Source organism: Bacteroidota bacterium, assembly GCA_030706745.1.
Classification (GTDB): Bacteria; Bacteroidota; Ignavibacteria; order Palsa-1295; family Palsa-1295; genus PALSA-1295.
Window position 1 is genome coordinate 57,672 of the sequence record JAUZNX010000003.1, and the last position, 57,671, is coordinate 115,342.

Consider the following 57,671-nt stretch of genomic DNA (forward strand, 5'->3'; position numbering starts at 1 on the left):
TGCTTCAATCAGTTCGCGGTCACCGGTCCACTCAAGATAGGTACGACACGCCTTCAGGATTTCGCCGTTGTTATTCAGCTCGGCGTCCTTACCACCTCGAAACCGGCTGGATTCCACCGCCATACCTTCGGAAATGGTGAGCCGGGTTAGAATATTAGCGAGAACACTCCGTGCGACCTCGAACTGGCCGGAATAGACCGCGGCTTCACATGCGATCGAAGCATCACCCGACCACTCGTATCCATATTGCCAGATGCTAGCATCGAAGCGGCCATCCATCGTGATGGCGGCCCGGAGTCCCTGCGCGGATGCACTAAAGACGCGCTCGATCTCATGGATGAGCGGAGAAGGATTCGCATCGGTCCATCGCGCACAACATTGCTCCCAATATGCGACTTCCTTGCCGAGTAACTCTCGGTTCGGCTTGAGCACCGGGTCATCGCCCAGCGAGTAGTAGATCGTGGCCTGGTACATCCCCTCGGTGCGTTCAAGAGGGAAACGGAGCGTTCGCTCGTGGAATACTCCGGAGGTAAACGAACGAACCAGAAGTGACTCGTATCCACGCGCGCCAAGCATCGTGTCATTGCCAACAAACTCATCGTAGAGGGCGGGATTCGCATAGAGGGCGACCTCGAGTTCGATCGACTCGAATTCACGGTCCGTACCAATCGTGTATTCGCGAATTAGCACGGGATCCTCCACCGAAGTGACGAATCGTTCGATTACGTAGACGTCACCAGCCTGCCACATTGCAGTGACTCCCGGCAGTCGATCTGGATACCAGACGACTTGTAACGTCTCGTCAGGCTGATACCGGACGCCATCAAGGATCAGCGTCGGAGTAGTTTTGCTGAGGCCATACTCAGGGTGATACAGATGCGTGGACCACTTTCTGGCAAATTGATCGGGGTCAGCGATGAGCAAGCCGAGCCGTGTCGCGCCCGGATGGCGACTCCATTGAATCGCGGCCTGAAGTGTACCGGAGCCAAGAAAAAAATAGTCGGTATCCGGGAGTGTCGTCTCGAAATCGGGATGGAGGCTTTGTGCCACAATATTGAATGATGAATGATTAATGTCCTATTCGTCCCACCGGTCCTGTTCGTCCCATTCCACTTCTAAGAACCGATTCGCATGAGGAGAAGATACAATAATATGATCCCTCCGACGCCGAGCCAGCAAAGACCAAATCCGATCATATCTTGTTTCGTGAGTGTCCAGAATTCCCAGTTGGTCCCCGGGAACATCTTGTCTCGGTTGGCGAGCTCGGGATCCTCAATGCGCCTTCGCACTTCGATTGCGTCGAGTTCCGGATCCGCATGCGCCGGAGTGTGTACACGGGCGTAAAACTCCCGGAGGACACGTTCGCTGTTAGGTCGCGTGAACAAACTCACGATGAAGAGGACAAAGAACGGAAAGAAAATGTCGAAGAGGAAGGACATTGCGGATAGTCCTGCTTTGGAGCAAGTCCTCAGATCGACACCTGTAAGACCGATGACCCACAGCTGAAATCGAAACAGACCCTTGCCTTCGCGCACGCTGCTACCCGTCGGAGGCCCGATCGTTTCGAAGTAGATTCCGGTAGGTTCTTCGCGGTCAATACGTGTAATTTCCTCTCCGACCATCATCGCTCTGCCCGCGGCAACATCCTCGGTCTTAGCCCGGACCGCGTGCCGCTCTTCGCGGCCCTGTGTCATCACCGTGAGCGCCGGACTTGTCCGAAGCGATGGGATTGCCGGAATGACATTCGGCACCACGACTGTGACCATGATCGAAAGCAACATCTGAACGATTACGGCCTTCGTTGTTAGTCGTCGCCAGAAATAGACCAGCCAGATTGATGGACCAATGATTGTCCCAATCGATAGCACGTATTTGAAGACCACGAAGATGTCATTGACAACATACGCGAACCCAATGCCGCCCATGAGTACAATGAAGATTACCATTCGACCGACAAAGACCTGCGCGCGTTCGGAGGTTTGCGGACGGGCCGGAAGCAGAATGTTCTTCGTAAATGCCGCCGACCATTCGAGGCTCGATGACGCTTTCGAAGCCATATTGGCCGCAAGCACACTTGCAATCATGATCCCGATGAATCCAGTGCCAAGGAGATCGCCGGTCATCGTACCCCAGACGTAGGTGGCATCGGAGAGCTTGCCCCCATAGAGTCCGAGGGCAATCAGGCCGGTAAAGGCCCAGCCGATCATGACCAGCCGTTTGACAAATGCACCAGTAATCATACCGACGCGAGCGGACCGATCATCCTTCGCCGCGCCGCCAATCGTAAAACTGCGAGGGGCCAGGCCAATGAGATTTACCAGCACCATCGTGGCAACGAACCACCAGGTATATTCGCTGCCGGCTCCAGTCCCAAACAGTCGAAACATGTCGTCCGCGACCCTCGAATGCAGTCCTGCGAATCCACCCAATCGCATGAGCCCGACCGGGATGAGGATTACGGAGAGGAAAAGGATCATGATGCCTTGCAAGACATCGGTATATGCAGCGGCAAAGAGTCCGCCCATGATGACATACGCTGCCGTGACAAGCCCATAAATGATATAAAAGGTCGTAAGGTCGAGATAGGAAATCGTGCCTGTGATCGTGCCAGCCTTTTCCTCTGCGTGTAACAATTCGAGACGAATCTTAACCGAATCCGGTAGTGGAGTACTCTTCGCACGCTCCTCGAGTACTCGCATCTCATTGAATTCCCGGACCTGTCGCTGATCGGCGAGAGTATACTCCGACGCTGGCTTTATCATCACGGCTTGCATAGTCTTGCCGGTGATGAGATAGCCGATCGAGGAGCCATAAATTGCGGCGAGCAACAAGTAGACGGCAAAGAGACCACTCAGGAAACGGGACTCGAACCGGTGCTGATAAATATCGCCGGGAGCCAAATATCGAGCGCGCCGCTGAAGTACGGAAGTGAACCAGTAGAATGGTGTGATAAACAGAACAAGATTCTGAAACCAGACGCCCTGTAATCCCTGCCGATAGATTTCTCTCGTGACCCCAGCGGCCTGATCGGCGGAGACCATGTTGCCGAAATTCAGGAAGCCCATCATGGCACGGCCGAAGCTGCGATCGGCCTGAAAAAAGTCCTTAGTCGTACGAATGCGGCGCTGGGTCCAGCGGCCGATGGCGATTAGCGCACCGAGATACAGCGCGATGATCGACCAGTCGATAATGTGAAGTCCGAGGAGATGCACGGGTGGATAATGAACGGACGCGGGAATATATTCCCGCCGCTTGGCATTGCGATCTATTATATTTGTGTGATTCTCATTGCGCGTTCGATTTCAGGGTGATTTATACCAGGACTTAATCATGTCTCAATCTTCGGAACTTCGTGTCTTCATTTCTTCCACGTTTCAGGATTTGCAGGAAGAGCGCGAGCATTTAGTCAAGAAAGTATTTCCGGAAGTTCGGTCGCGGTGCCGCGAGCGCGGCGTGACATTCACCGAGGTCGACCTTCGGTGGGGTGTGACCGAGGAGGATGTGACTTCCGGGCGAGTGATTCGCACCTGTCTCGAAGAGATCGATCGCACCCGACCATACTTTATCGGTATCACTGGCGATCGGTATGGTTTCGTACCACAGGCCGGTGACATAAAGGCGGACCCGGAACTCCTGGAGCGATTTCCCTGGATCGAGCAGGCCCTCGCCGAGGGTGCAAGCCTGACGGACCTCGAATTCCGCTATGGTGCCCTGAACCGGTTAGTCAACGAATCGGAGCACGACCAATGCATCTTTTATTTTCGTCAACGGCTTTGGGGTCGCGATGCCGCGTCCGTGGATCGGATGAAGCTCATTTCGCTTGAGCGCCGCGTTCGGGAAAAGGGATTCCGTATGCATCCCTATCAGGATGCGACGACGCTTGGGGATTTGGTGCGAACAGAACTGCTGGCGATTCTCGAGCGCGACTTCGCCGATTCCAAACCGCCGACGCCGCTAGAAGCAGAACGATTGAAGCATGAAGCATTTGCCTCCTCCAGACGGCACGCATATCTTCCGAACCCCGAGTATGTCGATCGACTCGACCGATTCGCGGCGAGCGATGAAGTGCCTCTTGTGATTTACGCGGAGTCAGGAGCTGGGAAGAGTTCGCTCGTTGCTCACTGGGCCGCGAGTTACCGCGAGCGGCAACCTTCGACTGCTGTGATCGAGCACTATATTGGTATTGGCGCCGGTGCCACAGATCATTATGGCGTGATGCGTCACATCATGGAGGAGATCAAAACCCGGTATGACCGTACCGAAGAGATTCCGGGAACACCGGAGGAGATCGAGCGGCAGTTCGCGAACTGGCTCGGATTCACGCTTCAAAATCCTGTCGTTATCATCATTGATGGCGTCAACCAGCTTTCCGGCGTGGCGGCGAAGCTCGAATGGGTGCCGAAATTCTGGCCGAACAATATTCGCTTCATCATCACGGCGGCAACGGAGGAAACCCTGAATGACTTAAAGCAGCGGAATTGGCAGGAGATGAGGGTTCGCCTTCTCGAAGCCGAGGAGCGCAAAGCCATCATTGTACAGTTTCTTAGAGAGTATGGCAAGGCGCTGGCAAGTCATGAAATCGACCGCATTGCCAACGATCCTAAATGTGCGCACCCATTATTTCTGCGTACCCTTCTGGAGGAGCTTCGGATTTTTGGAAGTCATTTCGAGCTCAGTGACCGCGTAACAAGATGCTTGAGTACTGCCGGCACAGATGAGCTTTTCCAAATCGTTCTCGAACGAATGGAAGGAGATTTCAGCCCGCAACAAGTCCGCGATGTCATGTCTCTTATTTGGGCTGCCCGCACGGGGCTCGCAGAAGGGGAGCTTGTCGATGTCACAGGCATTGGGCGACTCGACATCTCGATGATTACCATGTCGCTGGACTATCATTTGCTTCGGCGCGACGGACTGCTGACATTCTTCCATGACTTTCTCCGCCGAGCGGTTGAGGCCCGCTACCTCGACGCGGAAGAGACAAAGCGGCAGCGCCACCTTGCACTTGCCGATTACTTCGAGAAGATCGTTATGGACTTGGCTGAGAAGGAACTTGCGGAGTCTGTCCAGACCGCAGCATGATTACGTTTCGGGTTGCTCGTGAACTGACATATCAACTCGAAATGGCGAGCGAGCACGATCGGCTGGCGCAAGTGCTGGCGAGCGTTCCCGTATTCCTATGGCTATCAGGCGTCTCAGATCGCACGGATGTCTTCCGGCAGTGGCAATATCTCACGGTATCTGGGATCAACCCGGAGCCGCTATATCGTGCCTCATTGGCAAAGGCCCGTAATATTAATTCGAGCCTGTTGCCGGACGCGCTTTACCAACTCTACTGGATGTTTCAGGTTCGTGGGGCGTGGGATCTATCTTACGATCTGCTGACGGAACTCCGCCTGTGGGCTTGCAATAACGGCAGCCCAACATGGGAAATCCGCGCGACGCTTGGCTTGGGCGTCATTCGCTGGAGACGTGCGGAATATGATGATGCCATGAAGCACCTGGAGCGATCGCTCGAATTAAGTGAAAAGAACCACGATTTGGTGAGCGTATCATTCGCATTGGGGAACATGGGAAACGTCTATCGTGACCAAGGCCAGTATGCTGATGCAACCAAGTGTTTTGAGCGGCACTATACAATCGCCAATTCGCTCAACGACAAGCTTGGAATGTCACGAGCGATCACAAATCTCGGAATCGTTCGCAGAGAACAAGAACAGTTGGAAGAGGCACGGGCATGCTTTGAGGAGGCGCTTCAACTCGCTCAGTCTTTTGGGGATCGTTCAATCCAGCTCTATGCCCTCGGGAATATGGGAGCGCTCTTTGTCGACATGGGGCGACTCGACGAAGCAACAACCTATCTGTCAGAGCACCTTGCACTCGCGGAGCGCCTGGGAGACAGAAGAGGAATGGCCGCGACGATGACCAACTTTGGCAATATCCAGGCCGTGCTCGGACGATACGAAGCTGCTTTGCACTCGTTCGAGAAGCAACTAGCGGTTTCGGAGTCACTCGGCGAGAAAAAGGGGGTAGGTGAGGCCTCATTTGCGGTCGCAAAAATGCATCTGAAGCAAGGTACTTACGAATCAGCCTTACAATATACCCGACGCTCGCTTGATACATTTCGTGCGATTGGCGTTTTGACCGGCGTTGGTGTCACGCTCGCGCAGCAGGCGCAGATCCTTCTGGAAACCGTAAGCGCTTCAACGGCCGAGCAACCTGCGATGCGCCCGTTCTACCTCGATGGCGTCATCGAGGAATCGACCGGATCGACGTGGCAGCAGAGCACACTTCAGGCGGCGCGCTCCCTGGCGGAGGAAAGCGTCTCTATAAGTCAGCAGGTTGCCAAACAGGATGCACTGTTCCTTGCTTCAATCCTTCTGGCCCGCATCGACGCCGCCGAAGGAAACCTTCCAACGGCCCTGAAAACACTTGAAATCATGCTCTCCAAAACGACCGATGGAGAGCAGATTGCCGATCTGCATTATTGGCTCTGGAAGATGGGGAGCGAAAGACCAGTTCGCTCCACACATCATGATGATGCGCTTGCTCGGTACGAATCACTCTACTTGCGGATCCCGAAATTCGAATTCTTGAGGCGCATCGCAGATCTGCGCGGCCAGCGGATTCCGATGTCGGCGGATGATCTGGAAGCGTGACCCTCAGCACTTTTTGGTAGGTGGGCCAGTTGTTCCACGAAGGCTATTATTATGTTGCTGACCCCATGCAAACCAACGGTCGAACCAACAACTCAAACGGTCAAACGGACATGCATTGGTCTAATGCTCCCGAGCTACGTGGTACTGGAGCACCGCTCGCTAACTATAACTTCCCGAAAGACTTACGCCGATTAGGTGGCGACTTCACCGTGGAGGAGTGCCAGCAACGGCTGCTCCGCTTTTTTCTGTTCGAACGCAACATGCTTCGGGCACTGGCGGGCTGGATTATCGGCACGCCCGAGTTCGAAGTCAAGGTCGAGTATGGCCGTCATGTCTTCTGGCACGCGGAGGCTGGTATGAAGCTCCGCACCCGCCTGGCTGAACTTCGTATCGCCGAGGAGACGACCGACGCTTTCGATGCCGATGACATCGCCGAATTCTTCGCCGAACTCCTGCACGCCGAGACTCCTGCGCATTTCCTCGCCGCCATGTATGGCGTCCTGTTGCCCGCAATGAAGCTTGCGTATCAGGAGCACGCCGCCCACACCGATCAAGTTGCCGATGCCCCGACGCTCCGGTGCATCCGCCACATCCTTTTCGATTACGATGATATGATCGCTTGGGGGAGCGGGGCGATTGAAGCTTACGTGCAAGGTGGATACGACTTGTCCGCGCTCCACCAGTGGCAGTACCACACCGCGAAACTGCTCCGTTCGTTTGGTGGCGTGACTGCTATGGCCAGGAAAGGGCCGCGACCCGGCCAATTACGCTCCCTGGGCAAAGCACCCTTCGAACGATCTCTCATTGCCACTCGCGACCCACGCTTTACCACGTTCGATAATACCTACGAGTACCAGGAGGCTGATGAAGCGGCCACGCTGAAAGGGGGCATCGCTTACGAAACCGAGTTCGATAAGACAAGACTCAATCTTGTCCGCTCTCAGAGAGACGAGATCGACGCCATCGAAACATTCGGCAACGTCCTTTATGAGATTCGACCAACGGCCACCACCTCGGTTCCATTTGGATTCGATTACGACATCGCCCATATTATCTGGGACGAAACCCGGCACACCGAGCTTGGGCACAAAGCTCTGGAGGCACTCGGATACAATCCCTACGACTTGCTCAACCGGCTACTTGGCATTAAAGTACGTACCAAGATGCCGCCGCTCTATGCTTTGGCCGAGATTAATCTGTTTGGCGAGGCCAATATCGTTCAGGAGTGTCTGCGATATGCACGCGAAGCATACGAACGAGGCGACGACCTCACTGGGCGCATCTTCGATTTCGTCAATGCCGACGAGAGGACGCATTTAGCTAAGGGCGTATACTGGCTCCGGCACTTCTTTCAGACCGACTCCGTACAGGAGATCGAGCAAAAGACCAAGACCATCGCAATCGAGCGGCTCCTCGAACTCGGGATTATCAATCACGAGGTCGCCCTCACGATCTCGCACCGGGATTTGGCGAAGATCATTGGGGAATAGAACCTGGCGCGATAGGTCACAAATCAGTCCCACTGGAATCCCTTGCGCATGCAATTTGCTTGCGGATTGCGTATCTTTGTGGTTTCTATAACAATTCTCAATCCTATGAAACTTCGCATTCTTGCCGCGGGCGTTTTGCTCGCTTTCTTATCTCTGAATTCCACGGCATTCGCTCAGTCGGCGAGTGCTTCCGGCATGTTTAGCGTGCAGGGGCGGCTCACGAACTTGAGCGGTGCGGCCATCGCAGATGGCTCGCATCGCATTACAAGCAGTCTTTATGTCAAAGGGAATGCCACAGCCATTTACACTGAGACGGATACCGTCAATACCTTAGACGGTGTTTTCACAGTTCTTCTTGGCGCAAAAGGAACATTGACCCTCGATGCGACCACGAAGTATGAAGTGGGGATCGCACTCGATGGCGCAGCTGAACTGGCCCCACACATCGCACTAGCCTCCGCGCCACGCGCAATAACGGCGCTGGTCGCGGATACGACGCAAGTGGCAAATAGTCTCAGCGCGAGCGCTATTAGCGGACTCGCCGCTACGTTGGGCTCCAATGTTGTTACGAGTGTCAATGGCCAGCGTGGCGCCGTGACCATCTTGGGCGGCGGTAACCTTAATGTGAATTCCTCCAGTGATACCATTCAACTGAGTTTCGCCGGTTCGGGTGGTGGATTAATTCTGCCGTATGTCGATACCGCGGCATCGGCCATTGGCAGCCTTTTCTCGATTGACAATACTTCGACCGGCACGGCTGCAACGTTTACGAATACTGGGACCGGTAACGGCTTGCGCGTTCAGGCTAAAAGCGGCTCTGCCATCAGTGCACAATCGAATGGGACGGCGGCAACGATCGATGTGGCAAATACTGGTGGCTTGGCGATCAATGCACTTTCGACAACGGCGAGCGCATTTTCAGCCACAACCAACGCCGGTGAAATCGCCGCCCTCATGCTGAGAAACTCTGGGAGTGGCAGCGGACGCGTTTTGCTTGCAAGCAATTCCAATGGAGCGACGATCCTCGACGCGACGAATATCGGCACGACGATCGCCGCTTCGGATACTTCGCGAGCGTCCTTTGCCGTTTTGAAGCTCCAGAACCGCGCGGCGAATGGCAACAATCTCCTTGTTGGAATGGACTCATTGGGCAACGGTGTGTTCACCCTGTCATCGACTGGCGCCGCAAATCTGAAGTCCTCGGCGGCAACAGCATTAAATGTTAATGCAGCATCTGGAATTGCGGTAAATGCCACTGGTTATAACCCAAATGGACCTGCCCTGCAAATTATGAATACTGCGCTTCCATCAACGCCTGGCGCAATTATTCTTGCGGCAAGGGATTCCGGTGGCGCGACGGTCATGAAGGTTGCAGCAAACGGGACGACTTCGCTCTCTTCCTCGAGCAGCATGGCATTGAACGTAGCCGCCAAGAATGCCGCTGGAGCCGCCGCACAGATGCAAAATACTTCCTCGGCATCGGCCTCGGCATTAATCGCAAAGGATTCGACTGGAAATACTATCCTGAATGCGGCCGGTAACGGATCCACGTTGGCGAGTTACAGTGGTGCCGCTCATGTCGTGCTTAATGTCACTCCTCCTGGTGTCACAATCACGGCGACCGGAACGACCGGCGGAACGGCGCTCTACGATTCGACAAGTTCCGGCAATACCGCGGCAAGATTTGCTGGTGGGATACAAATTGCGGGACCAGTCGGGACCGGGACGATCCTCACTGGCAATGGATCGGCTACGATCTCGAATCCGTACGTGAAGGCAAATTCCATTATCTTTTTGACTGTTGCCTCGAATGCCGCGAGCATTGTTCCGATTCATGTTGCCAGCGTAACCAACGGTTCGTTTGCGGTTGCCTTGATTGGGGTCGGGTCGCTCGCCAATGATCTTTCGTTTAACTATCTCATTATTAATCAATAAGTTACGGCCATGAACTTAAAGCTAATCATAGGTGCATTGTTACTCGTCTCCGGGGCGAGTACTGCCGATGCGCAGGTAATGCTTCAAAAGGCCGTTATTGCGGCTGGCGGAGGAGCCTCGGCAAGCGTGACCACTCGATCGAATATCACGATTGGTCAGGCTGTGACCGGCACGGCATCGAACAGTACAACGCGGGGCCAGTTTGGATTCTGGATGGGTGCGCCTCTCGCATCCTTCGTAACACCGGAGACGCGAGGCTTCGATCTCCAGATTCAGGCATGGCCGAATCCGGCTAGCAGCCAGTGTCAAATCACCGTGACTTCTGCCACCTCACGCGATCTGGACATTCGTCTCTTTGATCTCACGGGTAAGGAAATGAAGGTCGTGTTCACGGGGATGAACAACGGTCAGCCAATCCCGCTAAGCGTGTCGGACCTTCCGAGTGGCTCCTATATACTCGCGGCGCGGGTACCAGGTGAGTTAATCGAGAAGCAGATCTCAGTAGTCCGATAACAGGACTGAGCGGGTTTTCTAAACCCTCGTCGCTTTCCTGGGTTTCAAAATAAGGGGGCAAGCCAGCCGGCTTGCCCTCTTATTGTTAGAAGTGGTATGACCCACTGACAAGCGGAATGACATCGAACGTGGTGTTGAAGACGTACTCCCCCAAGGTCGGCAAGGCATGGTATCCGCCCTTGTATAAGGAGAAGACGACGCCGACATCAATGGTAAAGTCGTTCTCAAAATAGCGAACGGAAAAGACGGTAGGGACAATGCCGAAATCCCCGATGAATGCGAACTCGATAGCGGCCTTGAGGTTCTCGCCCACGCGCATATCCCCGGCCACGACCACAACGGGATTGGAATGTGTAAACGGAATGCCCGCGCTATCGGTGGACTGATAGCCAATACCGCCCAAGACCGTGAGTTCGGATTCCCATGTGCCGTAGGTTGCGGCAAGAAATGGGAATGCAATGCGATTGGCCTTGGTCACATAGGAATACACGCCCTGGGCGCCCGCCGCCAGCGTAAAGAGTGGCGAGGCATACGGGGTGATCTTCATGCCCGCCGTCGCGGTGCTGATGGTCGTCGGCAAGAACGGTGCGAATAGGCCGCCGCCATTGAGACTGAGCCAGTCGGTCACACCGTAGTTGAGTTGAAGTCCGGCGACAAGGTAGTCCATAAGGAAGATGTGCTGGCTTCCGAAGGCCCGTGCGGTCGGCGTGAGGAAGTCCTGCGAGGTGAGCGGGTCTTTAGACGTGATATAGGTGTTGGTCTGGAAGACATCCCGTCGGTCGTTTTGTCCCGACCAATTCTCGACGAACTCGAGATCGGGATACTTGAAGAAGAGATTGCCATAGCCGGTGGCGAGAATGACGTGGGCGGAATCATCGAAGAGATAGCGTCGGCCCTTGAAGAGATTGTGATCTCTGGTCGCGACGGTTGAGGTATCGGGGAGCTTAGGCCGGTTCAGAAATCGTGCGAGGTTATACTTGGATTCGTCGCCAGTGGTTCGGAGCGCCTCGCGTTTGAGGTCGTCCTTTTGCACCCAGTTATAACGATAGTCGATGGCATACGAAATAGCGGCGAGCGGAATCTCCAGGCGTCCGTATCGAGTCTCGGCAATGATGCGGTCTGGGAGTGGCCGCCCGAGCACGACGACATAGAATTGAGCAGAGTCCTGCATGACCAGTTTGACGTAGGAATCGGGGGTGAGTTCGTCAGGCCGGAGCTGGGAGTGTGCGGCCTCTGGGAAGACGGAGATACTGGCCAGGAACGACAGGCTGGCAAGCGAAAGGGTGACGAGGGTTCGAGTAATGACCATTCGGTTGACGACAGTTCGGTTAGCGACAGTTCGCAGCAGCTTCATTCGATAAAGGCTTATTTCTTAATACGATCCGGGTTCTCCAGGAGGAATTGCTTCCAGTTTTTCGCGCGGCCATTGGAGACCGACGTGCCTCTCGCAGCATGGGTGATGGCGACAGCCAACGCATCGTAGGCGTCCGGCAACTTGCGGTCGGTGGGTTCGAGTTTCAGGAGGCTCCGCACCATGAACTCGACTTGCTCTTTCGAGGCATTGCCATTGCCGACGACGGCCCGCTTGATCTCACGCGGGGAATACTCGGCAGTCGGAAGTTCCTTGAGCACCCCGGCGAGGATTGCCACACCTCTGGCGTGCCCAAGCTTCAGTGTGGACTGGACGTTCTTGTGGTAGAACGCGGACTCGATTGCCAGTTCATCCGGCGCGGTGCGTTCGATCACGGCGGCCAAGCGGGTGAAGATCGCTCGCAAGCGAAGCGGCAGCGTCGAGATGCGCTTGGACTCGACCGTCCCATACTCGATCACGATCATGGCGCTGCTGGAGCGTCCGGCGGTTTCAATCACGCCGTAGCCAGTCACGAGAGTGCCGGGGTCGATGCCGAGAATAATCATGCCTTCAAAAATAGCGAGCGGACCAATGCCGGAGCGCCAACAGGAGTTTGCGATGAGTGCTGACGCGTACCCGGCGATCGAACACGTGAAAATCCGCCAGCTCGATTTGTTGCAGTAGTTCGAAATAGATGGCGCGCATAATCTCAGCGGGGAACATCGTGCGGCGTTCGTCCGGGGCCAGCAACTCGCTTGCTAACGAATAATACTGCCTTGCTCGTGCCGCTTCGAACTTCATTAGTGCCACAAATTGTGGATTATACACTCCTCGTAATAACTCCACTTCGGAATACTCGAATCGTCTGAGGTCTTCCAGCGGCAAGTAGATGCGGCCCATATCAGCATCAACACGGAGATCGCGAATGATATTGGTAAGCTGAAGTGCCTTGCCAAGGGCAACCGCGTATTTTGGAGTGTTTTCAGACTCATAGCCGAACACTTCGATCGACATTAGGCCCACGACGCTGGCAACGGCATAACAGTATGCTTCAAGATTTTCGAACGTTTGATAACGGGAGTGCCGCAAGTCCATTTCGACCCCATCAATCAGCGTAGTGAGGTAGTGTTTCGGAATATCATATCGTTGAACGACTGGGGCGAGTCTCTGGAGAATTGGATGTGACGGCTGGCTGGCATAGCATCGTTCGACGTCCTCCCGCCAGGCGGCGATGGCTGATGTCGCGCTGCCTTCAGAGGACTCATCGACCAGATCGTCTGTGAACCGACAGAAATCGTAAATGCGACGCATGGCTTCGCGCTGCTCCCTCGGCAACAGTAAGAACCCATAGAGAAAGCTGCTCTGCTCGCGTTTCGGAAGCCTGCTTGCCGCGTCCATCAGCGGGCTAACAGCGATCGCCCGCGCTGAGTTTGATGCGATCAAACCTGCTCTCATCCGAGCGCCTTGAATAGGACCAATCGCCTCTCGCGTGGACTCAGCATGGGTCGCTGGTGGATTGTATCGCCTCCGATTGCTCTGATCTTTCCCAGCATAATCCATGCGCCGGCCAGAATCGCGCGGAGTTCATATCGCAGCCGTCCGGTAACCATCTCCGGCAGACGAGACCCGGATACAAGCAGGGACTCGATGCGATGGCATTGCTGAAGTACGAGCCGTGGAGCACTCGGCGAGTTGAGAATGTCTTCGCAACTCTTTAGCCCAAATAGGTTCATGTCTTCCTGCGGGAAGTAGCAACGAGTTTCTGAAAGATCGGCCTTTGCATCTTGCATGAAGTTTATGAGTTGCAGGGCGGTGCAGATGTCGTTTGAATAGCGCACCCGCTCCTCGTCCCTATATCCGAAGAGTGCGAGGACAAGTTGCCCGACCGGCTCGGCAGACCGCTGTGTATAGAAATGCAATTCTTGATATGTCTCAAAGCGTACCTCGCCGTGCGCATCGAACTCGAAGGCATCCAGTAATAGATCGAACGGCTTCCGAGACAGCGTGAAGGACTGGATCGTATGCTGGAGTGCGAGGAAGATAGGGGATGAGGGAGGGTCATACGAGGAGGCCTGACTTAGGTGCTCGCGCCATTCCGCCAGGAGGTGAAGTCGTTCATCTGGGTTGCGTCCTGGCAGGTCAGCGAAATCATCGGCGGTTCGCATGAAGGCATAGAGCGCATAGACATGCGGCCGCAATGCCTTAGGAACGAGAAATGATCCGACTGGAAAGTTTTCGTAATGCGACTGCGCGATGCGGCGGCATTCGTCGTACGCGGCTTTAATTTTCTGGTTTGGCCATGACATTGAAGCCATCAAAACTAAGCTGCCTCATTGCTCGTTTCTTCGTCCGCCTACGATCGTGCGCACATTATGAACCTCTATCTATCCAATCGCCTTCTCCATTTCTTTGCGGTTGTCATCTCCGCACTCTGCTTCTTGCTGCTATTTATTGGTGGACTCGTAACGAGCCACCAGGCGGGACTTTCGGTGCCGGACTGGCCGACGAGCTTCGGTTCTAGTATGTTCACATTCCCGATCAAAGACTGGATTGGCGGCATTTTTTTCGAGCATACTCACCGCTTGTTCGCGACGTTTGTCGGTTATCTCATTCTCGTCCAGGCGCTGATCTGGCAGTTTGATTTCAGGGGTCTATGGAAGCGTCTACTTTGGAGCGCTGCCGCTGTTGGGGCGGTCTACCTAATCATAAGCTTCTTCGATCTTGCCACGGAAGCTCTTGGGACTGGTCTTCCGGGAATTGCGTTTGCGGCGGCAATTCCGCTTGCCTTTTGTCTCGTTGTTTTGCTCTACATCGTTAGCGCATTGGTTTCGAGCAAGATGGATCACGTGTCACGGGACTCGAGCACCTCGGTGAGTCGCAGACTTTCTTGGTATGCACTGGCAGGAGTTGTATTGCAGGGGATTCTTGGCGGAATGACGGTATTATACTATCTCCCGGCTACGATTTCAAGCGCGCATGCCGGGCTCGGTCAGGCCGTCTTTTGTCTTACCCTCGCAATAGGGATCGTGTCCGGCAAACGCTGGAATGTGATTCGACCAAAGCGAGTGGACCGCGCACGATTTGGTATTCGAACGCTCTCGCTGCTGACCGTGATCGCGGTCTTTATTCAGTTGCTTATTGGAGCCGTAATGCGGCATACAGCGTCAGGTCTTGCCATTCCTACACTTCCGCTCGCTCCGAATGGAAGTCTGATTCCAGACTTCACATCGTTTGGAGTTGCGATTAACTTTACGCACCGCGTATGGGCCGTCGTAGTCACGCTATTGATGTTTGCATCGGCGCGGGCTGTGTTCCGATTTCATGCGAAGGAAAAGTCACTTGCCAAGGCGATGATGTTCGGAGTATTTCTTCTCGGCATCCAGATCGTGCTCGGTGCTATTGTCATTTGGACCAGCAAGGCCGTAACGCCGACGACACTTCACGTCTCCTGCGGCGCGGCCATCCTGGGTACAATGTTCTATATCATGTTGCTCAGTCGGCATTGGTACTCGGCGCCGGTCAACCAAGAAGCCGAAAGCATAGCCGAACGCAACGCTGAGTTTGTACCTGCCACCCAAAGTTGATATGGACTCCGCACTCCGAACTCCACCCACTGCGCTTGGCGATCATTTTGATTGGCGCCAACTCTTTCGTGATTTCTACGATCTCTCCAAACCTGGGATTGGATTCTATTCTTTGCTCACGACGGCTGCATCATTCTGGCTGGCTTCGCGAGATTTTAATACAATCCTCTTTATTCATACACTCATCGGTACAGGTCTGGTGACTTGTGGCGGGGGAGCACTGAACCAAGTTCTCGAAGTGGATGCGGACAGCCGTATGCGGCGGACTGAAAATCGCCCGCTGCCATCCGGTCGGATCTCGCTTCTGAGTGGACTCACTTTTGGGATTGCCACGTCGCTTATCGGGGCCATCTACCTCCTCGCATTTGCTGGTGCCTTGCCGGGTCTGCTCGCAATTATTTGCCTGGCCGGCTACCTCTTCGTTTATACCCCGCTAAAGAAAAAGACGCATCTCTCGACGCTGATTGGCGCTGTGCCGGGCGCCGTGCCAATTCTCATAGGCTGGGCAGCGGCTCGCGGTGAAATTGGATTAGCTGGCTGGGTGCTATTTGCGATTCTCTTTCTCTGGCAAATTCCACATTTTCTCGCAATTGCCTGGATGTACCGCAAGGATTATGCCCGAGCCGGATTCCCCATGCTCACGGTGATCGATCCCGAAGGGACACGGGCCGCATTTCAAGCAGTTAGTTACTCACTGGTACTGATTCCCGTCAGTTTGCTGCCATCATTGCTTCGACTGACCGGCCCGGTTTACTTCGTTGGTGCACTCCTCGCTGGCATTCTATTCGCACTCCAGGCTCTTCGGACGGCGAAATCACGGACCAATGCGTCCGCGAAGCAGCTCTTACTGGCTTCGATCGTGTATTTGCCGGTTGTTCTGGCGCTGATCGTGCTCGACAAAGTGTGATCCGTGCCGGCGTATTGCAGGGGACATGGTCATGTCAGACACACTCTTCGAAGAGTCAGGATTCGTGGCGCGGATTAATGGCGGCAGACCACTGGTCGATAACAGCCGGTTTGTTTTTTTCATCGGGCTAGCACTCGACTTGATGCTCTTTTCCGGGCTGATTGGCGCGTTCTATGTTCTGCGAGAAGGCGCAGCCAGTTGGCCGCCGCCGGATCTCGTTATACTCGATCTCCGAGTAGCTGAATCGGGTTCGAGTTGTCTATTGATTGCGAGTTTGCTGCTCGTACTTACCGTACGGGCGCAAAATAGAAATTCCCTGGGACTAATGCGAGCGAGCCTCGCAGCTGCGTTGCTTTTTTTACTTGCGACTCTGGCTATCGGTGTCGTGCAGTGGCGCTTCTATCTCGCATCAGGCGTTCCGATGCGAAGCGCATTCGGCATACTATTCTTGATCGTGACTGCGGTCTATTACGTTCACATTGCCGCATCCGCATCATATATTGCAGTCAAATATCGGGGGATGCTTCGCTGGAAACAGTATACGCGTTCCGGGGTCAGCTTGATGCACCTGGCGTCGTTCGTGGTCGCTATGTTTGTCGTCTGGCTTGGTCTGGTTGCAGTTGTATACTTCTAAGAAGTTAGGCCGTTTCCAGCGATTCCTCCAGAAGCTGACGGCGGTAGAGATCGTAATAGTGTCCTCCGAACTCAAGCAATTCGGCATGTGTACCGCGCTCGACGATGCGGCCGTGCTCGATCACAACAATGAGATCCGCCTCCTTCGCCGTTGAGGTTCGATGGCTGATCAATACCGTAGTGCGGGGAATGGGCTCGGCCCGAAGATTAGAAAGAATCCGCTCTTCTGTGGCAGTATCAACTGCCGACATTGCATCATCCAGAATGAGGATGCGTGGGTTGCGCGCGATGGCGCGAGCAATCGCCGTGCGCTGCTTTTGACCACCGGATAGAGTAATGCCACGTTCGCCGAGCATCGTCTGGAATTGCTCGGGAAACTCCATGATATTGTCATAGATATCCGCTGCCTTGGCTGCATCCTGCGCGCGTGCATGGACTGGGTGGGCATCTCCCGCGATGCCAAATCCGATGTTCTCCTCAATGGTCTCGGAAAAGAGGAATGGCTCCTGGGTAACGAATCCGATCGATCCGCGAAGCACTTCGAGTGGGATTGTTCTGAGTTCGTGGCCATCGACTGTGATCGAGCCGGTTGTGGGATCATACAGCCTCGCAAGCAGATCGACCAGGGTGGTCTTCCCGCTGCCAGTTCTGCCAATGATCGCCAGTGTGCTACCCTGCTCGATCCGCAATGACACATCTTCGAGTACGGCTGGCAATTCGGGGCGGTAGCGGAAACCAACGTTCCTAAACTCGATCGCGCCTGAGAGCGACGTAATCCGCATGTCGGTTCGATCGGAGTTCTTAATATCGGGTTCGGTCTCGAATAATTTGATGAGTCGCGCCATGCTGGCCGCCGCACGTTGCACCATGTTGGTGACCCAACCGAGTGCGATAAACGGCCAGGTCAACATTCCAAGATAAATTACGAATTGAGACAGCACTCCAATCGAGAGGGTGTGGTGCATGATCATGCGGCCACCCAAGAGGAGCAGTATCACGGTCGAAAGGCCCATGAAGGCGAAAATGATCGGCTGCATGAGGCCCTGAGTACGCACCAATCGCATATTCTTGTCATAGTACCCGGTTGCCAGCGCATTGAATACGCCTTCTTCATATCGCTCACGGACGTAGGCGCGCACAACGCGCATTCCGCTAATGCTCTCGGTCGTTCGTGCTGTCAGATCCGCAAAATGAGCCTGGACGGCGTCGAACAAGGGATGAACTTTGCGGCCAATAAAATAGACCGCGACAGACATCAATGGCAACGGCAGAACTGTCAGCAAGGCGAGTGTCGGCGAAAGGGCCAGCATATAGCCAAAGATCGCGATGAACGTTGCAAGCGTGTCGGCGGAATACATGATGCTCGGACCGACAAAGAAGCGGACAGCCTCGACATCGTTCGTTGAATAGGCCATGAGTTCACCCTGCGGAGTGTTCTGAAAAAACCGCATCGAAAGCCGTTCGACATGTGCAAGCAAGTCATTGCGGATGTCGTACTCGATGTGCCGGCTCGCAACAATGATATTCTGCCGGACTAAATAGTAGAAAAATCCGCTGATAAATGCGAACCCGACGATATATAACGCCTGCACCAACAGCGTTGAGGCTGTTGCCTTGCCGCTCGTCAGATCATTGATCGCAGTGCCAAAAAAGTGTGGCCACGCGACTTGGGCCGCGCTCGAGATTGCTACCAGAACGAAGCCCTTTAGGTACATCGCTCGGTATCGACTGAAATAGGGAATTAGACGCAAAAGCGATTTCATCGGGACTCAGAACACCAGATCATAGTGGAATATACTCCGCCACCGCCACCATCAGACAAAATTTCCGATTAGGACAATTAATGTTCGCGTTTTTTGGTTTACTATGTTTATGGCTTCAATCCAGAAGCACTTTCAATAGACAAGCTTGCCTCTCCGGCCATTGAATGCCGCAGTGATGAGGGCACGCGTTAAAAAGAGAATATGCCTGAAGACAACCAGACGGTAAATCCAACGGAAACCGCTACCGAGCATCGTGATCCCATGCTCCAGACTTCGTTGACATCATCCACCTCAGACGCCAATACCGGAAATCCGCCGGCTCCGATGGACCTTGCGGGACGACCGGTGGGCACCGAACTTCGCGACGATCCCTCGACTGAACCGATCCCTTCGAAATCTCCGGCTCCCGCCGCGACTGCCAGTAGCTACCGCGATATCATTGCAGAGCGTCTCGCGCGGCAAGGCCGGCCGAGTTCAGCCACGCGTCCAAGTGAGGGCCGAAGCCCAATGGCGCACTCTTCCGATGTGGAGCGGACAAGAGTACCAGAGATTCCACTGTCCGAGGCTGAGACACTCGCCAAAGTCCCAGAAGGAAATATACCGGAAGAAATTGAAGCTGCGACGCGCGCGCAGGAAATCAAACCCGAGACTTCGTCCCAGCAAGATGCACTTTCATCCAGCCGCGAGCGGGCCCGTCTTCGCCAATTAGAGCGAGCGGAACTCCGGCGGGCCGGTGCTCAGCGTCCTGCGCGCCCAATTGTCGAGGAGGAGCATGCCATCGGCGAAAGCGAAATGCCCGAGCAATTGGAGGAGACTTCGGTGCCGGAACCGATGCCAAAACTTGTTCGCGCCGAACGGCGCGAACCGATCGAACAGCCACGAGAAGCGCGGGAGGAAACTCGTGAGCCTCGGGAGGGCCGTTCGCGACAAGATCGTGGACCGCGTCCTGAGCGGGCTGCACGAGAGGACCGTGGGCCTCGCGAAGAGCGCTCCCCGAGAGAAGAACGCACGCCTCGTGAAGAGCGGGCCCCAAGAGAAGAACGCGTTCCAAGAGAAGAGCGTACTCGGGAGCCTCGTGGGCGTGAGGAACGACCGCAGCGTACGATTGAACCACGAGGCATCGAACCCCGGACCCGTGAGGAGCGCCCCGAACGGCAGCGCCGCGAGGAGCCAGTTCGTCAACAGCGTTCAATCGAACCGAAACCGGCGATCGCAGAGCTTGCGGGTGGTGAGCCGAAGCAGACCGAACGGACCTTCGAGTCGGCTCGTGCACTCGCCAACAAGACCGGAATTTCGGTCGTCATTCCGCTCTACAACGAACAGGATTCTTTGCGTGAGCTCACTGCGGCACTCAAACAGCAGTTGCTGCGCCTTGCCGGAGCCCGCTATGAGATTCTCTACATTAATGATGGATCCACAGATCGCTCGGGTGAAATTTTAGAAGATATTCTGGCGACCAGTTCGCGGGTTACGGTTCTTTCCTTCCGCCGAAATCTTGGGAAGTCCGCCGCCCTGGCCGCAGGATTTGCTGAAGCGCAGTATGGGATCGTCATTACAATGGACGCAGACCTTCAGGATGATCCGCGCGAATTTGTCAATTTGATCGCAAAGCTTGCCGAAGGCTACGATCTCATCAGCGGATGGAAGAAGAAGCGGCACGATCCGATGACCAAGACCGGACCGAGCAAATTCTTCAATACGATCACGAGCCTGTTCAGCGGGATCAAGCTCCATGATTTCAATTGTGGGCTGAAGGCATACCGCAAGGAAGTAACGGATAGTCTCAGCGTCTATGGCGAGATGCACCGCTATTTGCCGGCACTCGCTTATTGGCAGGGATTCCGCGTGACGGAGATTCCGGTAGTCCATCATCCACGCAAATTTGGTAAGTCTAAGTTCGGCTCAAGCCGTTTCTTCAAGGGCTTCCTCGATTTGATCACGATCGTCTTTACGAACCGCTATGGCCGTCGGCCCTTGCATTTGTTTGGTACGGTCGGGACCTTGCTTGGTTTTGCCGGACTCGTGATCGATGCCTGGGTTACCTACGATAAATTTGTTGGCGGCATTCCACTCTCAAATCGACCGGCATTGCTTCTTGGCGTGCTGCTGATTCTGGTTGGTGTCCAATTAGTATCGCTTGGTCTGCTTGGGGAGATGATCGTCAAGAACTCTTTTGTGCGGGGTGGCGGAAGCGGCTACCAGAAGCAGAAGGGACGACCCTCTGCCGAGGCGCAAGAGCGCCGCGCTTCGCGTGTCGCTCGTATGGGCCGCATCCCCGGACGTTCGCCACGCTCCGGTGGCAATCGTGAGCGGTCCCGCGAGGGTTCACGGGATAGACAGGTATAGCGTATAAATAGGACCTATCCAACCCTTTCGTCCTATCCCAGTCCATGCCTGAGGCCATGCTGTATCATGCAGATTGCCGCCACTTTCGCGGTGATATTCCGTGTGCTCCCAATAAACGAGAGGGAGTGCACTGCGAAGGATGCGCTTACTATGATCCGGTCAGTGAGAACGTCCTGATCATCAAGCTTGGCGCGGCTGGCGATGTGCTTCGTACAACTCCGTTGTTGCATCCTCTGAAGTTGGAGCACCCGAATGCTCGGATTTGGTGGCTGACTCAATCGCCCGAGCTCGTCCCGGGAAGTCACGTCGATCGCATTCTAAAATGGAGCACAGAGAGCCTTCAAACGCTCGATGGAATTCATTTTGCACGGCTCATTAATCTCGACAAAGATGCCCATGCGTGCGCCTTAGCCACACGACTAACAGCCGATCGCAAGGAAGGCTTTATTAATGGCAGTTTTGCGCAGGCCATGCCGGCAAATGACCGTGCCGTACCCAAGTTTCTAACCGGACTGTTCGATGATGTCAGCCTTGCCAACCGCAAGGACTACTTCACCGAATTGTTCGAGATTTGCGGCTATCGATACAACGGGGAGACCTATCTTCTCGATGCCGTAGCACCAATTTCATTTCCTGATCTCGATCTGTCATTGCCACTCATCGGGCTTAATACCGGTGCCGGCGCGCGTTGGACATCCCGACTCTGGTCTACGGACCAATGGATCGAGCTTGTCGAGTTAATCTTGGCTTCAGGCAAGGGCGTTCTGCTATTGGGCGGTCCCGATGAGGACGAACGAAATCGTGCGATCCACAAGGCAACTCGTGGAGGTGCGCAATACATTGGGTATTACCATTTGCGGGAATTCATCGCATTGATGGACCACTGCGAACTGGTCGTTACCGGCGTGACAATGGGGATGCACATCGCGTTAGCGCTTCGAAAAAAGACTGTCCTCATCAACAATATTTTCAATCCCTTCGAGTTTAGCGATCTGTTTGGCCTGGGCGAGATCGTGCAGCCGGATAAGCGGTGCATGTGCTATTTTCGCGGTCAGTGTGTCAATCCCGATTACTTCTGCCTCGATCATCTGCCCGCCAACAAGATACACGCGGCGATTGAGCGTGTCTCGTCCGGTCGGTTCAAGCAAGCGTCCCTGGATACTCCGGGGCTGATCCTTTCGAAGTTCGCTGCGTAACGGGCACCCGATTTGCTATTGGAAGAATCCAGATCGGAGGATTCAGCCAATGACGTATTTGTTTGGAGTCGCAATCATGATTGGCATTACTATGCTATGGATGAGGTTGCGCGGTACTCTGATACCATCGACGGGCTTTGCCGTCTTGCATGGCATTTTTGCAGTGGTCGCGTTGGTGATTATCATTGCCACCGTGGCCGATGGCGGTGCACGCTCGACCCATCTCGCCGCAGCCATGATACTCTTCAGTATCGCTACGCTGGGCGGATTGATTCTATTTCTTGGCTATCATATACGAAAACGCCCACTGCCGTTGGCACTGATGTGGGCACACGGCATTCTGGCGCTCATTGCGTTCTTTTGGATGGTCACCTGAGGCTCATCCTAATGCAGCGTATCCGGACGTACTGCCGTATCCGGCTTTGAGGGAGCCGGAGCCGCACCGCTTGGGGCTGGCGGAGGGGCAGTATAGGTCTGAGTCGAAGAGGATGAGTTTGTGGTCGAGCTTGAATCGTAGTTCAGTTGCTGGTCTTGCTTCGTGCAGGCCGCAAGAAACAGTAAGAGGGTGGTGCAGATGAAAAGTCGCTTCATAAGATAGGTATTGTTTTGCTTATCACCGTCACTGCAAAAAATTGACCAAGCCGCTCCGTCTCAAAGGCAACTGGCACAAAGGCCTCGTGCCTCGTGTTCCTGCTCCGCTAAAATTTCACAGGACAGATAATGTTTGAATCCCTCAGTTCACGCTTCGACGAACTCTACAAGAAAATCCGTGGCCAGGCACGCCTGAGCGAAGGAAATGTCGCGGAAATCTCCCGCGATATTCGTCGCGCGCTGCTCGACGCCGACGTGAATTACAAGGTCGCGAAGAAATTCGTCGATGACGTACAGGCCAAAGCGCTCGGCGCGGAGGTCTTGCGCTCGGTCAACCCCGAACAGCAGTTCATCAAGATCCTCTACGATGAGCTGGTGATGATGATGGGTGAGAGCACGCAGGAGATCAAGTTCTCTACGGACTTCCCGACCGTAATCATGATTTGCGGTCTGCAGGGCTCGGGCAAAACGACATTCACGGCGAAGCTCGGAAATCTCCTCAAAGGCAAAAACCGCAAGCCGCTTCTCATCGCTGCCGACATCTACCGTCCGGCCGCTATCGAGCAATTGAAATTACTCGGGGCACAGATTGATGTGCCAGTCTTTACGATCGATGGTGAAAAGAACGCCGTCAAGATCGCGGAGCAAGGAGTTCGATATGCGCGAGAGAACGCATACGAGACGGTCATCATCGATACGGCAGGACGGCTCTCGATCGATGAGGTGATGATGCAGGAGGTCGCCGACATTAAGTCGCGCGTCAAGCCGCACGAGATCCTGTTCGTATGCGATGCGATGACTGGTCAGGATGCCGTCACGACCGCAAAGACATTCCACGACAAGCTGAAATTCGATGGCATCGTACTGACCAAGCTCGATGGCGATGCTCGTGGGGGAGCGGCGCTTTCGATTCGCTCCGTCGTCGAAGAGCCGATCAAGTTTGTATCCACCGGTGAGAAGCTCGATGCGATCGAGACATTCCACCCGGACCGCATGGCTTCGCGCATTCTCGGCATGGGCGATGTCGTCTCGCTGGTCGAGCGCGCCGAAGCGCAGGTCTCTGCCGAGGAAGCCGCCAAGGTTGAGGAGAAGCTCCGCAAAAACGAGTTCACATTCGATGATTTCTTGGTGCAGCTTCAGCACATCAAGAAGATGGGCTCGCTCAAGGAAATCCTGGGGATGATTCCCGGCGTGAATGCCGCTGCGCTCGCCGAAGCCAACATCGACGAGAAATCATTTGCGCGCGTCGAAGCCATTGTTCACTCGATGACGAAAGAGGAGCGCCACTGGCCGCATATTCTCAGCGGACCCCGCCGCGCGCGCATTGCACTCGGCAGTGGGACGAGTGTGCAAGAGGTCAACCGGCTGGTCAAGCAGTTTGCCGATATGCAGAAGATGATGAAGAAACTCTCGCGAGGGAAGATGTCGAAGCAAGTGCGGGAGCTCGCCGGTATGAAATTGCCCGAATAGAACCTGGATTTCGCGGATTGAGGGTGGCGCAACCATGGTTGCGCCCGATTACGCGGACGATTTTCAGGATTTGGAACCTCGGTCAATAGCCCAGGGTGGAGCAGAGCGGAACCCTGGGATTCGGTTTAGTGGTGCGCCCCATTACAATTGAAACCTCCTGCCAAGACACTCCGTATGTCTTCTAGCATTCGCTTAGCATTCGCTTAACCAATCGTCACATTATGAAATCTGGTCTTAAATTCTTCGCGATCATCCTTACGCTCACGCTGACGCTTGCCCATACGAATAAGGCCAGCGCCCAACAAAAGCCGAGCGCGGATTCTGCCGCATTCGACGAGCAGCTCTCGCAGAAGATCAAACAGACCATCGACATCGCGATGAACGCGGCCTCCAAGGCCATGGTCATCGCGCAGCAAGAGCTGAAGCGGTCCGATTCCTCATTGCACTTGTCGGATTCCGCGCTCAAGCAATCCGATGAGGCAATCAAAAAAGGGAAAGCCGCGATGAAGGCTGCCGCGAATGCGCTCAAAAAGTCTGGCGCACTCGAGCGCGCGCAAAAATCTTTCGAAGGCGCCGCCAAGTCGTTCGAAGATGCGATGAAGGAGTTCGAAAAGGAATTCGAGAAGGAGATGCACGGGCAATAGGGGACACGGCCCTGATGGAGTTCGATGCGCCGAAGGCGCCGGGTACGTATGTGATTCGAATTTTGGGACTCGCCGGCGCGGTGCGACTGGTTGTCGAGTGAATGCCCCGATCCCCGAACAATCTCCCTGTCCAAGTAATCGCACTTGCGCTGAAGTTGCTCGCGCTCGGAATCGCGGTGCGTGGCGGCACGCTGCTTCTTGGTCGAGCGCATTTTATCGACGAGAAGAGCGTCAGAACTGTGATTCATGTGATTGGATTGATTGGCGCATGATTACTGCTTTGCTTCTCCCTGCATCGGGTGCTCAACAGCAGCAATCTCAGTTCGGACACGTGGTTTGTACTTCGCGTTACTCAGCCGGTGAAACTGCAGGCTGCGGGCTCCGAAATTGATGAGCAGTCCAGTCTTGATATTGTATGCTTCTAAATAGTTGATCGCTTGCGCCAAATGCACATCCTGCAACTCGATCAGCGCTTTCAATTCCACGGAGATGCGTTGCTCCACGAGAAAATCAACTCGACGCGTTCCAACGCGCTCTCCCTTAAAATAGATAGGCATCTCGTGCTCGCGGGAGAACGCGAGTCCTTCATCACGCATCTCGATGCCGAGCGACCGTTGGTACACGACTTCCTGAAATCCATTGCCGAGCGCTGCGTGAACCCGCATCGCACATCCGATGATGCGGCCAGTGAGTTCGCTATCGACATACGTAGGATCAATGTAGGATGCCATCTGAACTATGATTTATGTGATTGTAGTGATTGACGCATGAAGGAGGCCGGTGCATCAGAAATCATATCCCAATCAAACAAATCAGACGAATCACAGTTCAGATACTGGCGTCTAAACTGTGATTCGTTCGATTGGGCAATTACCTCAACGAGCGTCAAAGCCAATCATCGTTCAATCACGCAACTCACATAAATCACAGTTCAGATGCCCCCTCCACAATCCTAATCTCCTCCGCCGTCAGCCCGTAAAGCTGATACACCAGCTTGTCGATCTCCCCGTCCAAGTAATCGCACTTGCGCTGGAGCTGCTCGCGCTCGGACACGCGGTGCGCGGTGGCAAGCTGCTTCTTCGTCGCGAGCATTACCTGGAAGTTGTGAGCCATGAGAATACGAATGCCGCTAATAGATTTACGACGAAGGCAACGAGAACTGAAAGGATCAAAGAAATATATGGATGCGCCTGAATTCGCGTCCGCCAGCGGTAGTAAGCTTGCTGCCGCAGCTTACGAAGTTCCTTTTTTACATCGTGAATGAGATCCGTGGAAATGCCGCGCCGTCGCAATATCGAAGCACATGACTCGCACAGACTGGGACTGGCGGAGGAGTACACCACATCTGCGATGCTCCCACTCAAATCAAAAAGACAGCCACGAGTGGCTTCGTGAAGCATCTCGATTCGGTCGTCACTTGGAAGTCGACTCTTGTATGCTTTATAGGCCAGAACCGCCTCATATAAATTTCGCAAGATGAAGTTTTCAAAGTCAATATGTTCTGCCTGGAGGAATAGCCCCGGTTCCGATAGGCTTATTAGAGCACGATTATCTGAGAGACGTCGCATATAATAATTGTCTTCCAGAGGTGCGTTAATAAGGCCTATGGTAATATCCGCCTCAACCTCACATTCAAGCATCCTGCTCGCTGTGGCATCAGAGTAGCCCCAGGTTTCGAGATCGCAGTCCTCGGTAATCTCATGGTGTTGAATGTCACTTATCCGGAATAGCTCTGACTTCCAATTCCTCAACTTCGATTCATTGAGCGCGTATGGCAACTCAAACACTTTGAGGGCGATGTTCACAGCATTCATTTCACTTCCCCCTCCACAATTCTAATCTCCTCCTCCGTCAGCCCGTAAAGCTGATACACCAGCTTATCAATCTCCCCGTCTAAGTAATCGCACTTACGCTGAAGCTGCTCGCGCTCGCTGTCGCGGCGGCTTGCCGTGGCGAGCTTCTTCGTCGCGAGCATTTGATCGACGAGAGACACGAGTCGAATACGTAGCGAGGTATTCTCGGAGTCGTCTGTGGCAATGCTGCGAATCGGAACCTGCGCGAGGCTGAAAATCGTGACTTGTGGAAATGAGCTTTTGAAGTCGGCAAACATCGTCTGCCAATAGTATCTGACAAGATTCGAATTGAGAATTGCGAGAATGTACTTCTCCTCGTTCTCATCTTCTGTCATGACGGTGAAGATGTTGCCTGTAACCGCTGTCGGCACTTCAAGCAATGATGCCGTCGGTCTAATCCCGATCTGTCGAATCAAAAGCTTGTGCGGAGCAAAGTGAACTTCAGGATCCCAGCAACCGCCGGAGGTCTTTGGTCGCTGGAAAAGGACATACTCGGTTGATGGATGAATGTAATAGCGATTTACATCGGTGCCAGCGAGAATGGGCACGAACTTGTCACTCTTCTTTTCTTCTGAGAAATACTTAGCTCTATCACCCGTGATGAGACCCCGATTTATCTTTGCCTTAGTCCCAAGTCTTGTGCTCTTCGCCTCCATCTTTTGAATTAGCGGAGCATTCCCTTCATTCAACAGGACGTTCCAGACAGCGCCACTAAACTCACCGAACCGGTGCTGTGCGATTGGCTCATAGATCTCCGTTCGATTGAGGAAGTCATCGTTGCCTCCTATTGTGACACGAATGACATTGTCCCCATTCGACATGCCTTCTTGCTCTCGGCCAAGAACTAATACCGCAGTGTGAACATCGGCTCCGGCAAATACTGACTCGCGATGCACAGCGACAATATCCAGAAGCGAATGCTCAATGAGCCACTTGCGCAATTTCTCGACATAGACATTATTCAAAATGCTCGAAGGAATGATGTAGCCGAGCTTTCCTCTGTTTTTGAGCAGAAGCGTTGCTCGCTGAAGAAAAAGGTGAAAGAAATCTACTTTGAAATCAGCGGCAAAGAATCTCGAACGAAGGTATGCAAGCATCTCATTCGATGTGTTATGAGGCTGCAACATCCTATATGGCGGATTCCCAACGATTGCATCGAAACCGCCATGGCGCATGACGTCACGGAATGAACTCTCAAAACTAAAAGGGTTGATCCGCTTCTTTTCTTCGTCCGATAGAGGGAACAGAGTCTCGATGTCATACTCGACAAGCGAGTTGCCGCAGACGATATTCTTAGAAAGATCGGGGAGAATTTTGGTCCGTTCGAAGGAGAGCTGGCTTGCACCGGCGCCGGACTCGGACTCCAGAAATTTCAGGAAGAGCGAGAGCTGCGCGACCTCGACGGCCTGCGGGTCGATATCGACGCCATAGATATTATCGAGCAAAATCTGCTGCTTCTGTTTGAGCGAGAGCGCATAGACGCCTTTGTCGATCTGGATGCACCCGGCTTTCTTTGCTTCGTCGGGATGCTGGTTGTACCACGACTCGACGTGGTGCAATACCCGATCATACACGGCAATGAGGAAGGAGCCGGAGCCGCAAGCGATGTCGGCAAAGCGGAGTTTGGAGACTTCCTTCGGGGTCAGCCCGATTCCCGCCTGTGTGCTCGGAAGCGCTGCTTCCGAGCTCTTGACGGAAGCAGCGCTTCCGTCCACACGGGCGGGATTGAGGATTTTCCCGACGGTATTCTCGACAATGTAATCAACAATATACTTCGGCGTGTAATAGACGCCGCCGGCTTTGCGGACTTCGGGTTTGTAATCAATCGATGCACGCTTGGCCGTTACGGTGACGACCTTGCCCAAGAACCGCTCGTAAATCGAACCGAGTAGTTCGACCGGGATGTAACTGAACAGGTACTTCGAATTGTGGTGCGAGATTTCGCTGCAAATCTCTGCGAAGACTTTTTCATCCGGCGCGTGGAACGTCGGCTTATCGACATCATGCGGCTTGAAGACGACACCGTTGTACTTGACGTCGAGTTCTTTGCTCCACGCGATAAATGACTTCCACGATCCGCCTTTCTTCGCCGCTATCTGATCGACGATGTAGTCCGACTCGATATTACGATCTTCGAGGAATCGGATGAAGACGAGGCGGTCGATAACTTTTTGCGTCGCCTCGGTGAGCGATTCGGCATCGAGCGATTCGTCCGCCTTCTTGAACGCCTTTGCGAGCTTCAAACGGTACTCTTCGAGCGTGTCGAGGAATTTGTCGTCGGTGGGTCGGGCTTCTTCCTGTGTGAGTTTCGCTGCACCTTTGCCGCGCTGCTTCGGCAACTCCAAAGCAAACCCCTTCAACTTGCCTGCTTCGATCGCTTCGCGGGAGAAGAGCCAGTAGAAGTCTCCGAACCGTTCGCGGTCGAGAAAGTCCTTGTAGTTGAAGGTCTTTATCTGCGCCGAAGGAAAGCTTTTATCGATGTTCGGCTCATACCGGCAATCGACAATATGGAATTCCTGAAAATCGGTCAGCACGCCCACGGGCGTCTTTGCGCTTCGTCCATATCGGACGATCTGAAAATAGGAATCGGGATTGCCAACGGATACGGATGGCTTCTTCGCTTCAACGAAAAATACCGTATCCCGATAGTTCGGCTTGAGATGAAACGCATAATCCGCCCGGCGTCCGGATGAGTTGCTGTCGGGATTCTTCTCGACTTTGACCTCTTGCTCGCGCGGGTTCGTCTGCCGCTCGTGCCGCACGTCCCACCCGAGCGCGGAGAAGAACTTGTCGATGAAATCGGTGCGGACCTCAGACTCCTGATATTTGGGCGAGAGGTATTCGGTCTCATGCTCTTCGAACTGGCGGGCGAGCTCACCGACTTTTAGGAATGCGTCTTCGAACGGAGTCAAGGTAGGATCAATCATTGGGGCAAAAATACGGCGGAATGTGTCCCGCCACGGCGGGCAGGCACATATTTCGCCCCTAACGGGGCTGGATTCTCTCGCGGCAGGCTTCACGGCGCTTCCGCACCGTGCTACACAGCGCGGCCTCTCCGAGGCAAGGGCCGGCGGGAGGTTGCCGAGTGGTCCCTACAATTATTTGCAGTATTCATAGAAAAAATGCGATGCCGGAGGTATCGAACAACGTTATATTAGATGGAGGGGGGTCTCTTTGTCAATTACGAATTACGAATTTGGGTCAAAATCGGCTTGTTTGCAAATGGAAAGCAGATGGCTATCCAAGAGACACCGTAACTGTTTCATGAATATTTTCCGAAAACGTAATATAAAATTATATAGCGTGTCCATGAGACAGGATTGCAGACAAATTTGGGGAGGAGAGGGCGTTCATTAAATGACAACTCAAAAGAGAGAGTTAAAGTATTACTTTAACTTCGGGCACCTGTTGTCAGGGAAAATATGAAATATGAAGTATGAAATATGAAATGGGCACCTGAACAAAATCGGCTAGCGAAATCGCTTCAGGGAGACTACCGAATTTGAATCGAGGGAGCCATTCGGCGAGTAGATTGTTTACACGGCGCATCTGAAATGGACGATCGGTCGTCGAATGATCGATCATCTACAGGAGACTCTGCGAAGGCCTCTCATGGTATTGGCTCGGCAGACATCCTCCAACGGCGAATGGAATTCGCCGGTACACCAATTAATTAGCAAGAACCATGGTAAAGCTGAGACTCGCACGTCAGGGACGGAAGAAAGTCCCGATCTACAAAATTGTTGTCGCCGATAGCCGGGCCCGCCGCGATGGTCGGTTTATCGAGGCTCTGGGACAGTACCGTCCGCAGAACGAGCCAGGCGAAAAAGTCACGATCCTCGAAGACCGCGCCCTGTATTGGCTCGGCGTCGGTGCCCAGCCGACGGATACGGTCCGGTCGCTGCTCTCGAAGGAAGGGATCCTTCTGAAGTGGCACTTGGAGAAGAAGAAAATCGAGCCGGCGCGCGCCAGCGAGATTCTCACCACCTGGAAGGCGACCCGCGACGGTAAGGTCGAAGCCGCGAAGAGCGATCGTCAGCGGACGAAAGACGAGATCCGCCGCAAGGCATCGGAAGCTGCTCGCAAGAAAGTCGAGGCTGCCGCTGCCGCCGAAGCTGCCGAGTTGGCCGCCGCCGCTGCTGCTGAAGCCGCCGCGAATGCACCAGCCGCGATTGTCGAGGAGAGTGCAGCATTAGTTTCTGAGAGCCCAGCCGAAGCGGCAGCGGAAGTGCCGCGTTCGAATGCGCTTGCCGCTGAAGGTGGCGAGGATTTTCGCCGGTCAGATAGCGCCGTATCGGCCGGGATTTGACAACGGAATTGCCGGACGATTACGTCCTGATTGCTCGAATCCGGAAGCCCCATGGGCTTCAGGGCGAGTTGGAGATCGAGTCCTTTACGTGGGACGAGGGTCGGTTCGGCAAGTTGAAGCGAGTGTTCCTCCGGAATGCCGAGGGGATCATCACTGAGCAGATTGTGGAATCAGCACGCCCGACGAATCGTGGTGTGCTGATTCGGTTTCAGGGGGTTCAGGACCGCGATGCAGCGGATGGCCTAAGGGGTGCGGAGATGTTCATCCCTGAATCAGAACGGCCTAAGTTGCCGGAAGGTCGAGCCTATTACGATGAGATAATCGGGATGTACGTGATTGATGATGTCTCTGGGACTGCGATTGGGCGAGTGACAAACGTTCTGAATATGCCAGCAGGCGATGTGTTTGTGTTGGATATCAATGGCCAGGAGCATCTCGTCAGCAACGCCGGAGATGAGATAGTCAAAATCGACACGGCGAAGAACGAGGTCCGAGTCCGGCTACTGGAAGAATATTAGGACCGCGGCCGAGAAGGGTTCAGGCCGCTCCGTTGGCAGAGGACTCTTCCATGGCAACGCGAGACGCTTTAGAGCGAACGCCGGCGAGGATACCATAAGGGATGATAACACAATAGCCGATTATCAGGATGATCGGACTAAGGGTCAGGGCAGTCCAGCTCATCGTCGGGCTCTGCCACATGATCAAATAGCCAAGTCCAACCACCAAAACCCCCAAGAGAATGATGCGAATGTTCTTGCCTTCGAACGGCATTTCAAATTTTCGAGTCGGCGCATCATCGTGCTTTTTCGCGCGAGCGAGTGGAGTCTGGCGCGTCGGTGCCTGACGGGGTGTGGCGCGAACTGGTCTGGCGGGTGCTGTAGCTGGTTTCGACATCGGAAAGCTAACTTTTGGATGGGTCATGTCGTTCCGATTCCGGAATCTTTGAGTCGAGAAAAGCCGCGATCGGCAAGATATGTAACATAGAGTCCTACAATAGAGGATCAGAGAATCGGAACATAAGCCGCGGCTCGCGCTTATCCACAAGCCCTCTGATGTTCGTGACTTTACATAATGTATCTTATGGACATTTATTCTCTGTGGATTTCGGCTCAATTGGCCGACTGCCGGACAACATTCAGTGAGCGCATGTTCCTTTCAGCGAACTCGAAGATGTCTTCCACATCTGCTTGTTCGCGAAGCCATTCCACATAATCTCTGACACTTTCTTCGACCTGTCGAGACGGATTCCAGCCGAGTGCCTTGAGCTTGGAAATATCTGAGCAAGAATTTCTAGTATCACCAAACCGAAACGCTCCTGGCAGGCTCGGCTGAACATCCTCACACCCTGAGATCCTTGCGACGATTCGGTCGAACTCCGATACCGTATAGGCCAGTCCACCGCCAACGCAAAACTGCTCGCCGACCATTCGTTCGTCCTCAAGCGCCATTAGATTTGCATTGACCACATCATGGATGTTAATGAAATCCCGATGCATCTGGCCGTCTTCATAGATGGTAGGCGCCTTTCGGAAATAATAATGAAGCGCAAAGATCCGACAGGCACCACTATAGGCATTATAAAAAGATTGTCGCGGCCCCTGGACAATCGAATATCGAAGCGCGACACTGGGAATATCATAGCGGCGTCCAAAAGATAGTGTCATTTTCTCCTGAGATTCCTTCGAGAGTGCATACTGATTCTCAGGATGCGAGAAGCTTTCAGGTGTCCATTGCCACTGCATTGCCTCGCCGCAGATTGCGCAGCGCATAGCCCAATCGCCATGCTCAAGTTGGCCGATCGGGCGCGCCGTCGGCCCCTGTAATCCATGCTGCTCGCACTTATATAGCCCCTCACCGTTGACTGCCTGGGAACTAGCGACAACGACTCGTTTCACTGGAAGCTTGTGAGCAACGATGAGCTCATAAAGCAGCGCAGTCCCGACAGCATTAACGCTAAAAAAGGTGCTGAAGTCGGGTAGATAATCCTGATAGGCAGCAAGATGGACTACTTTCTCAACGCCATTCAACGCATCGAGGAAGACCTTTGGATCGCGAACATCCCCGATTATCAGTCTTGCTTTTGGATGAAGGTAGGTCGGTATCCCCTTCAAATGTACTGGCTTAGAGAGATTGTCTAATAATACGACTTCATCGCCGCGCTCGATCAGAGCATCTGCCGTGTGAGAACCGATAAAGCCGGCGCCGCCAGTAATTAGTATTTTCATGTAATTCTTTTTGTCATTCCCGCGGAGGCGGGATTCCGGGTACCAAGCGCTCGACTGGATTCCCGGTTTCGCGGGAATGACGCTCAGGCAAATGTGAAATCAACGCTATTCGTCTGTCGGCTGCATGGCTACCTTATCCCCTGCGCGGTTTACCCATCCAGCATGTCGCGCCGGGCAGCCGACAACAAGCTCGAAGTTGCGAACGTCTTTAGTGACAACTGCGCCAGCGCCAATCATGGCGTAATGTCCGACTGTGATGCCAGCCAAAATCGTTGCGTTTGCGCCAATGGAAGCGCCTTCGAGCAAGCTTGTGCGAACAGGTTCGGCATGATAGACTTTACTCCTGGGCCGCGTGTCGTTCGTGAATGCAACATTTGGCCCGACGAAAACCCGGTCGCCGAGTTCGACGCCATCCCAGACGCTTACGCCATTCTTGATTGTCACATCGTCCCCGATCACGACTCCACTCTCAACAAAAGCGTGATCCCCAATATTGCAGCCTTTCCCGATACGCGCACCTTTCATCACATGCGCGAACGCCCAGACCCGCGTGCCAGCACCGATCTGATCCGATTCAACTAAAGCCTGGGGATGGATAAAAACTGGGTCAGCCATGGGACGGTAAACACAGCTTCAAAGAAAGTCATTGCGCGAAGTCCGCGAAGCAATCTTGGCCGTGAGAGTCTCGCCTCAAAACGAGATTGCTTCGCTTCGGTCGCAATAACGGCAAAATAAGGAGGCTATCGGACCAGCATCATGGGCAAAGTCTCAACTCGCCCATTCATCCGAACAAGGCATATATATGTCCCATCTGGCAAATAGCCCGGCTTCCACTCGATACTATGCTCCCCTGCTGCCATTTCACCCGCGAAGATCTGCGCGATCTCCGTGCCCACCAGGTTCAGGATCGTGATCTTGGTAAATGCGCCGACTTCTGTGCTGAAAGTGATTGTGGTTGAGCGCGCAAATGGATTTGGATGGCTGTAAAGTTCACGCTTAACTATCGGCACTCCAGTAACAGATCGTTGACTAATTATCTCCGAGAGAGGACGACGCCAGACACCCGAACCATACGTCCCGGCGAAGATATCAGTGCCGCCAATAATCAGACTGGTGACAAAAGCATTATCAAGACCGGCATTCGCTACGCTCCAACTCATACCTCCGTTTGTTGAGTAAAACACGCCACTACTCGTCCCGGCAAAGACATTACTCCCAACGGCTGCCAATGTATACACAACAATGTTCGAAAGACCCGTATTGGAGATATTCCACGTCAAGCCTCGGTCCGTGGATCGGAAGACACCGCCGAAGGTCCCGGCAAGCACATCGCTCCCACTAGTGATGAGCGAATAGACATCGGGATTGGTGAGGCCTGAATTAGCGGCGGCCCAACTGGCACCGCTATCCGTTGAACGGAATGCTCCTCCGCCATTCGTACCAGCGAAGAGATAGGTGCCACTCTTTACCAATGCGCGAACGGAAGTAATACTCAGTCCACTGTTCACTGCCACCCAGCTTGCTCCTCGATTCGTAGATCGAAACACTCCATTGATGCCAGTCCCGGCATAAAGATCGGAGCCATCCAGCAGCAGCGCACGGACGTTAGCGTCGGTCAAGCCTGAACTTGCGGGAGTCCAGCTTGCACCGGAGTTGGTTGAATGATAGACACCGCCGGAAGTCCCCGCAAAAAGATCGGTATCATCCGAAGCAATAACAGCGATATTGTTTGCATCGAATGAGTTGAGACCACTCGCTGCAGGTTTCCAGGTAGCACCCTCATCGGTGGTAGAAAAAATACCCTCGCCATCCGTGCCCGCAAAGAGCTTTGTGCCCATTAGTGCCAGATCGTAGACATCGGTGTTTGTCAGGCCCGAGTTTGTCGATCTCCATTGCGCACCCGAATCAACAGTAATATAGACACCACCGCCGCCCAGACCGGCCAATAGATACGTCCTCCCAATCCCAGCAAATGCGTACACTGGATAGTTCGATGGCAATCCGGTATTCTGCAGGCTCCAACTTCGACCGGTGTCACTCGAATAATAGATCCCGCCACTGGTGGCACCAGCATATAGCTTCGAACCGAGCACGGCAAAAGCGTACACGGGTTTACTGATGGGTAGTCCATTATTGATCGGGCTCCATGACTCTCCTTTATCGCTCGAACGAAGGAGGCCGCTTCCTCCTCCAGCCGCGGCAAACAGGTAGGGGCCATTTACTGCAAGCGCATTGATCGTGATATTCTCGATCCCGGACCGCACAGGAATCCAGCTTGCTCCACTATCCGTCGACCGAAATACTCCGGCGTTCGTACCTGCGTATAGAATAGTCCCATTCACGACGAGAGCATGGATGACCGTGTTCGTCAGTCCTGAATTTGCAGACGTCCAGTGCCCACCATTGTCACTGGAGAGAAACACCCCCACATCAGTGCCGGCATAAATGGCTGTGTCACGCGCCGCCATGGTAAGGACTTCGCTCGTTGCGAGTCCGCTGCTGGCGCTTGTCCAGGTTATTCCATCGTCACTCGAACGAAACACGCCACCGTAGGTAGCAGCGTAGAGATAGTCCCCGCTTGCAAGCAGTTCGCGAACATCGAGATCGCCTAATCCGGCATTGACCATTCTCCAGCTGTTGCCGTTGTTCGTGGACCGGAACACTCCGCCGGTATATGTTCCTGCGAAGAGATAATGACCTTGTACCGCGAAAGTCTGGATAAAACCGCCGACTGGGCCGTCCGTTTGCACCCATTGAGCGCATAGCGGCATTGGCGCGAACGCGAACGCCGCGAAGATAGCAACTGCAATGTATCGACTCGGGACTTTGAACATAGAGTTAACCGAAGTCGATGAGGCGATGAATGGTGCCCCTAGTTGTCACGCCTCGCTTCCTTCATGATCATTTCCAGCAGCCGTACAACCTCAACGCCGATCGCTCCGCCATTGATCGGTTTCTTCCCACTCTCGATGCAATCGACGAAGTGGCGGCACTCAGCGGCCAGCGGCTCATGTCGCGGCAGTGTCGGAATGAAGATGTCTCCGGGACGGTATGTGAGTTCGGCGGATCCGGACTCATCGGCACCGATGCGGGTGTCCACGGCGGCGGAATAGATCTTGACTTTCTCGGCCGGCTGCATATCGTCGAATACGACAGTGCCATGCTCAGCCGAGATTTGCATGAGGCGCACTTTGTTCGACGTGACCCAACTCACGTGAACATGGGCTGTCATGCCACATTCGAACTCGATGAAGATATGAGTCAGATCAGCAAGTTTCTCTTTAACGAAACTACCGGCCATGACGCGCATGGACCGAACGTCGGTTGGAAGTCCGGTTTGCCACATCAGATAAATCAGGATTGATAGATCGTGCGGCGCCAAATCCCACACCACATCGACTTCGGATGCTGGGGGTCCAAGATTGATGCGAATTGAATCGATATGGAATAATCGACCAAGATTCCCACTGGAAATTCGAGTTGCGAGCCACTCGACTGCCGGCGAGAATTGATAGACATGACCGACAGTCAGTACTTTGCCGAGGGAGTCCGCAAGATCACGAAGTTTTCGCGCGTCGTCATATGAATATGCCATCGGCTTCTCGATCATGGCATGCTTGCCGCTTTCGAGGACGCGGCGACCCACATCGTAATGAGTCGGTACAGGCGTCGCAACGACGACGGCGTCGATCTCCGGATCGGCGAGGATGCTCTCCATGTCGTCCGTCGTCCGAATGTGCGGGTACCGTTTAGAGACGAAGGAGAGTCTCCCCTGCTTCTTGTCCGCTACGGCCGCGACGACCGCGCTCTCGGTATCGTTAAATGCGCGAACGAGGTTCGATCCCCAATAGCCCGCTCCGATAATGCCAATTCTTACCATGCTACGTTGTTAACCTCCACCCTTTCCTGTTAGCACTACACCAACTGTTCGAAGAATAATCGCGGCATCGAGCCAGAGCGAGATGTTATGGATGTAGTACAAATCCAAGATCACCATATCGTTGAAGCTCACGGATGAGCGGCCGCTCACTTGCCAGAGTCCTGTCATTCCGGGCCGAACGGCAAACCGCTCCTTGTGCCAGGCGGCATACTGTTCGAACTCATACGGCAGACATGGACGTGGACCAACCAAACTCATGTCGCCTCGCAAAACATTGTATAACTGAGGCAACTCGTCAAGTGAATGGCGTCGAAGCCAACGCCCGATGGGCGTAATACGCGGGTCGTTTTCCAGCTTCCCAGTCGGGCGCGTACCAAGTTGAATATGCTGTGCTACGTGTTCGCGGTGGAGTTCATCGCTCGGGCCGAGTTGCATCGTTCGGAATTTGAACCAGCGAAATCGCTCACCATGTTGACCAATCACTTCCGTGCTAAAGAAAATAGGCCCACGACTTCCAAGTTTGATCGCAACGACAATGATTGCAAGGAATGGCGACAAAAGAACCAATCCGATGATGGTGCCGACGAGATCGACAAAGCGCTTCAGCGAGGTTGAGTAGAATCCATGCAGTCCATGTGAGATTGGCGCTGCCGTGACGTTCAGGAACTCGGATGTACTTTTAGTCACCCGCTCGTGGATGACTTTGAAATGATCGCTGAGCAAATGAATCGGCACGCCTGTCTCCCGTGCTTCACCAATGAGCCGAACGACGTCCTCGTATGGAAGGTCATTCTCGGCCACAACAACTTCGTGGATATTGTATTTCAGAACAAACTCCTTTAGGAGTGGTACAGTCGTGAGCAGAAGAGCCGCAGAAGAATCCTGCGAGAGCGAGCCACCTTGATCGACCATCGCGACAATCTCGAAGGGATGGATTCGGCCGCTGGTGCTCTCGGCCAGCAGAGCGCGCGCCTCCTCACCGGCACCGACCAAAAGAATGCGGCGGGCCTCGATTCCCGTGATGGCTGGAAGCAACAGCTTCCGATAGAGTACGATGCGAAAAAATGATAGCAGTACAAGCGACGAAACGGTGAACAGGAACAGGTTTGTCCGACTATGCTGAATCCAATCTTCGCGCAAGAAAAACAGTACGGCAATCAGCAATAACGCATTGATTAGTAACGCCCGGGCAAGCTGAGCAAATTGGGAGACACCCGTCGAATAGACCTTGTATTTATAGAGAAGATGTTGGCGAAAGATAAGCACCAGCAACGGGAAAGATGCATAGAGAATCGCGACACGTAAGATATACTCGCCAAGCGAATGTTCGACATCATAAGAATCGAAGCCGGCGAAATAATGCAACAAGAGCGTTGTGACCGCCGCCAGCGTGACCGCGACGAAATCGAGGAGGACCAGTGAAATTTTCGGCCAGCCGTGCCGGCGAATCGCAGTTTCGAAAATCACTTACTCTTCCTCCCATTCGTATAAAATGTCCGAATGGTCTTCGCGACGAACTCAATTTGTTCGTCGCGCATCTCGGGATACATCGGAAGCGAAAGAATCCTCTTGGCAGCGTGTTCCGCTTTTGGAAATGCCCCTTCCTTGTACCCAAGCTGTGCAAATGCCGGTTGCATATGTAATGGCACGGGATAGTGAAGCCCAGCCCCAATGCCGTTTGCCTCCAGATGATCACGGAGGTTATCTCGACGGTCCGCCTGTATCACGAAAAGATGATAGACCGGGTCCGACAAAGGATGCTCAAGAGGAAGCTGGATCGGCTCGCAGTCTGCCAACAATTCAGAATATCGGGCAGCATGGGCACGGCGGAGATTAGTCCATTGTGCGAGATGCTGTAATTTCACGTTAAGTATTGCTGCCTGCAGTGCCTCCATCCGATAATTATGACCGGCCATGACATGCTGGTACTTTGTCTCGGAGCCGTGATCGCGCAGGAGGCGCATTCTTCGATTCAATTCCGCATTATGGGTGATGACCGCACCGCCCTCGCCATATGCGCCTAAGTTCTTTCCAGGGTAAAAGCTGAAGGCGGTGGCATCGCCCCAGGAACCGATGGACTTGCCATCGAACGTTGCCAGATGTGCTTGTGCGGCGTCTTCAACCAGCCAGAGATCATGCCGCTCAGCAAGCGCGGCAAGTTTATCCATCCGTGCGGGCTGGCCATAGAGATGCACTGGTAAAAGGGCCTTCGTCCGGCGGCGAATTCGAGCGGCGGTCTGCTCGACGTCGAGATTATAGTATTCATCGTGATCGACAAACACTGGCGTTGCGCCTGTTAACACTACCGCTTCAGCAGTCGCGATGAAGGTATTGACAGGCACGATCACCTCATCCCCACGCTGGAGGCCGAGAGCCCAAAGTGGCAGATGCACGGCACTCGTGCCATTATTAACGGCAATTCCATGAGGCGCATTATGTGTCCGTGCGAATGCCTCCTCGAATGCCGATACCTCCGGTCCGAGGATATACTGTCCGGAATCGAGCACGCGCGTGATGGCCTGAGCGATCTCGCTGTGAATCGAATGGTATTGTTCTTTCAGGTCGAGGAAAGGAACGCGCATGTTCATGTCGCTGGCTGAAGCTCTCCCATTTGCTCCTTTAAGGTTTCCACTTCGTCCGGACTCAGCACCATGGTTTCCAAGCCACGCAGGACTCGATCCTCGTAGCACAGTCGTGCGCCGAACCCCATGAAAACAAAGAGATACTGTGTAAAGACGTAAAAATAAAAGAAGGTATTATCGTTCGTGCAGCTCACGGCAAACATAATCGGCGTCATGACCAGAATAGCACGGTACGGGAAATATGCCTTGACCCCTCTGCCCCACCATAAGCCACGCACGAGGATGTCTGCAAGCCCCAGGTAAAACAATGCCAGCCCTATGATGCCGCCATCGAAACGAATACGAAGATACTCATTATGTGGGGCGCCCACCATGGTGACATGTTCGGTGAGCCACTGGGCATATTTCTCCGTTCCGCCCGCACCATATCCCCACAACGGTCCCTCCTCGGCTTTATCCTCGAAGTATTTCTGGAAAAAGGCGCGCCCCGAATCGCGCATGTTCAGGGACTCGTCAGAATTCAAGAACTTGTTCCGCGTCGGAAGGAGAAAAAGCGTGCCGACGAGCATCGCGAGCACAACGATGCCGATCACGGCAAATTTCAGGCTGCGGCGATAGATGATGGCCACCAAGGCCCCAGCAATGAACGTGAACGTGGGAGTTCGACTTCCGGCAATGAGCATAAGAAAGACGTCAATGGCAAACACCGCCAAGAGTCGCCACTCAAATGCATCCATCAGACGCATCAAAAGGATCGTACTCATCGTGACATAGAAATACGCAGTCACGGTCCGGTATCCGATCACCCCTTCTGACATTGCGCCGGCTCGCTCAATCATGGTCCAGCCATTATACGCGTTATACAGATCGAATACTGCCACGACAAGGTTGATCGCGATCATCCACTTGAGGTATTTCTCCAGGTGAAGATCGTTCTGGATTACATTGAAAGCAACCAGATACAGAAACGAAGGGAAGGCAATCTCGAGGACCGTCCGGACTCCAGTTGCCAGGTTGTTCGTCCAAAAGAGTGAGGCGAAATAATAGGCGAGAAACAACCACCAGAACTTTGGCGAATATTTCCATGCGCGCCGTCGCTCGGTCGCACTGAGTTTCTGCCATACCATGATGCAGACCACCATCGGTAGCACTCCGCTAAACAACTCAACTTCGGTGAACCCCAGGTTGATATAGAGGCTCTTGAATCCGAAAATGATATAGAAAATCGGCGTCGCGAACGACCAGAGAATTGTGTATTGCCGCTCGGTCTTGGAAATCAGGCCGATCAGCAGCATGAGGATCGCGATCGCGATAATCGTATTCATATCGTGTGTGCCGCCTCCTTCGCACGTGACTCATATTCGACCGAATTGCGACCGGCAAGCAACTCCTCGTAAAGCCCTATTTGCTGGCGCGCAATGATATCATTTGTAAATCGCTGCTGCAGTCGCTCGAAAGCGCGTTGTGCCAGTCGCGACCGTTCGCGAGGATTAAAACGAAGAAATTGAATCGCATCGGACAACGCTGGAAGATCTCCCTCCTGAAAGATTAGACCGGCATCACCGATCACATTTGGAATCTCGCCGCTATTGGAGCCAATGACAGGAACGCCGTTGGCCATCGCTTCGAGAAGGATATGACCAAATTGCTCGACCCATGTAGGAGTTGAACGACTCGGAAGTACGAGTACGTCCATGAGTGCGAGGTGTTCTGGAATCTCTTCATTCCGGACCGCATCATGATGGATGAATCGAATCCCTCGCACCGCCGCCCGACGCTTGACTTCTGCAAGTGCAGGGCCGGCCCCAACGAAGTAGAGGCTCACGTCATTCAGATCTTCGATTTTGCCGACGGCATCGAGCAGATCAAGCACGCCTTTTTCCTCGGTGATGCGGCCGGCGTAGCCGATCGTGAGACTCTTGGTCTCTGACTTGCCATAAGGGTTCTGAGAGTCCAGATCGATGCCAAGTTGGGGAAGAATAGATATTGGCTTTCGAAATCCATGATCGCGGAGGATGGTCTCTGCTGCATTATTCCCGGCGACTGCTCCGGAGGAATTTGCCAGGTTGAATCGTTCAAGGAATCGCCTGATACCATGAGGCTCATACGGCAGATTCCACCAGGTAAAGAACAATGCTCGCGATCGACGCGAGAATAGCTTAAGGGCTAAAAGGATCTGGGCATACGAGACAGCATACGCGCCTTGCTCGACATGGACAATATCCGGCTTTAGACGAGCTATCAACGAGAAGAGCGATGGGCCGAAAAAATATGCGCTCTCTTTACCTATAAAGTAGGCGCGCAAAATCCGGTGGTCGACATTCGACACACCTTCAAACTTATCCGTTAGATTGTTATATAGCGGCCCCTTCCACCCATGTGGCGTGACGAGCGTGATCTCCACGCTGGGCAACCGCGCCAGCGCGGCAATCTTGGCATGGTTCGCACGGACCGTATAGGTATGTCCGACGTATAGAATCTTCATCTCAACTTACTTGGCAAACCCGAGCGCATCCAGGATCGTCCTTGCGCGCTTTGCATATGTCTCTTCACGCACTCGACGGTGTCCTGCTTCCGCAATCCTTCGCGCCCGTTCGGAGTCGCGACTCAGAAGAAGAATCTTCTGCAACAACTCCTCTGGACTGGCGTAGCACTCCATCTCAGAACCCTCGGCAAACCACTGACTCTGCTCGGCAGAGCGCGTCGTGAGCATTGCATGTCGCGTTGCTGGGATTTCGAATGTCCGCATATTGTGGCTGCCCTCGTTCTGCGCCCGTAGGATATTCAGCGCTATCGGGGCGAGACTCTGCATCCGTGTCGCTTCCGCACCGTAGATTGCTTTTCCTTGCAGCCATTGCTTCGGGACGTGCATCGATTTCTCCCAGCCATTGCCCCAGATCGCGATATTACAACCCACCAGATGGCTCAACAGTTTATCGCGGTCCGGAGAAAATGTGCCAAGAAATACCGCGTCGAATTGTGGCCTGGTTTCGCTATCCTCGATGGGCCGGTGAAGTGCCGGATCGTAAGCAAATGGCAGAAACTCGATCGACTTCGCACCAGCGGCCGCAAAGCGATCCTTTAGGTGGCTGTTCCATGTAAAGTGAAAATTGTACATTGGAATCGCCGCCAAAAGCCGCTGCGAAGAATTCAGCTTTTCCCAGGGACTATCAGGGTTAAAATTCACGATGGGTCTTGTACCAAGAATTTCTTTGGCGCGATGAATTACGTTCGGATGTATGAATCTACCCTTGATCACAAGGACAATATCGGGTTGTCGGGATTCGATCTCACTTATCAGCCAATTCCCTACCCGATCGGCAATTCGCAATCGAAGGAGCCTGTCACCGAAAGCCACCTTTGCGAGTGGATGGGCACGGGCGAACTCGTCCCAGTCAAACCGTAGCACTGTCCAGCCAAGGCTCTCGAATGCCTGCGCGTAGCTTTCCTCAAGAGAGCCATGCCAGAACGAGCCGGATATTAGAATCTTCATCTCGCCTTCCGCGCGCGAACAATGATGTGCGGGGCAAAGAGTGACGGCCAAACATTTTCAAGAAAAGCCAGACGCGCAAAGCGCGGCAGCTTGCGACGGAGCAAAGTTGTCGCATGTTGCATTCCGTAGCCACCGAGCGCATCCAAACCGTCGAAGATAGATGCATCCCCATTCGAACGGACGGATTCAATCTCGAATCCGCATACTTCCAGCATTCTCCGAAATGATTGAAGGCTATAAAAACGGATGTGAGCACCCTTCCACTCATTCGAGAAGTCCGAGATCGATGTCGATAGCTCGGCGCGAGTGAGCGCCCTCAGCCGTTCACGGAAATAACCGTTGTTCGGGACACTGGCGACGAACAACCCGCCCGGAGCTAGCACGCGAAAGATTTCGCTGACCGTGAATTTTGGGTCATAGAGATGTTCGAGAACCTCGATGCACACTGCGCCATTGAAACTTGCGTCAGGATATGGAAACGGCTTTGAGAGATCGTGTACGCGAGCGTCGAGGCCCATTCTTCTGGCATTTGCCACTCCCCTATTGCTGATGTCAATTGCCGAAAGCTTCGAGACCTGATTCACGAGCCAGGACTGATAGTTAGAGGCATCACCGCACCCAACATCGAGCACCTTATCCGTCGGTTTGAACGCGTTTTTAAAATGGAGATCGAGCATCTCTTGCGAGAACGAGTGCTTCGGAGTCCATCCGCTATCCCGGTTCCAATACTCGTCATAGAAAGATGCGATCTCGTCACCGTCTTCTTTTGACGAGGGCGGTACAGTATCGAGAATCATTCTGTATGTGCGCTCAATCGCATCGCCGTATGCATCCCACCCAAACAAATTCGAGGCTTCCGCGGCAGCTTGGCCGATGTGACTGGATCTTGCCGGATCGTCGATCAACGATCGAACCGACGCCGCGATGGCCTGTGAATCCGACGGAGGAACGATGAGGCCACTTCTGCCATCCTCGATAAACTCGCGACCACCAGTATTCTCCGTTGCAATGACAGGCAATCCGCACGCCATTGCTTCCGCGATTACGAGCGCAAGTCCCTCTTGAATCGAAGGCAGGCAGAAGACTTGGGCGGAATAAAAATGCTGGAGCAATTCGTGGTTTGCGACAAACGGGATATGCTCGTTGATCTCCTTTCGTAATGGACTATGCGAGAGCCACGATTCAAAGTCGCGCTCCATGCGGCCGATGAGCTTCAGCCGCAATTTCACTCCGCTCGCGCGGAGCGATTGGATAGCCTCCAATAAGTATGGCATCCCCTTCTGGAACCCGATGGCTCCGACAAACAGAATTGTTGGGATAGCCGACGAGCCAGTCGCTTGGGCCGGACGAAAGCGGCCCAAATCGACTCCATAGCGGATCTTAAGGATCTTTTCTGCAGAAAATCCGCGGGCAAGAAAGCTCGTGCGCGCAAACTCGCTCGGTACCATGATGTAGTCCGCTTCGTGGTACTCTTTGAGTTGCTTCTCTTCAAGGAGTCGATCCCATCGTGAGCGATTGGGTGCAGCAACACCAAATCGCTTGCGCTCCTCCTCGATCAGTCGATATTGCTCCGTGATATGGGTGGAGCCGCGCTCGATAATCGTGCGAGCCCCTCGCGATTTTGCCTCTCGCAATTGAAACAGCGATTGGCTTGCCCATCCGACGAAGAGATCGGACTGCGGTATGGATTGCGCCGCGCGCCGATCATAGATATTATCCTTCACGAAATATGAGAGTGATTGCGCATCCGAGACCGGCAACTTTCGGAGCGCGAAACCGAGATATTCCGGTAGCGGAATTTGTACGACCTGCTGCAGGAAGTCTGCATTACCTTGAAGCTCTGCGGGGAGACGACGATTGGGCAATAGCCTATCGTTGAGCGTCGTCGTGATAAAGCGAGTCAGGTGTCCACGCCGAAATAATTGCTGGACAAGGTTGAACGCGTGAAAGCGTCCGGCGGCACTAACGGTTACACGCATGGGCAAAAGCTTAGCTTAACTCGATCTCGACAAGGGCTGCGTTCTTCTCTACTGATTTCCCTTCGCTGGCGTGGACGATTGCAATGCGTCCAGCAGCACCTGCGAGAATATTATTCTCCATCTTCATTGCTTCGAGGATCACGAGCGTCGAAGCGCGCTCGACAATGTCGCCGGCGCGTACATTCACGGAACGGATCATGCCGGGCATCGGGGCCTTCACAACATGCATCCCTGCAGCCACACCCTTTGGTCCGGCGCCAAACGCGCCGAAACGCTCGCGGATGATGCGCTCCCTCTCCGACTCGACGTACAGTTCCACACCATCAAGCGAGCAACCATCGCCCAACTTGCCGTTGGACTCGAAGACCTCGATCAGGGACTCACCGTCTCGCACGAGATAATGACCCGGAGCGAGTTGCTCGACAGCAAGCTCCGGAGACTCGATCTCGCGCCATTCACCATTGAGTTGGATGCGAAGTGTTCGATCGTTAGGCAACGCTTAGAAAAATATGTGGGTCTGAATCAGGGCCGTTGTTTCGGTATGGTCCTCCAATTTTGTCGGATCCGCTGGGGACGGTGCAGTGCCGCGGGCAACGCGGAACTCGGGCCGGAACTCCAGGAATCGCACCGGAAACCACTGTGCCCCAACCATGAGGCGGGTCTTAATGTTCGTGGAAATCCCGCCCACATTGCCGCCATAATAATTATCGAATCGGAGGATCCCCGTGAGCCCTTTCGTAATATCGACCGCGGTCTCTATCGCCATGGCGTGGACCGTGTCGCTATACTGCCCGACGGGATTGCTGATCGGATAGTTCGGTGGCAGCACATGATAGATGAAATTCCCCATGTCAAACTCGGCCAGTACGCTCACCGGGCCGACGTGAATACCACCGTGAATCGCCGTCAGCCAAGTGCGCGCCGTGGAATCGCCAACGCCGGGTGGGGGCTGCGGCGGAAAATGCTGAATTGTGTGAGCATAGAGAGAGCCGCCAATCTCGGCCGAAACGGTGTGGTCCATCATGGGACCTGTGTTGATGACACCACGCAGTGCGATGGCATATGGTCCAAGCGGATCGTTCTTGAAAAGCGAGGCTCCGGCTTCATTGCCATTCAGGAAGTCTGCTGTAATGAATGCGTGATCGAACAGCTCCGCACCGAGTTCGATACCTTCATCGACGTAGTTCGGCTGCCAGAATAGTCCGGCCGGGCCGAAGCCGGAGAAGCTTGCGTTGCCACCTCGCGTATAGACTGTATGGTCATCGAACCGTATGCCAAAGGCCGGATAGAATGCACCAACTTTGAAGTATGCATCGCCAACGATTGCTCCGGCATCGAAGAATTCGCCGGATGAATGGACAAAATGGATGATACCATATCCTTCCCAGGTCGTCGAGACCAGTGGCGAGACGATCGGATTTACCTTCACAAATGCCTCGATCGATTCCGAAAGCTTGGCACTCACATAGATTGGCAACGCCATTTCAAGCGCGCCGCTCGCCTTGACAGTCGTGTCGCGAAGGATATGCCTTGCCAGAACAGAGTCATGCCCTGGAATGACAAAATCCGCTGTGGTGTGATCGCCAAAGTAGAGATACTGGCTTCGCATATCGACACCGATGCGAATTGCGTCGCCTATATTGGCGCTAAACTTCGGGCCACGCTCCCACATGGGTAGCCGGTTCATTGCGAAGTTATCACCGCCCTGGGTCCGCATCCGGCCACCCGTAGGATCGACATGGCAGCCGCGACAATCGACTTCGCCACCGCGCAATGCAAATCGCGGAAGACTCGAAGCTGAAGCGCCAAAACAACAGAGCAGTATAGACGTAAGCGCAAGCATGCGCCGGGGATTAGCAATCATGATTGTGAGGAAAAATGTTAGACAACGAAGCACCACTAACAAGACACTTGATCGAGCTCCTACGGGACAGACAAAACACGTTTCCATCCATAATTTCTATGGATGAGCTTGCACCTATTGCCAGGGTTTCCTGATTGCGCTACAACTCCCGGATTACCTGTATATCACGGGTAATAGCCTCGCGAAGCTCTTCGAGCGAGCGAAACCGCTCCTGCGGCCGAAGATAACGGTGGCACTCAACCGTTAGCGTTCGGTCATACAAATCACCATCAAAATCGAGTAGTAATACCTCGACAGTCCGCTCGCCTGCAGAGTGAATCGTCGGCTTCGTGCCAATGCTGAGAGCAGCCTGAAGTCTCTTGCCGTCCAAGATGACTCGTGCGGCATAGACGCCATCGGCAGGAATGAGCTTTGGCGCTGGAAGCTCGAGATTTGCGGTTGGGAAACCGAGTTTGCGGCCAAGCGCATCGCCATGCACAACGCGTCCGCTAAATGCATACGGACGGCCAAGCCAGGCGTTCGCATCACCAAGTGCACCGCCCTTCAGAGCGGTACGTATCTTAGTTGAGCTGATCGAAACATTATCAACCGTGACAGGCAAGATCTCCTCGATCAAAATTCCCATTTGGGGCGCGAGCTGCTTGAGGTGTGCTGCATCGCCTTCGCGATTACGCCCAAACGCATGATTGAAGCCGACAATCATTGCACGTGTGCCAAGCCGGCCAACTAGAATCTCACGAAAGAATTCGATGTAGGACGTCTGCGAAAATGCCTCCGAGAATTTGATCACAATTGCCTCATCAATCCCTTTGCCTTCCAGGAGCGCAAGCCGTTCCTCGATGGTCGTCAGCAATTCGATCTCCTTGCCATGGCGTTTGAGGATCTCTTGAGGATGCGGGTGGAACGTCAGCAATACAGAACGCGAGAGTCCCATCTCACGCTTGCGCTCCGCGAGCCGTGAAAGGATGAACTGATGTCCCAAATGGACGCCATCATAGCTGCCGAGCGTTGTAATCGTGCTCGGGTCGTGCGTGGCGTTCTCTAGTCCCCAGGTGATCTTCAAAGTAACGAGTAACGAATAACGAGTAATGAGTAACGAGTACCGAGTCGTGAATCTCAAAAATGCAATTCCTGCCGCGAGTGCATTCTCAATTCCTGATTAAAGATTCTATCTCATCGACCGTCATTGCATCTTCAACCTTCCACCCGCTGATGGCTTCGCGGCGCAGATCGGTCACGACAGCGCCGGTGCCGAGCGTGACGCCGAGATCGCGTGCCAGCGAGCGAATATACGTGCCCTTCGATACGTGTGTGCGAAATGATGCAAGCGGCAAGTCGACGGTGACGACGCTAGAATTGTGGACAAATATACGGCGCGGTTGGAGCTCGAACTGCTCACCCGCTCTTGCGCGGTGATACACCGGTCTCCCCCTCTGCTTGATGGCACTGTGCATTGGTGGTACCTGATCGTGCTCGCCCACCAGTGCTTCAATCGCGGTGCGGACGGCCTCCTCAGTCAAATTCTCGTCACCGCCGGTAATCTCAATCGGACGTTCCAGATCGAAGCTCGCCGACGTCACGCCAAACCGGATCCCAATCGAATAGATCTTGTCGAGACCGATGAGATCAGCAAGGGACTTGGTCTTACCTCGAGTGGCGAGAATCAGTAGACCCGATGCGAGTGGATCGAGTGTGCCGGCATGACCACATTTGATCTTTCGGATTCCGGTTGCAATCGAGATTTGTTTGCGGATCCGATTCACTGCAGAGAAAGAAGTATCACCGTATGTCTTGTCCACCAGAAGAAGTGCGCCGGACTCACTTAGTATCTCATCGCGTGGCGAAGTACTTCCATTCAGCGCAAGGCAACTCCGATCGAGAATTGTCATACCCCAATGTCATTCTGAGCGATGCGATGTATCGCTTGACTCGGCGGATTGGATCCTTCGACTACAAAACGCTTCGTCTCAGGATGACAAGTCTGTAAGCAAGTCATCATTCTGTGTCTGCCGGTTTATCGGCTTCGTGGATCTTCCGGAAGATTTCCTCGACACGAGAGACATTCTCGGCAGTGTCATCGATATAGAAATGGAGTTCTGGGACGAACTTCAAACGCACCGATTTCGTGATGGCGTGCCGAATATGCGGCACTTCGGCCTCGATGGCTTCGAGCGTCTTCTCTGCCGGACGCGAACCGCCGAGCAAGCTGACATATACACGACCGCTCCGAAGATCGGGCGACATGCGGACTTTTGTGATAGTGATAAGGCCGTCGCTCAAATCCGCGAAATCGGTTTGAAACAGATGGGCTAGCGCCTGCTGCACTTCCCCGGCTACGCGTTCGGTTCGGATGGACATAGTGTGTTATCTTGCTGCTGCCACCTTCTCCAATGTGCGTTTAATCTCGACGATCTTGTAGGCCTCTATTATATCGCCGGGCTTGATGTCGTTGAAGTTCTCGAGTGAGATACCGCATTCGTAGCCAGAATCCACATCGCGGACATCGTCCTTGAAGCGGCGTAACGATGCCAGGCCACCCGTCCAAACTTCGACGCCATCGCGCAAGAGTCGTACTTTGTTGCCACGGGCGATCTTGCCATCGACAACATAACATCCGGCGACCATGCCGGCCTTTGGTACCTTGAAGGTATCGCGGACTTCGACCGTTGCTGTGACCTCTTCCTTCTCCTCCGGAGACAGCAATCCTTCGAGTGCATCGCGGACTTCGTTGATGCAATCGTAGATGACGCTGTAGAGGCGAATCTCGACGTGTTCGAGTGCGGCCAATCGTCGCGCATCCAGATTTGGACGCACGTGGAATCCGAGGATGATCGCGCCGCTTGCTGCTGCAAGTCGGACGTCGTTCTCTGAAATTGCGCCCACTGCTCGGTGGACCATCTCGACCTGGACCTCAGGTGTTGAAAGGCGCTGAAGTGCGTCGGCTAATGCCTCGACCGAACCATCGACGTCTCCTTTGAGGACGAGCCGCAAGTGCTGCACGCCGCCCTGCTTGATTTGCTCTGAAATGTCGTCGAGTGTCAGGAAGCGGACTTGCTTGAAATCCTGCTCGCGCTTGAGCTGTTGCCGGCGCGAAGAAATTTCCTTTGCTTCGGAGTCGGAGGCGAGCACGATAAACTGATCGCCGGCAGCGGGGATGCCATCAAATCCGAGAATCTGGACCGGGGTGGATGGTCCTGCGATTTCTTTCTTGTTTCCTCGCTCATCGAACATCGCACGGACACGACCAGAGTATATTCCGGCCAGGAATGGGTCGCCCATTCTGAGCGTGCCCTTCTGGACAAGAATTGTAGCCTGAATGCCACGACCCTTATCGACTTCCGCCTCGATGATAACGCCGCGCGCCGTACGGTCCGGATTCGCTTTGAGCTCCAGCAATTCCGCTTCGAGGGAAATGCGCTCGAGCAATTTGTCAACGCCCTTCCCGGTACGAGCCGACAGCTCGACCTCCCCGTACTTTCCTCCCCAAGACTCGACCAGCACATTCCGATCCGCAAGTTGCTGACGGATGCGATCTGGATTCGCATCAGCACGATCGGTCTTGTTCAGTGCAATGATGATCGGGACGCTCGCCGCCTGAGCATGCGAAATTGCCTCTAAAGTTTGCGGCATGACACTATCATCCGCAGCAATAACCAGCACGACGAGATCCGTCACCTGTGCACCGCGAGCGCGCATGGCAGTGAAGGCCTCGTGTCCGGGTGTATCGAGAAACGCGATTCGATGACCAAGACTGTTCGTGACCTCATACGCACCGATATGCTGCGTGATTCCACCCGACTCGCCAGCGACAACGTTCGCCTTGCGGATGTAATCGAGCAGCGATGTTTTGCCATGATCGACGTGACCCATAATCGTAACGACCGGTGGGCGAGACTTGAGCGTCTCCGGTTCATCTGGCGTATCGTCGAGCGTTTCGGTCGTGAACTCGTCCTGGAATTCAACGCTGTAACCAAACTCATCGGCCACAAGCTGGATCGTATCCTTTTCGAGCCGCTGGTTGATCGAGACCATCAGTCCAAGCGCGATGCACTTGGAAATGATGTCACCGACATCGACATTCATGAGGTTGGCCAGCTCGTTGGCCGTCAGGAATTCCGTTGCGTTAATAACCGTGCGGTCGCGCGCGGCCTCTTCGGCACCACGGCGCTCCTGCTCCTCGGCTCGTTCGCTACGCCGGGCGCGGCGCGCCTTGGCACGTCGGGAAAGCGCTGAGGACTCATCGATGCCAGCCAGCGTGCGGCGGACAGCATCCTTGACATCACGGGCGTCGACGCTCTTGCCACGGCGCTTCTTGACGATCTCCCCTTCCTCACCGGTTCCTGCCGGCTTGGCGGTTGTGGGTGCATGTTTTGTGGCAAGGCCTTTGAGCTTGGTGCCGAGTCTTCCATCCGCGCCCCGAGTGCGCAATTGTGGCTGTTCCTTTGGCTCGAGTTCAATCTTGCCCTTGATTTTGAGTCCCGGAAGCGCGACGCGAAGATCCATCGGATCGCCGGTAGCGATCACGGTCTTCCGTCGATGTTTGCGCCGAATTCCGCCTGCGCCTTCGGGTCCATGCGTGGCGGTACCGCCTTCCGCTCCCTCGGCAATCTCTGTTTCCGGTGCCGGACCTTCGGCAACGACAGAGACTTCCTCAACAGGTTCGGGCTCGACTTCTGTCGCAATTTCCGCTGCAGGTTGCGCTTCGACTTCCGGTTCAGCTGCCTCAGGAGTCTGTGCTTCCGGAACCTCAACCTCAGTCGGGGTAGCGGCGGCTGCAACAAGATCCGGCGCGACTGGCTCGGGCGCCTCGACCGGCGGCAGTTCAATCGTTTCGGGTGCTGATACTTCGATTGGCGCAGACGGTGTGACTGGCGAAGCAGCAACAATAGGGGCCGCAACAGGTGGAGCTGTCACGGGAGCTGCTACCTCAGCAGTGCCTGGTTCTTCGGTGCGGCGCTGATCCGGATGATCGGAGAGATAGTCCTCACGCGTTTTTGCGCGTTGTTCTTTGAAGGCAGCTAGCTTTTTATGGCGCTTTTCGGCAACGTCCTTGTCCTTGCCGAACTGCTTCATCACCGCATCGAGCGCATCGGGCTCGATCTTGGACATAATCGTTTTGACCGAGGTGTATCCCTTTTTTTGCAAAAAGGATATCAGCGTCTCATGCGAGACGTTGATCTCGGTAGCAAGCGTTCTGACAGTTATCTTTTTAGCCGAATCACCTTTGGTGTCCGGCGTTGCGCCCTGCGCGACTGCGGTTTCTGACATTACTCTCCTTGCGGAACCACCTCGGGCGGGCATAACTCGCCCCTGGCAGTCCCCGTGTACTGCGATGAATGGCCGAAACCGTTAGCTCACTCATCGCAGAGGCTATGCAGCAAGACGCCGCGTAGCCCGGTGAGCTAACTTCCCCGACAGTGACGGATGGTCCGTTTAATGCGCATCGCAACCATCCGTACAGACGAACTGAATCGTCGTATGACCGACTCGACCGTGCCGGCTCATCTTACTATCGTCTTATCCATTGTCCACACTTTCTTCATGTACTGGTACATCCTCGGATGCCATTGCTCTGGTAGGCGATAGCGGAGCAGGCACGGGTTCGGCCTCCTCCGATTCTCCATCCGATGGTCCAAACTCAGGACGCAAGGTCGTCAAAGAAACTCCGGCCTTCTCGGCGGAACTCTCCAGCAACTGATCGCCCTGCACAAATTCTGATTCGATGGCTTGCCGTATCGCTTCGAGGCGTTCCGGCGTCATACCCGGCAAGCGCAACAAGCTTTCGCGAGGCGCTCCCAAAAACTCTTTTGCGGTATCGATGCGAGCGCGAATCAACTCGGTGTAGAGATCGGCGCCGATCACATCGCGGAAATCAATCAACTCGATATCCTCTTCGTCACGGGCTTCCTTGACGAGATTGATCTGATAACCGGTCAGACGCGAAGCCAACCGGACGTTTTGTCCCTGCTTCCCAATCGCGAGCGAAACCTGATCGTCGCTGACCAGTACGGTCGCGGTCTTGGAATCCTCGTTAATCTCGACTTCAAGCAACTTCGCCGGCGAAAGAGCGCGGGCCAAGAACTGCGCCTTATCTGGCGACCACGGGATAATATCGATGTTCTCATTGGCAAGCTCACGGACGATCGAGTGAATGCGAACGCCCTTCATGCCGACGCATGCACCGACCGGATCGACGCGATCATCTGTCGTCTCGACGGCAACTTTCGCACGTTCACCCGGTTCCCGGGCAACACCCTTGATGAGAATAATGCCATCGTAAATTTCTGGAATCTCGATCTCCATCAGGCGCTCCAGGAAGCGCGAATCACTACGGGAGAGAATGACGACCGGAGTCGAGGTCGGTCCGCCACGGCGGACTTCCTTCACGATCGCTCGGATCGTATCGCCCTTGCGCCAGCGCTCGCGCATAATTTGCTCGCCCTTTGGCAATAGCAGCTCGCGGCGATTATGGATCACAAAGAGGTCACCGTGTCGAATCTGATAAACCTCGCCGACAATAATCTCGCCAACCAACGAATTGTATTCGTTAAAGACGTTATCCCGCTCGATTTCGCGGATGCGCTGATTCAGGTTCTGCTTGGCGGCAACGATCAGGCGGCGACCGAAGTCCTTGCCCATGTTGATAATCTCAACATACTCATCGCCCGGCTCCAATTCTTCACCTGATTTCTTATAAGCGTCTGCGGGTGTGATTTCGATATCCGGGTTCGTGACTTCTTCCACGACCGTTTTTTCAAGATAGATTTCGATATCGCCCTTGTCCATATTCATGACAAGGTCAAATTTCGAGTCCATCCCGTATTTTTTGCGGATGATCATCGCAAAGGTCTCCTCGATCACGGACATCAGGATGTCGCGATCGATCCCTTTCTCGCGGACCATGTCCGCAAACGATTCTACGATCAGTGGATTCAAGTCTTTTCCCTAAATAACGAGTACCGAGTGATGAATTCCCGCGATACTGCCGCCCTCTAACACGTTATCGCGCAGCAAATTCCGCAGACCCCCATTCGTGTCCGTTGTTAATTCTTAATGGCCGAATACTAATTAAAAAGCCCGCTTCCGGGGTCCAGAAGGGGCTCTCAGACAACGGGCTAACACGCTGAGCGGGCAGAAGATTTCGCACCAGAGGTGTAGGGGCAAGCTCCTGCTTGCCCCCGCCTCACGGTGCAAGCAGGAGCTTGCACCTACACACCACTCGGCCGTTCATGCGGACGAGGCACTCATACATCCCATCTGGCAAGCCGGCGGGATTCCACGTGAAGGTATGCTCCACTGCCGTTAGCTCGCCCGAGAAGAGCCGCGCTACATTCACCCCCAGCAGATTCACTATGGAGATGTCCGCATAGCCACTCGTCTCCGGCGTGAACGATATGGTGGTGGATTGGGAGAAGGGATTGGGGAATAGCGAGAGGCGACTTGAAATATGGATACCGGACGAAATACCGGCTTCGCCAATTCGCTCGCGCCGAAGAATCACACCTGGGGCACCGACACCGACAACATGATCGTACGTAAACAAGCCAATGACATGCCCATCGCCCGTCACGGATAGCCCCATCGAATGAGTGGGGTTATAATTCGTATCCACCACCATTGTATCCGTTCTCCAGGACGCTCCTCGGTCCGTGCTCATCAAAACAGCACCGACATTAACCCCCGCAAGCCCGGCGGCAAAAACAGTGTCGCGCTTGAGGGTCGTCATGGTTCCCAGATCATTCGGAAATGGCGGCATTTTTAGTTCAGCCCAAGAGCGCCCGGCATCCGTTGAGCGCATCACGAGGTTGCTATCCGAAGTAAACACTCGATTAGAACCATGTAAACTGGTCCCATAGCAGATGATGGTATCGCGACCTGTAAAATTGAAATAATCTATTTCGTCGGATTGACTATCGGTCGAGGGCCGCACGAGCGGCAAAGTCGAATCAATGCTCCTCCAACGATTGTGCGTGCTGTATGTCTTTTGGGTTAGCAGATTGAAGACAACGAATGAGTCGGTACTCATGGCGGCCGATTGGGCTCCGCCGACTGGCAGTTGGGCTGGAATACTATCCCAATGGTCGCCACCATCCGTCGTTGTAGCGACCTGACCCAAACCCCAATGGGTGACGAGCCCCAGCTCGGAATTCGTGAAGCTAACGCTCGATGGAGAGGAGCTCCATGTGTCGAACTGACGAATCCACGTGTTGCCGCCATCTCGAGTTCTCAGGATAATCGAGCTCACGCTGTCACTTCCAAACCCTCCCGTATTGCCTCCGACGGCAATCGCGTTGAGCGAATCGATTTGCTGAAGCGCAACGATGACATCGCCGCTGAAATGGAGGTCGGGCATCGCAGGCCCGGGATCCTGCTCCGTCCAGGTTTCCCCGTTATCGTCACTCCGAAGAAACACGAGGCGAAGCAGACCCGATGGATATGTGAGACGGAGCGCGGCAACCGTGCATGTTGGACCGTAGCAGTCAATCGCACTCGGCGAGTAGAACTCGCTTCCAATCCGGTCGGAGTGCTTCACGCGCCAGACGTATTGCTGCGCGCTCGCGCTGGTGACAAAAGTCACCAGCGCGAGCAACGAGGAGAGCCATGTTCTGCGAGCCGTCATTGACATACGTATCTTAATTTGGGCAATTTGCGATATAGCAATGGCCCGGCTGCCAAAGTGCTGGCGCCGGTGGCTGGATCTCACAATCGGGCGGAAACCCGATTGAAGAATAGCTACAATTAGAAGTAACGACGATGATATTGCCTCTCGCACCGAATGTTCTGCAAAGTTGACACGTCTTGACACAGAAGCCCGTCCAACTCGACATACTGCATGGAAGCAGTTGTCTGGCATTAGTTGTAGCTATTTGCGGACTCCAGCAATAGGCTTGCCAGACCGAATGGCTGATCGTCGTGCCATCGCTACACAAGGGCATTGATCTCAACGGGTAGGCTTGGACTGCGGAGTCGGCGGACAGAAGGATGTTGCCATAGTCGGTGCAGGCGCTCGTATCGCCGGAGATGTCGATCTCCTCGATGAACGAAACATCCGCGCTATCGCACCACCATACTGTGATGCCACAGCCACCGGGCAAGGAGTAGGTCCACCCAGTTGGTCCAGTCCAATTGGAGCTTGGGCATGACGGTTGTGCCTTGAGTATCGAAACGAAACCGAGAAACGAAATGCACATCAGGAGGGAAAACACGATCTTCTTCATATCAATTTGTCCTTTCTGGTACGAGATGGAGTCCACTGTTCCTCAGACCGGGGAAACACTGAGCTGAATCAGGATGCAAAGATACAACATTTAACATACTATAGTATGTAATGCGATTTGCCGTGTGTAGTAAGACGCTTCGTGACGATCAGCGCAATCATCGCCGAGAATGTCAGAGGGTTCCGAACTCAGCGGGGTTGGTCTCAAGCACGACTTGCAGAAGAGGCAAGGCTACATCCCAATTACATCGGTTATGTAGAACGCGCCGAACGACACATCACGGTTCATAAACTGGTTGACGTTGCTCGGGTCTTAAAGGTCAAACCGTCCCTATTCTTGATTGAAGGCGCATATAGAAAGTCAGCAAAAGAGTTGAACACAGTGCTCCATTGCGACTAAAACTCACAAAAGCGCCAAGAGGTATTGTCACCTGATTGAAGCAGCGCGAGATGTGGGCGTAAGGAATCGCGTAGGTAACATGAAGTTACTCAGAGTGACACCGAAATAGTGTCCCGCAATTAGGGCAATTCGGAGTACCGTGAATCATCCTGTGTGCGCGGAAGCGCTGCTTCCGCCACCCACCGCGCGATCCACCTGGGAAGCAGCGCTTCCCAGCCCACAGAATATTTCGTCGTATATTGATTCCGTGGTGATGGGCACCGGTTTTCGGAAGGATGAAGGCTGAGGCGGAGATGGCGTTCATTATATGACAACGAGAATGGATGAATTTCGACCTTATTGAAATTGGAGTGGAATCGCCGTTATTCATGAAGCACAAACGCTCGCGCATCTTGAGGCTATGTCTTAGGGAAAGAAGGACAATCTCCTTATGTCATTCCAGCGAAGGCGGGAATCCCGGTTCTACTCTGCCGGGACACCATGCAATAGCGTTGAACCAATCGGGCCTGGATCCCCGCGTTTGCGGGGATGACTAAGGTGCCTTTCTTTCCGCACAACTTTCACGAACCATCCGGGGTACTATTTCGTATAGGTGGCCATGCTAATCCAACCGAATCAGCTTATGGGAATGCCCGTGGCAACCAGCGTAGTCGCTGGCGCTGCTCGTAAAATCGAGCAGCATGTCAAGGAGCTTCCGGAAGCTGCCGTAACAACTGCTCGTGCGCTAATCAGCGCTGAGGAGCGGCTCCGGCAGCGAATCGGTTCGGCATTGCGCGTCACGTTAGCGACG

49 protein-coding genes (2 of these 49 cut by a window edge) are annotated in these 57,671 nt (G+C 54.1%); 18 read left to right on the plus strand and 31 right to left on the minus strand.

The genetic code is table 11. The features are described from left to right. Positions 1 to 1,050: the 5' portion of a hypothetical protein gene (locus tag Q8902_05010; GenBank protein MDP4198913.1), read on the minus strand. The gene continues 936 nt to the left of window position 1, outside the view; only the first 1,050 of its 1,986 coding nucleotides appear in the window; it begins with the start codon at positions 1,048 to 1,050; its stop codon lies off the left edge, out of view. Positions 1,051 to 1,115: 65 nt separating this feature from the next. Then, entirely contained in the window at positions 1,116 to 3,212 is a 2,097-nt protein-coding gene (locus Q8902_05015) for a sodium:solute symporter family protein (GenBank protein ID MDP4198914.1), read from the minus strand. 118 nt (positions 3,213 to 3,330) lie between these two features. On the opposite strand from Q8902_05015, the gene Q8902_05020 reads away from it, so the two are divergent. From Q8902_05020 to Q8902_05040, 5 genes are all read left to right on the plus strand, one after another. Then, positions 3,331 to 5,079 (plus strand): DUF4062 domain-containing protein, encoded by a 1,749-nt coding sequence (locus Q8902_05020; protein MDP4198915.1) that lies wholly within the window; start codon positions 3,331 to 3,333, stop codon positions 5,077 to 5,079. After that, positions 5,076 to 6,656 carry a tetratricopeptide repeat protein gene (locus Q8902_05025; protein ID MDP4198916.1) on the plus strand — a complete coding sequence of 527 codons (1,581 nt, stop codon included), beginning with the start codon at positions 5,076 to 5,078 and terminating at the stop codon, positions 6,654 to 6,656. The genes Q8902_05020 and Q8902_05025 overlap by 4 nt, the downstream gene beginning before the upstream one ends. A gap of 65 nt (positions 6,657 to 6,721) precedes the next feature. Beyond that, positions 6,722 to 8,146 carry a DUF455 family protein gene (locus Q8902_05030; protein MDP4198917.1) on the plus strand — a complete coding sequence of 475 codons (1,425 nt, stop codon included), beginning with the start codon at positions 6,722 to 6,724 and terminating at the stop codon, positions 8,144 to 8,146. A 105-nt stretch (positions 8,147 to 8,251) separates the two neighbouring features. Beyond that, a complete protein-coding gene (locus tag Q8902_05035; GenBank protein MDP4198918.1) occupies positions 8,252 to 10,081 on the plus strand; it encodes a hypothetical protein in 1,830 nt (609 codons plus the stop codon). A gap of 9 nt (positions 10,082 to 10,090) precedes the next feature. After that, positions 10,091 to 10,594: a T9SS type A sorting domain-containing protein gene (locus Q8902_05040; protein ID MDP4198919.1), complete on the plus strand. Its 504-nt coding sequence runs from the start codon at positions 10,091 to 10,093 to the stop codon at positions 10,592 to 10,594. Positions 10,595 to 10,679: 85 nt separating this feature from the next. Here Q8902_05040 and Q8902_05045 read toward each other — a convergent pair whose 3' ends face one another. Genes Q8902_05045 through hpnC form a run of 4 tightly spaced genes read right to left on the minus strand, consistent with a single transcriptional unit; the run spans position 10,680 to position 14,251 of the window. Further along, the gene (locus Q8902_05045; GenBank protein ID MDP4198920.1) at positions 10,680 to 11,948 is read right to left on the minus strand and encodes a hypothetical protein; all 1,269 of its coding nucleotides are present in this window, start codon (positions 11,946 to 11,948) and stop codon (positions 10,680 to 10,682) included. Positions 11,949 to 11,959: 11 nt separating this feature from the next. Beyond that, entirely contained in the window at positions 11,960 to 12,511 is a 552-nt protein-coding gene (gene ruvC / locus Q8902_05050; protein MDP4198921.1) for a crossover junction endodeoxyribonuclease RuvC, read from the minus strand. A gap of 4 nt (positions 12,512 to 12,515) precedes the next feature. Then, positions 12,516 to 13,400, minus strand: a complete 885-nt coding sequence (hpnD, locus tag Q8902_05055; protein ID MDP4198922.1) for a presqualene diphosphate synthase HpnD — start codon at positions 13,398 to 13,400, stop codon at positions 12,516 to 12,518. Next, on the minus strand, positions 13,397 to 14,251 hold the full coding sequence (gene hpnC / locus Q8902_05060; GenBank protein MDP4198923.1) for a squalene synthase HpnC: 855 nt from the start codon (positions 14,249 to 14,251) through the stop codon (positions 13,397 to 13,399). The genes hpnD and hpnC overlap by 4 nt, the downstream gene beginning before the upstream one ends. A gap of 66 nt (positions 14,252 to 14,317) precedes the next feature. Here hpnC and Q8902_05065 point away from each other — a divergent pair, with 66 nt between their 5' ends. From Q8902_05065 to Q8902_05075, 3 genes are read left to right on the plus strand one after another with little or no spacing between them, the layout of a single operon-like run. Further along, positions 14,318 to 15,529 carry a COX15/CtaA family protein gene (locus Q8902_05065; protein ID MDP4198924.1) on the plus strand — a complete coding sequence of 404 codons (1,212 nt, stop codon included), beginning with the start codon at positions 14,318 to 14,320 and terminating at the stop codon, positions 15,527 to 15,529. Position 15,530: 1 nt separating this feature from the next. Next, positions 15,531 to 16,436, plus strand: a complete 906-nt coding sequence (gene cyoE, locus Q8902_05070) for a heme o synthase (GenBank protein ID MDP4198925.1) — start codon at positions 15,531 to 15,533, stop codon at positions 16,434 to 16,436. Positions 16,437 to 16,467: 31 nt separating this feature from the next. Beyond that, entirely contained in the window at positions 16,468 to 17,070 is a 603-nt protein-coding gene (locus Q8902_05075) for a hypothetical protein (protein ID MDP4198926.1), read from the plus strand. A 4-nt stretch (positions 17,071 to 17,074) separates the two neighbouring features. Here Q8902_05075 and Q8902_05080 read toward each other — a convergent pair whose 3' ends face one another. Continuing rightward, positions 17,075 to 18,832, minus strand: coding sequence for an ABC transporter ATP-binding protein (locus Q8902_05080; protein ID MDP4198927.1), 1,758 nt, complete (start codon positions 18,830 to 18,832; stop codon positions 17,075 to 17,077). Between the two features lie 201 nt (positions 18,833 to 19,033). On the opposite strand from Q8902_05080, the gene Q8902_05085 reads away from it, so the two are divergent. Genes Q8902_05085 through Q8902_05095 form a run of 3 tightly spaced genes read left to right on the plus strand, consistent with a single transcriptional unit; the run spans position 19,034 to position 22,750 of the window. Further along, positions 19,034 to 21,178, plus strand: a complete 2,145-nt coding sequence (locus Q8902_05085) for a glycosyltransferase (protein MDP4198928.1) — start codon at positions 19,034 to 19,036, stop codon at positions 21,176 to 21,178. A 44-nt stretch (positions 21,179 to 21,222) separates the two neighbouring features. Continuing rightward, positions 21,223 to 22,374 carry a glycosyltransferase family 9 protein gene (locus tag Q8902_05090; GenBank protein ID MDP4198929.1) on the plus strand — a complete coding sequence of 384 codons (1,152 nt, stop codon included), beginning with the start codon at positions 21,223 to 21,225 and terminating at the stop codon, positions 22,372 to 22,374. Positions 22,375 to 22,423: 49 nt separating this feature from the next. Continuing rightward, positions 22,424 to 22,750 carry a hypothetical protein gene (locus Q8902_05095; protein MDP4198930.1) on the plus strand — a complete coding sequence of 109 codons (327 nt, stop codon included), beginning with the start codon at positions 22,424 to 22,426 and terminating at the stop codon, positions 22,748 to 22,750. Positions 22,751 to 22,758: 8 nt separating this feature from the next. Here Q8902_05095 and Q8902_05100 read toward each other — a convergent pair whose 3' ends face one another. Beyond that, a complete protein-coding gene (locus Q8902_05100) occupies positions 22,759 to 22,965 on the minus strand; it encodes a hypothetical protein (GenBank protein MDP4198931.1) in 207 nt (68 codons plus the stop codon). Between the two features lie 129 nt (positions 22,966 to 23,094). Here Q8902_05100 and ffh point away from each other — a divergent pair, with 129 nt between their 5' ends. From ffh to Q8902_05115, 3 genes are all read left to right on the plus strand, one after another. Continuing rightward, positions 23,095 to 24,435, plus strand: a complete 1,341-nt coding sequence (ffh, locus tag Q8902_05105; GenBank protein ID MDP4198932.1) for a signal recognition particle protein — start codon at positions 23,095 to 23,097, stop codon at positions 24,433 to 24,435. Positions 24,436 to 24,656: 221 nt separating this feature from the next. Then, positions 24,657 to 25,079, plus strand: coding sequence for a hypothetical protein (locus Q8902_05110; protein ID MDP4198933.1), 423 nt, complete (start codon positions 24,657 to 24,659; stop codon positions 25,077 to 25,079). 101 nt (positions 25,080 to 25,180) lie between these two features. Then, a complete protein-coding gene (locus Q8902_05115) occupies positions 25,181 to 25,351 on the plus strand; it encodes a hypothetical protein (protein ID MDP4198934.1) in 171 nt (56 codons plus the stop codon). Here Q8902_05115 and Q8902_05120 read toward each other — a convergent pair whose 3' ends face one another. The 3 genes from Q8902_05120 to Q8902_05130 all read right to left on the minus strand — a co-directional run bounded on the left by Q8902_05120 (position 25,352) and on the right by Q8902_05130 (position 29,859). Then, complete coding sequence (locus Q8902_05120; protein MDP4198935.1) at positions 25,352 to 25,810, minus strand: GxxExxY protein; 459 nt, start codon at positions 25,808 to 25,810, stop codon at positions 25,352 to 25,354. Between the two features lie 193 nt (positions 25,811 to 26,003). Beyond that, a complete protein-coding gene (locus tag Q8902_05125) occupies positions 26,004 to 26,192 on the minus strand; it encodes a hypothetical protein (GenBank protein MDP4198936.1) in 189 nt (62 codons plus the stop codon). 697 nt (positions 26,193 to 26,889) lie between these two features. Then, a complete protein-coding gene (locus Q8902_05130; GenBank protein ID MDP4198937.1) occupies positions 26,890 to 29,859 on the minus strand; it encodes a TaqI-like C-terminal specificity domain-containing protein in 2,970 nt (989 codons plus the stop codon). Between the two features lie 758 nt (positions 29,860 to 30,617). Here Q8902_05130 and rpsP point away from each other — a divergent pair. Both rpsP and rimM read left to right on the plus strand, forming a co-directional pair. Continuing rightward, entirely contained in the window at positions 30,618 to 31,241 is a 624-nt protein-coding gene (rpsP, locus tag Q8902_05135; GenBank protein ID MDP4198938.1) for a 30S ribosomal protein S16, read from the plus strand. After that, positions 31,238 to 31,759, plus strand: coding sequence for a ribosome maturation factor RimM (rimM, locus tag Q8902_05140; protein ID MDP4198939.1), 522 nt, complete (start codon positions 31,238 to 31,240; stop codon positions 31,757 to 31,759). Before rpsP ends, rimM begins: the two co-directional genes overlap by 4 nt. A gap of 19 nt (positions 31,760 to 31,778) precedes the next feature. Here rimM and Q8902_05145 read toward each other — a convergent pair whose 3' ends face one another. The 20 genes from Q8902_05145 to Q8902_05240 all read right to left on the minus strand — a co-directional run bounded on the left by Q8902_05145 (position 31,779) and on the right by Q8902_05240 (position 56,482). Then, positions 31,779 to 32,162, minus strand: a complete 384-nt coding sequence (locus Q8902_05145) for a hypothetical protein (GenBank protein ID MDP4198940.1) — start codon at positions 32,160 to 32,162, stop codon at positions 31,779 to 31,781. 188 nt (positions 32,163 to 32,350) lie between these two features. Beyond that, the gene (locus Q8902_05150; GenBank protein ID MDP4198941.1) at positions 32,351 to 33,466 is read right to left on the minus strand and encodes an NAD-dependent epimerase/dehydratase family protein; all 1,116 of its coding nucleotides are present in this window, start codon (positions 33,464 to 33,466) and stop codon (positions 32,351 to 32,353) included. Positions 33,467 to 33,571: 105 nt separating this feature from the next. Beyond that, on the minus strand, positions 33,572 to 34,081 hold the full coding sequence (locus tag Q8902_05155; protein ID MDP4198942.1) for an acyltransferase: 510 nt from the start codon (positions 34,079 to 34,081) through the stop codon (positions 33,572 to 33,574). Positions 34,082 to 34,206: 125 nt separating this feature from the next. Further along, positions 34,207 to 36,300, minus strand: coding sequence for a regulator (locus Q8902_05160; GenBank protein MDP4198943.1), 2,094 nt, complete (start codon positions 36,298 to 36,300; stop codon positions 34,207 to 34,209). A gap of 38 nt (positions 36,301 to 36,338) precedes the next feature. After that, positions 36,339 to 37,346, minus strand: coding sequence for a Gfo/Idh/MocA family oxidoreductase (locus tag Q8902_05165; GenBank protein ID MDP4198944.1), 1,008 nt, complete (start codon positions 37,344 to 37,346; stop codon positions 36,339 to 36,341). A 9-nt stretch (positions 37,347 to 37,355) separates the two neighbouring features. Further along, positions 37,356 to 38,813: a sugar transferase gene (locus Q8902_05170; GenBank protein MDP4198945.1), complete on the minus strand. Its 1,458-nt coding sequence runs from the start codon at positions 38,811 to 38,813 to the stop codon at positions 37,356 to 37,358. Next, positions 38,810 to 39,928, minus strand: a complete 1,119-nt coding sequence (locus tag Q8902_05175; GenBank protein MDP4198946.1) for a DegT/DnrJ/EryC1/StrS family aminotransferase — start codon at positions 39,926 to 39,928, stop codon at positions 38,810 to 38,812. Before Q8902_05175 ends, Q8902_05170 begins: the two co-directional genes overlap by 4 nt. A 2-nt stretch (positions 39,929 to 39,930) precedes the next feature. Beyond that, positions 39,931 to 41,253, minus strand: coding sequence for an O-antigen ligase family protein (locus Q8902_05180; GenBank protein ID MDP4198947.1), 1,323 nt, complete (start codon positions 41,251 to 41,253; stop codon positions 39,931 to 39,933). Then, a complete protein-coding gene (locus Q8902_05185; protein MDP4198948.1) occupies positions 41,250 to 42,413 on the minus strand; it encodes a glycosyltransferase in 1,164 nt (387 codons plus the stop codon). The genes Q8902_05180 and Q8902_05185 overlap by 4 nt, the downstream gene beginning before the upstream one ends. Before the next feature lie 6 nt (positions 42,414 to 42,419). Beyond that, on the minus strand, positions 42,420 to 43,421 hold the full coding sequence (locus tag Q8902_05190) for a glycosyltransferase (GenBank protein ID MDP4198949.1): 1,002 nt from the start codon (positions 43,419 to 43,421) through the stop codon (positions 42,420 to 42,422). Further along, positions 43,418 to 45,400, minus strand: a complete 1,983-nt coding sequence (locus Q8902_05195) for a glycosyltransferase (GenBank protein ID MDP4198950.1) — start codon at positions 45,398 to 45,400, stop codon at positions 43,418 to 43,420. Before Q8902_05195 ends, Q8902_05190 begins: the two co-directional genes overlap by 4 nt. Positions 45,401 to 45,410: 10 nt before the next feature. Further along, on the minus strand, positions 45,411 to 45,896 hold the full coding sequence (locus Q8902_05200; protein MDP4198951.1) for a biotin/lipoyl-containing protein: 486 nt from the start codon (positions 45,894 to 45,896) through the stop codon (positions 45,411 to 45,413). Between the two features lie 3 nt (positions 45,897 to 45,899). Further along, positions 45,900 to 47,264, minus strand: a complete 1,365-nt coding sequence (locus Q8902_05205; GenBank protein MDP4198952.1) for a hypothetical protein — start codon at positions 47,262 to 47,264, stop codon at positions 45,900 to 45,902. A 139-nt stretch (positions 47,265 to 47,403) separates the two neighbouring features. Continuing rightward, a complete protein-coding gene (locus tag Q8902_05210; protein MDP4198953.1) occupies positions 47,404 to 48,327 on the minus strand; it encodes a bifunctional riboflavin kinase/FAD synthetase in 924 nt (307 codons plus the stop codon). 85 nt (positions 48,328 to 48,412) lie between these two features. After that, positions 48,413 to 49,153 (minus strand): tRNA pseudouridine(55) synthase TruB, encoded by a 741-nt coding sequence (gene truB / locus Q8902_05215; protein ID MDP4198954.1) that lies wholly within the window; start codon positions 49,151 to 49,153, stop codon positions 48,413 to 48,415. A 106-nt stretch (positions 49,154 to 49,259) separates the two neighbouring features. Beyond that, the gene (gene rbfA / locus Q8902_05220) at positions 49,260 to 49,622 is read right to left on the minus strand and encodes a 30S ribosome-binding factor RbfA (GenBank protein ID MDP4198955.1); all 363 of its coding nucleotides are present in this window, start codon (positions 49,620 to 49,622) and stop codon (positions 49,260 to 49,262) included. A gap of 6 nt (positions 49,623 to 49,628) precedes the next feature. Then, a complete protein-coding gene (gene infB, locus Q8902_05225; protein MDP4198956.1) occupies positions 49,629 to 52,532 on the minus strand; it encodes a translation initiation factor IF-2 in 2,904 nt (967 codons plus the stop codon). A 249-nt stretch (positions 52,533 to 52,781) separates the two neighbouring features. After that, positions 52,782 to 54,200: a transcription termination factor NusA gene (gene nusA, locus Q8902_05230; protein ID MDP4198957.1), complete on the minus strand. Its 1,419-nt coding sequence runs from the start codon at positions 54,198 to 54,200 to the stop codon at positions 52,782 to 52,784. Between the two features lie 247 nt (positions 54,201 to 54,447). Continuing rightward, positions 54,448 to 55,884 carry a hypothetical protein gene (locus Q8902_05235; protein ID MDP4198958.1) on the minus strand — a complete coding sequence of 479 codons (1,437 nt, stop codon included), beginning with the start codon at positions 55,882 to 55,884 and terminating at the stop codon, positions 54,448 to 54,450. 13 nt (positions 55,885 to 55,897) lie between these two features. Beyond that, positions 55,898 to 56,482 (minus strand): hypothetical protein, encoded by a 585-nt coding sequence (locus tag Q8902_05240; protein MDP4198959.1) that lies wholly within the window; start codon positions 56,480 to 56,482, stop codon positions 55,898 to 55,900. A gap of 141 nt (positions 56,483 to 56,623) precedes the next feature. Between Q8902_05240 and Q8902_05245 the strand changes: the two genes are divergently transcribed. Both Q8902_05245 and Q8902_05250 read left to right on the plus strand, forming a co-directional pair. Then, positions 56,624 to 56,881: a helix-turn-helix transcriptional regulator gene (locus tag Q8902_05245; GenBank protein MDP4198960.1), complete on the plus strand. Its 258-nt coding sequence runs from the start codon at positions 56,624 to 56,626 to the stop codon at positions 56,879 to 56,881. 598 nt (positions 56,882 to 57,479) lie between these two features. After that, positions 57,480 to 57,671: the beginning of a septal ring lytic transglycosylase RlpA family protein gene (locus Q8902_05250; GenBank protein MDP4198961.1), read on the plus strand. It continues 642 nt past the right edge of the window; the window shows 192 of its 834 coding nt (coding positions 1-192); it begins with the start codon at positions 57,480 to 57,482; its stop codon lies beyond the right edge, outside the window.

Excerpts from the sequence above, each read along its gene's own strand:
- Q8902_05175 (MDP4198946.1), bottom strand. The coding sequence starts at position 39,928 with ATGCGCGTTCCTTTCCTCGACCTGAAAGAACAATACCATTCGATTCAC.
- Q8902_05205 (MDP4198952.1), bottom strand. The coding sequence starts at position 47,264 with ATGATTGCTAATCCCCGGCGCATGCTTGCGCTTACGTCTATACTGCTC.
- Q8902_05180 (MDP4198947.1), bottom strand. The coding sequence starts at position 41,253 with ATGAATACGATTATCGCGATCGCGATCCTCATGCTGCTGATCGGCCTG.
- Q8902_05130 (MDP4198937.1), bottom strand. The coding sequence starts at position 29,859 with ATGATTGATCCTACCTTGACTCCGTTCGAAGACGCATTCCTAAAAGTC.
- Q8902_05190 (MDP4198949.1), bottom strand. The coding sequence starts at position 43,421 with ATGAAGATTCTAATATCCGGCTCGTTCTGGCATGGCTCTCTTGAGGAA.
- Q8902_05165 (MDP4198944.1), bottom strand. The coding sequence starts at position 37,346 with ATGGTAAGAATTGGCATTATCGGAGCGGGCTATTGGGGATCGAACCTC.
- truB (MDP4198954.1), bottom strand. The coding sequence starts at position 49,153 with ATGACAATTCTCGATCGGAGTTGCCTTGCGCTGAATGGAAGTACTTCG.
- Q8902_05110 (MDP4198933.1), top strand. The coding sequence starts at position 24,657 with ATGAAATCTGGTCTTAAATTCTTCGCGATCATCCTTACGCTCACGCTG.
- Q8902_05195 (MDP4198950.1), bottom strand. The coding sequence starts at position 45,400 with ATGCGTGTAACCGTTAGTGCCGCCGGACGCTTTCACGCGTTCAACCTT.
- Q8902_05045 (MDP4198920.1), bottom strand. The coding sequence starts at position 11,948 with ATGAAGCTGCTGCGAACTGTCGCTAACCGAACTGTCGTCAACCGAATG.
- Q8902_05075 (MDP4198926.1), top strand. The coding sequence starts at position 16,468 with ATGTCAGACACACTCTTCGAAGAGTCAGGATTCGTGGCGCGGATTAAT.
- Q8902_05125 (MDP4198936.1), bottom strand. The coding sequence starts at position 26,192 with ATGGCTCACAACTTCCAGGTAATGCTCGCGACGAAGAAGCAGCTTGCC.
- Q8902_05095 (MDP4198930.1), top strand. The coding sequence starts at position 22,424 with ATGACGTATTTGTTTGGAGTCGCAATCATGATTGGCATTACTATGCTA.
- ffh (MDP4198932.1), top strand. The coding sequence starts at position 23,095 with ATGTTTGAATCCCTCAGTTCACGCTTCGACGAACTCTACAAGAAAATC.
- Q8902_05085 (MDP4198928.1), top strand. The coding sequence starts at position 19,034 with ATGCCTGAAGACAACCAGACGGTAAATCCAACGGAAACCGCTACCGAG.
- Q8902_05040 (MDP4198919.1), top strand. The coding sequence starts at position 10,091 with ATGAACTTAAAGCTAATCATAGGTGCATTGTTACTCGTCTCCGGGGCG.
- Q8902_05185 (MDP4198948.1), bottom strand. The coding sequence starts at position 42,413 with ATGAAGATTCTATACGTCGGACATACCTATACGGTCCGTGCGAACCAT.
- Q8902_05240 (MDP4198959.1), bottom strand. The coding sequence starts at position 56,482 with ATGAAGAAGATCGTGTTTTCCCTCCTGATGTGCATTTCGTTTCTCGGT.
- Q8902_05160 (MDP4198943.1), bottom strand. The coding sequence starts at position 36,300 with ATGTTCAAAGTCCCGAGTCGATACATTGCAGTTGCTATCTTCGCGGCG.
- infB (MDP4198956.1), bottom strand. The coding sequence starts at position 52,532 with ATGTCAGAAACCGCAGTCGCGCAGGGCGCAACGCCGGACACCAAAGGT.
- Q8902_05020 (MDP4198915.1), top strand. The coding sequence starts at position 3,331 with ATGTCTCAATCTTCGGAACTTCGTGTCTTCATTTCTTCCACGTTTCAG.
- Q8902_05235 (MDP4198958.1), bottom strand. The coding sequence starts at position 55,884 with ATGACGGCTCGCAGAACATGGCTCTCCTCGTTGCTCGCGCTGGTGACT.
- hpnD (MDP4198922.1), bottom strand. The coding sequence starts at position 13,400 with ATGAGAGCAGGTTTGATCGCATCAAACTCAGCGCGGGCGATCGCTGTT.
- hpnC (MDP4198923.1), bottom strand. The coding sequence starts at position 14,251 with ATGTCATGGCCAAACCAGAAAATTAAAGCCGCGTACGACGAATGCCGC.
- Q8902_05025 (MDP4198916.1), top strand. The coding sequence starts at position 5,076 with ATGATTACGTTTCGGGTTGCTCGTGAACTGACATATCAACTCGAAATG.
- Q8902_05090 (MDP4198929.1), top strand. The coding sequence starts at position 21,223 with ATGCCTGAGGCCATGCTGTATCATGCAGATTGCCGCCACTTTCGCGGT.
- Q8902_05115 (MDP4198934.1), top strand. The coding sequence starts at position 25,181 with ATGCCCCGATCCCCGAACAATCTCCCTGTCCAAGTAATCGCACTTGCG.
- Q8902_05145 (MDP4198940.1), bottom strand. The coding sequence starts at position 32,162 with ATGACCCATCCAAAAGTTAGCTTTCCGATGTCGAAACCAGCTACAGCA.
- rbfA (MDP4198955.1), bottom strand. The coding sequence starts at position 49,622 with ATGTCCATCCGAACCGAACGCGTAGCCGGGGAAGTGCAGCAGGCGCTA.
- Q8902_05065 (MDP4198924.1), top strand. The coding sequence starts at position 14,318 with ATGAACCTCTATCTATCCAATCGCCTTCTCCATTTCTTTGCGGTTGTC.
- rpsP (MDP4198938.1), top strand. The coding sequence starts at position 30,618 with ATGGTAAAGCTGAGACTCGCACGTCAGGGACGGAAGAAAGTCCCGATC.
- ruvC (MDP4198921.1), bottom strand. The coding sequence starts at position 12,511 with ATGATTATTCTCGGCATCGACCCCGGCACTCTCGTGACTGGCTACGGC.
- Q8902_05120 (MDP4198935.1), bottom strand. The coding sequence starts at position 25,810 with ATGGCATCCTACATTGATCCTACGTATGTCGATAGCGAACTCACTGGC.
- Q8902_05155 (MDP4198942.1), bottom strand. The coding sequence starts at position 34,081 with ATGGCTGACCCAGTTTTTATCCATCCCCAGGCTTTAGTTGAATCGGAT.
- cyoE (MDP4198925.1), top strand. The coding sequence starts at position 15,531 with ATGGACTCCGCACTCCGAACTCCACCCACTGCGCTTGGCGATCATTTT.
- Q8902_05035 (MDP4198918.1), top strand. The coding sequence starts at position 8,252 with ATGAAACTTCGCATTCTTGCCGCGGGCGTTTTGCTCGCTTTCTTATCT.
- Q8902_05030 (MDP4198917.1), top strand. The coding sequence starts at position 6,722 with ATGCAAACCAACGGTCGAACCAACAACTCAAACGGTCAAACGGACATG.
- Q8902_05100 (MDP4198931.1), bottom strand. The coding sequence starts at position 22,965 with ATGAAGCGACTTTTCATCTGCACCACCCTCTTACTGTTTCTTGCGGCC.
- Q8902_05150 (MDP4198941.1), bottom strand. The coding sequence starts at position 33,466 with ATGAAAATACTAATTACTGGCGGCGCCGGCTTTATCGGTTCTCACACG.
- Q8902_05080 (MDP4198927.1), bottom strand. The coding sequence starts at position 18,832 with ATGAAATCGCTTTTGCGTCTAATTCCCTATTTCAGTCGATACCGAGCG.